At 42.2% G+C, this 55841-nt stretch carries 73 protein-coding genes, 2 pseudogenes and 1 riboswitch (2 of these 76 cut by a window edge); of the genes and pseudogenes, 62 read left to right on the forward strand and 13 right to left on the reverse strand.

The window, feature by feature from the left end:
* The 33 genes and pseudogenes from rplW to BLR15_RS03150 form a co-directional block, all read left to right on the forward strand.
* On the forward strand, positions 1–20 hold the 3' portion of the coding sequence (gene rplW, locus BLR15_RS02990) for a 50S ribosomal protein L23 (protein ID WP_092984550.1). It extends 253 nt beyond the left edge of the window; the window shows 20 of its 273 coding nt (coding positions 254–273); the start codon falls outside the window, past its left edge; it ends in the stop codon at positions 18–20.
* 32 nt (positions 21–52) lie between these two features.
* Complete coding sequence (rplB, locus tag BLR15_RS02995; RefSeq protein WP_092984552.1) at positions 53–883, forward strand: 50S ribosomal protein L2; 831 nt, start codon at positions 53–55, stop codon at positions 881–883.
* A gap of 60 nt (positions 884–943) precedes the next feature.
* Positions 944–1222: a 30S ribosomal protein S19 gene (gene rpsS, locus BLR15_RS03000; protein ID WP_092984554.1), complete on the forward strand. Its 279-nt coding sequence runs from the start codon at positions 944–946 to the stop codon at positions 1220–1222.
* Between the two features lie 31 nt (positions 1223–1253).
* Positions 1254–1649 (forward strand): 50S ribosomal protein L22, encoded by a 396-nt coding sequence (gene rplV / locus BLR15_RS03005; protein WP_092984556.1) that lies wholly within the window; start codon positions 1254–1256, stop codon positions 1647–1649.
* 20 nt (positions 1650–1669) lie between these two features.
* Entirely contained in the window at positions 1670–2314 is a 645-nt protein-coding gene (rpsC, locus tag BLR15_RS03010; RefSeq protein WP_092984558.1) for a 30S ribosomal protein S3, read from the forward strand.
* A gap of 15 nt (positions 2315–2329) precedes the next feature.
* A complete protein-coding gene (gene rplP / locus BLR15_RS03015; protein WP_092984560.1) occupies positions 2330–2764 on the forward strand; it encodes a 50S ribosomal protein L16 in 435 nt (144 codons plus the stop codon).
* Entirely contained in the window at positions 2754–2963 is a 210-nt protein-coding gene (gene rpmC, locus BLR15_RS03020; RefSeq protein WP_052255482.1) for a 50S ribosomal protein L29, read from the forward strand. Before rplP ends, rpmC begins: the two co-directional genes overlap by 11 nt.
* A gap of 17 nt (positions 2964–2980) precedes the next feature.
* Complete coding sequence (gene rpsQ / locus BLR15_RS03025) at positions 2981–3244, forward strand: 30S ribosomal protein S17 (protein WP_092984562.1); 264 nt, start codon at positions 2981–2983, stop codon at positions 3242–3244.
* A 29-nt stretch (positions 3245–3273) separates the two neighbouring features.
* Positions 3274–3642, forward strand: coding sequence for a 50S ribosomal protein L14 (gene rplN, locus BLR15_RS03030; protein WP_052255484.1), 369 nt, complete (start codon positions 3274–3276; stop codon positions 3640–3642).
* Between the two features lie 30 nt (positions 3643–3672).
* Entirely contained in the window at positions 3673–3999 is a 327-nt protein-coding gene (gene rplX, locus BLR15_RS03035) for a 50S ribosomal protein L24 (protein ID WP_092984564.1), read from the forward strand.
* Positions 4000–4026: 27 nt separating this feature from the next.
* Positions 4027–4566, forward strand: a complete 540-nt coding sequence (rplE, locus tag BLR15_RS03040) for a 50S ribosomal protein L5 (RefSeq protein ID WP_092984566.1) — start codon at positions 4027–4029, stop codon at positions 4564–4566.
* A gap of 20 nt (positions 4567–4586) precedes the next feature.
* The gene (locus BLR15_RS03045) at positions 4587–4772 is read left to right on the forward strand and encodes a type Z 30S ribosomal protein S14 (RefSeq protein WP_052255487.1); all 186 of its coding nucleotides are present in this window, start codon (positions 4587–4589) and stop codon (positions 4770–4772) included.
* 30 nt (positions 4773–4802) lie between these two features.
* Positions 4803–5201 carry a 30S ribosomal protein S8 gene (rpsH, locus tag BLR15_RS03050; protein ID WP_052255488.1) on the forward strand — a complete coding sequence of 133 codons (399 nt, stop codon included), beginning with the start codon at positions 4803–4805 and terminating at the stop codon, positions 5199–5201.
* 24 nt (positions 5202–5225) lie between these two features.
* Positions 5226–5762 carry a 50S ribosomal protein L6 gene (gene rplF / locus BLR15_RS03055; protein WP_092984568.1) on the forward strand — a complete coding sequence of 179 codons (537 nt, stop codon included), beginning with the start codon at positions 5226–5228 and terminating at the stop codon, positions 5760–5762.
* 25 nt (positions 5763–5787) lie between these two features.
* The gene (gene rplR / locus BLR15_RS03060) at positions 5788–6150 is read left to right on the forward strand and encodes a 50S ribosomal protein L18 (protein ID WP_092984570.1); all 363 of its coding nucleotides are present in this window, start codon (positions 5788–5790) and stop codon (positions 6148–6150) included.
* A 20-nt stretch (positions 6151–6170) separates the two neighbouring features.
* Positions 6171–6671: a 30S ribosomal protein S5 gene (gene rpsE / locus BLR15_RS03065; RefSeq protein WP_092984573.1), complete on the forward strand. Its 501-nt coding sequence runs from the start codon at positions 6171–6173 to the stop codon at positions 6669–6671.
* Positions 6672–6686: 15 nt separating this feature from the next.
* Positions 6687–6866, forward strand: a complete 180-nt coding sequence (gene rpmD, locus BLR15_RS03070) for a 50S ribosomal protein L30 (RefSeq protein ID WP_092984575.1) — start codon at positions 6687–6689, stop codon at positions 6864–6866.
* A 27-nt stretch (positions 6867–6893) separates the two neighbouring features.
* Positions 6894–7334 (forward strand): 50S ribosomal protein L15, encoded by a 441-nt coding sequence (rplO, locus tag BLR15_RS03075; RefSeq protein WP_092984577.1) that lies wholly within the window; start codon positions 6894–6896, stop codon positions 7332–7334.
* On the forward strand, positions 7334–8632 hold the full coding sequence (gene secY / locus BLR15_RS03080; protein WP_092984579.1) for a preprotein translocase subunit SecY: 1299 nt from the start codon (positions 7334–7336) through the stop codon (positions 8630–8632). Before rplO ends, secY begins: the two co-directional genes overlap by 1 nt.
* Before the next feature lie 13 nt (positions 8633–8645).
* Complete coding sequence (locus BLR15_RS03085; RefSeq protein WP_092984581.1) at positions 8646–9293, forward strand: adenylate kinase; 648 nt, start codon at positions 8646–8648, stop codon at positions 9291–9293.
* 150 nt (positions 9294–9443) lie between these two features.
* On the forward strand, positions 9444–9662 hold the full coding sequence (gene infA, locus BLR15_RS03090) for a translation initiation factor IF-1 (protein WP_052255496.1): 219 nt from the start codon (positions 9444–9446) through the stop codon (positions 9660–9662).
* A 30-nt stretch (positions 9663–9692) separates the two neighbouring features.
* Positions 9693–9806 carry a 50S ribosomal protein L36 gene (rpmJ, locus tag BLR15_RS03095; protein WP_003156543.1) on the forward strand — a complete coding sequence of 38 codons (114 nt, stop codon included), beginning with the start codon at positions 9693–9695 and terminating at the stop codon, positions 9804–9806.
* A 21-nt stretch (positions 9807–9827) separates the two neighbouring features.
* Positions 9828–10193, forward strand: a complete 366-nt coding sequence (gene rpsM, locus BLR15_RS03100; RefSeq protein WP_092984583.1) for a 30S ribosomal protein S13 — start codon at positions 9828–9830, stop codon at positions 10191–10193.
* A 23-nt stretch (positions 10194–10216) separates the two neighbouring features.
* On the forward strand, positions 10217–10606 hold the full coding sequence (gene rpsK, locus BLR15_RS03105) for a 30S ribosomal protein S11 (protein ID WP_092984585.1): 390 nt from the start codon (positions 10217–10219) through the stop codon (positions 10604–10606).
* Between the two features lie 85 nt (positions 10607–10691).
* Positions 10692–11633, forward strand: a complete 942-nt coding sequence (locus BLR15_RS03110) for a DNA-directed RNA polymerase subunit alpha (RefSeq protein ID WP_092984587.1) — start codon at positions 10692–10694, stop codon at positions 11631–11633.
* Positions 11634–11651: 18 nt separating this feature from the next.
* Positions 11652–12053, forward strand: a complete 402-nt coding sequence (rplQ, locus tag BLR15_RS03115) for a 50S ribosomal protein L17 (RefSeq protein ID WP_092984589.1) — start codon at positions 11652–11654, stop codon at positions 12051–12053.
* Between the two features lie 140 nt (positions 12054–12193).
* Positions 12194–12982 (forward strand): energy-coupling factor transporter ATPase, encoded by a 789-nt coding sequence (locus BLR15_RS03120; RefSeq protein ID WP_092984591.1) that lies wholly within the window; start codon positions 12194–12196, stop codon positions 12980–12982.
* Entirely contained in the window at positions 12979–13839 is an 861-nt protein-coding gene (locus BLR15_RS03125) for an energy-coupling factor transporter ATPase (RefSeq protein ID WP_092984593.1), read from the forward strand. Before BLR15_RS03120 ends, BLR15_RS03125 begins: the two co-directional genes overlap by 4 nt.
* Positions 13832–14629, forward strand: a complete 798-nt coding sequence (locus tag BLR15_RS03130) for an energy-coupling factor transporter transmembrane component T family protein (RefSeq protein WP_092984595.1) — start codon at positions 13832–13834, stop codon at positions 14627–14629. Before BLR15_RS03125 ends, BLR15_RS03130 begins: the two co-directional genes overlap by 8 nt.
* A gap of 9 nt (positions 14630–14638) precedes the next feature.
* Complete coding sequence (gene truA / locus BLR15_RS03135; protein ID WP_092984597.1) at positions 14639–15370, forward strand: tRNA pseudouridine(38-40) synthase TruA; 732 nt, start codon at positions 14639–14641, stop codon at positions 15368–15370.
* Positions 15371–15556: 186 nt separating this feature from the next.
* Positions 15557–15994: a 50S ribosomal protein L13 gene (gene rplM, locus BLR15_RS03140; protein WP_092984599.1), complete on the forward strand. Its 438-nt coding sequence runs from the start codon at positions 15557–15559 to the stop codon at positions 15992–15994.
* Positions 15995–16015: 21 nt separating this feature from the next.
* Positions 16016–16408, forward strand: coding sequence for a 30S ribosomal protein S9 (rpsI, locus tag BLR15_RS03145; protein ID WP_092984601.1), 393 nt, complete (start codon positions 16016–16018; stop codon positions 16406–16408).
* An 87-nt stretch (positions 16409–16495) separates the two neighbouring features.
* A pseudogene (locus tag BLR15_RS03150) lies at positions 16496–17077 on the forward strand (HNH endonuclease signature motif containing protein); the annotation flags it as partial.
* 329 nt (positions 17078–17406) lie between these two features.
* Here BLR15_RS03150 and BLR15_RS03155 read toward each other — a convergent pair.
* Positions 17407–17976 (reverse strand): biotin transporter BioY, encoded by a 570-nt coding sequence (locus tag BLR15_RS03155; RefSeq protein WP_374705740.1) that lies wholly within the window; start codon positions 17974–17976, stop codon positions 17407–17409.
* A 221-nt stretch (positions 17977–18197) separates the two neighbouring features.
* Positions 18198–18572, reverse strand: a complete 375-nt coding sequence (locus tag BLR15_RS14210; protein WP_092984603.1) for a helix-turn-helix domain-containing protein — start codon at positions 18570–18572, stop codon at positions 18198–18200.
* A gap of 103 nt (positions 18573–18675) precedes the next feature.
* Between BLR15_RS14210 and BLR15_RS03165 the strand changes: the two genes are divergently transcribed.
* The 7 genes and pseudogenes from BLR15_RS03165 (at position 18676) to BLR15_RS03195 (ending at position 26729) form a co-directional block, all read left to right on the forward strand.
* Positions 18676–19488 (forward strand): lipoate--protein ligase family protein, encoded by an 813-nt coding sequence (locus tag BLR15_RS03165; RefSeq protein ID WP_092984605.1) that lies wholly within the window; start codon positions 18676–18678, stop codon positions 19486–19488.
* Positions 19489–19533: 45 nt separating this feature from the next.
* On the forward strand, positions 19534–20481 hold the full coding sequence (gene lipA / locus BLR15_RS03170; protein WP_092984607.1) for a lipoyl synthase: 948 nt from the start codon (positions 19534–19536) through the stop codon (positions 20479–20481).
* Positions 20482–21002: 521 nt separating this feature from the next.
* A pseudogene (locus BLR15_RS13825) lies at positions 21003–21210 on the forward strand (IS30 family transposase); the annotation flags it as partial.
* A 574-nt stretch (positions 21211–21784) separates the two neighbouring features.
* The gene (locus tag BLR15_RS03180) at positions 21785–23410 is read left to right on the forward strand and encodes a sensor histidine kinase (RefSeq protein WP_331465666.1); all 1626 of its coding nucleotides are present in this window, start codon (positions 21785–21787) and stop codon (positions 23408–23410) included.
* A complete protein-coding gene (locus tag BLR15_RS03185) occupies positions 23376–24059 on the forward strand; it encodes a response regulator (protein ID WP_092984613.1) in 684 nt (227 codons plus the stop codon). Before BLR15_RS03180 ends, BLR15_RS03185 begins: the two co-directional genes overlap by 35 nt.
* Positions 24060–24321: 262 nt before the next feature.
* Positions 24322–25674 (forward strand): CitMHS family transporter, encoded by a 1353-nt coding sequence (locus BLR15_RS03190; RefSeq protein ID WP_092984615.1) that lies wholly within the window; start codon positions 24322–24324, stop codon positions 25672–25674.
* Positions 25675–25850: 176 nt separating this feature from the next.
* On the forward strand, positions 25851–26729 hold the full coding sequence (locus tag BLR15_RS03195) for a pyridoxamine kinase (protein ID WP_092984617.1): 879 nt from the start codon (positions 25851–25853) through the stop codon (positions 26727–26729).
* An 81-nt stretch (positions 26730–26810) separates the two neighbouring features.
* Here BLR15_RS03195 and BLR15_RS03200 read toward each other — a convergent pair whose 3' ends face one another.
* Positions 26811–27617: an aldo/keto reductase family protein gene (locus BLR15_RS03200; RefSeq protein WP_092984619.1), complete on the reverse strand. Its 807-nt coding sequence runs from the start codon at positions 27615–27617 to the stop codon at positions 26811–26813.
* A 156-nt stretch (positions 27618–27773) separates the two neighbouring features.
* Between BLR15_RS03200 and BLR15_RS03205 the strand changes: the two genes are divergently transcribed.
* The 5 genes from BLR15_RS03205 (at position 27774) to BLR15_RS03220 (ending at position 31164) form a co-directional block, all read left to right on the forward strand.
* Complete coding sequence (locus BLR15_RS03205; RefSeq protein ID WP_092984621.1) at positions 27774–28607, forward strand: NHL repeat-containing protein; 834 nt, start codon at positions 27774–27776, stop codon at positions 28605–28607.
* 61 nt (positions 28608–28668) lie between these two features.
* The gene (locus BLR15_RS03210) at positions 28669–29349 is read left to right on the forward strand and encodes a YjjG family noncanonical pyrimidine nucleotidase (protein ID WP_092984623.1); all 681 of its coding nucleotides are present in this window, start codon (positions 28669–28671) and stop codon (positions 29347–29349) included.
* Positions 29350–29416: 67 nt separating this feature from the next.
* Positions 29417–30133, forward strand: coding sequence for a 3-ketoacyl-ACP reductase (locus tag BLR15_RS03215; protein ID WP_092984625.1), 717 nt, complete (start codon positions 29417–29419; stop codon positions 30131–30133).
* A 164-nt stretch (positions 30134–30297) separates the two neighbouring features.
* Positions 30298–30420, forward strand: a complete 123-nt coding sequence (locus BLR15_RS14360; RefSeq protein ID WP_281182350.1) for a hypothetical protein — start codon at positions 30298–30300, stop codon at positions 30418–30420.
* Between the two features lie 3 nt (positions 30421–30423).
* The gene (locus tag BLR15_RS03220) at positions 30424–31164 is read left to right on the forward strand and encodes a PPK2 family polyphosphate kinase (protein ID WP_245696536.1); all 741 of its coding nucleotides are present in this window, start codon (positions 30424–30426) and stop codon (positions 31162–31164) included.
* 62 nt (positions 31165–31226) lie between these two features.
* Here BLR15_RS03220 and BLR15_RS03225 read toward each other — a convergent pair whose 3' ends face one another.
* The gene (locus BLR15_RS03225; protein ID WP_092984627.1) at positions 31227–31487 is read right to left on the reverse strand and encodes a hypothetical protein; all 261 of its coding nucleotides are present in this window, start codon (positions 31485–31487) and stop codon (positions 31227–31229) included.
* A gap of 171 nt (positions 31488–31658) precedes the next feature.
* Between BLR15_RS03225 and BLR15_RS03230 the strand changes: the two genes are divergently transcribed.
* The 9 genes from BLR15_RS03230 to BLR15_RS03270 all read left to right on the forward strand — a co-directional run bounded on the left by BLR15_RS03230 (position 31659) and on the right by BLR15_RS03270 (position 40855).
* Positions 31659–32858 (forward strand): PAS domain-containing protein, encoded by a 1200-nt coding sequence (locus BLR15_RS03230; protein WP_143003921.1) that lies wholly within the window; start codon positions 31659–31661, stop codon positions 32856–32858.
* A gap of 102 nt (positions 32859–32960) precedes the next feature.
* The gene (locus BLR15_RS03235) at positions 32961–33467 is read left to right on the forward strand and encodes a ferritin (protein WP_092984631.1); all 507 of its coding nucleotides are present in this window, start codon (positions 32961–32963) and stop codon (positions 33465–33467) included.
* A gap of 511 nt (positions 33468–33978) precedes the next feature.
* On the forward strand, positions 33979–35382 hold the full coding sequence (locus BLR15_RS03240; protein ID WP_092984633.1) for an anthranilate synthase component I: 1404 nt from the start codon (positions 33979–33981) through the stop codon (positions 35380–35382).
* Complete coding sequence (locus BLR15_RS03245; RefSeq protein WP_092984635.1) at positions 35379–35957, forward strand: anthranilate synthase component II; 579 nt, start codon at positions 35379–35381, stop codon at positions 35955–35957. Before BLR15_RS03240 ends, BLR15_RS03245 begins: the two co-directional genes overlap by 4 nt.
* Before the next feature lie 79 nt (positions 35958–36036).
* Positions 36037–36294, forward strand: coding sequence for a hypothetical protein (locus BLR15_RS03250; RefSeq protein ID WP_092984637.1), 258 nt, complete (start codon positions 36037–36039; stop codon positions 36292–36294).
* Between the two features lie 95 nt (positions 36295–36389).
* Positions 36390–37073: a hypothetical protein gene (locus tag BLR15_RS03255; RefSeq protein ID WP_092984639.1), complete on the forward strand. Its 684-nt coding sequence runs from the start codon at positions 36390–36392 to the stop codon at positions 37071–37073.
* Positions 37074–37193: 120 nt separating this feature from the next.
* Positions 37194–39341: a DNA topoisomerase III gene (locus BLR15_RS03260; RefSeq protein ID WP_092984641.1), complete on the forward strand. Its 2148-nt coding sequence runs from the start codon at positions 37194–37196 to the stop codon at positions 39339–39341.
* A 109-nt stretch (positions 39342–39450) separates the two neighbouring features.
* Positions 39451–40035 carry an STM3941 family protein gene (locus BLR15_RS03265; protein WP_092984643.1) on the forward strand — a complete coding sequence of 195 codons (585 nt, stop codon included), beginning with the start codon at positions 39451–39453 and terminating at the stop codon, positions 40033–40035.
* 382 nt (positions 40036–40417) lie between these two features.
* The gene (locus BLR15_RS03270; protein ID WP_092984645.1) at positions 40418–40855 is read left to right on the forward strand and encodes a YaiI/YqxD family protein; all 438 of its coding nucleotides are present in this window, start codon (positions 40418–40420) and stop codon (positions 40853–40855) included.
* Positions 40856–40915: 60 nt separating this feature from the next.
* On the opposite strand, the gene BLR15_RS03275 is transcribed toward BLR15_RS03270, so the two are convergent.
* Positions 40916–41212 (reverse strand): HesB/YadR/YfhF family protein, encoded by a 297-nt coding sequence (locus BLR15_RS03275; protein ID WP_092984647.1) that lies wholly within the window; start codon positions 41210–41212, stop codon positions 40916–40918.
* Between the two features lie 238 nt (positions 41213–41450).
* Positions 41451–41551: riboswitch (SAM riboswitch) on the forward strand.
* 80 nt (positions 41552–41631) lie between these two features.
* Between BLR15_RS03275 and BLR15_RS03280 the strand changes: the two genes are divergently transcribed.
* From BLR15_RS03280 to BLR15_RS03305, 6 genes are all read left to right on the forward strand, one after another.
* Complete coding sequence (locus BLR15_RS03280; RefSeq protein ID WP_092984649.1) at positions 41632–42729, forward strand: 5-methyltetrahydropteroyltriglutamate--homocysteine S-methyltransferase; 1098 nt, start codon at positions 41632–41634, stop codon at positions 42727–42729.
* A 165-nt stretch (positions 42730–42894) separates the two neighbouring features.
* A complete protein-coding gene (gene chrA, locus BLR15_RS03285) occupies positions 42895–44109 on the forward strand; it encodes a chromate efflux transporter (RefSeq protein WP_092984651.1) in 1215 nt (404 codons plus the stop codon).
* Between the two features lie 15 nt (positions 44110–44124).
* On the forward strand, positions 44125–44544 hold the full coding sequence (locus BLR15_RS03290; RefSeq protein WP_143003922.1) for a hypothetical protein: 420 nt from the start codon (positions 44125–44127) through the stop codon (positions 44542–44544).
* A 25-nt stretch (positions 44545–44569) separates the two neighbouring features.
* Positions 44570–45352, forward strand: a complete 783-nt coding sequence (locus tag BLR15_RS03295; RefSeq protein ID WP_092984655.1) for a Cof-type HAD-IIB family hydrolase — start codon at positions 44570–44572, stop codon at positions 45350–45352.
* A gap of 120 nt (positions 45353–45472) precedes the next feature.
* Positions 45473–45940: a Dps family protein gene (locus tag BLR15_RS03300; RefSeq protein WP_092984657.1), complete on the forward strand. Its 468-nt coding sequence runs from the start codon at positions 45473–45475 to the stop codon at positions 45938–45940.
* Between the two features lie 178 nt (positions 45941–46118).
* Complete coding sequence (locus BLR15_RS03305) at positions 46119–46586, forward strand: Dps family protein (protein WP_092984659.1); 468 nt, start codon at positions 46119–46121, stop codon at positions 46584–46586.
* A gap of 36 nt (positions 46587–46622) precedes the next feature.
* On the opposite strand, the gene BLR15_RS03310 is transcribed toward BLR15_RS03305, so the two are convergent.
* From BLR15_RS03310 to BLR15_RS03345, 8 genes are all read right to left on the reverse strand, one after another.
* A complete protein-coding gene (locus BLR15_RS03310; protein ID WP_245696538.1) occupies positions 46623–47282 on the reverse strand; it encodes a metal-dependent transcriptional regulator in 660 nt (219 codons plus the stop codon).
* 28 nt (positions 47283–47310) lie between these two features.
* Positions 47311–48405 (reverse strand): metal ABC transporter permease, encoded by a 1095-nt coding sequence (locus BLR15_RS03315; protein ID WP_092984663.1) that lies wholly within the window; start codon positions 48403–48405, stop codon positions 47311–47313.
* Complete coding sequence (locus tag BLR15_RS03320; RefSeq protein WP_092984665.1) at positions 48402–49274, reverse strand: metal ABC transporter permease; 873 nt, start codon at positions 49272–49274, stop codon at positions 48402–48404. The genes BLR15_RS03315 and BLR15_RS03320 overlap by 4 nt, the downstream gene beginning before the upstream one ends.
* Positions 49274–49999, reverse strand: coding sequence for a metal ABC transporter ATP-binding protein (locus tag BLR15_RS03325; protein WP_092984667.1), 726 nt, complete (start codon positions 49997–49999; stop codon positions 49274–49276). Before BLR15_RS03325 ends, BLR15_RS03320 begins: the two co-directional genes overlap by 1 nt.
* A gap of 10 nt (positions 50000–50009) precedes the next feature.
* Positions 50010–50933, reverse strand: a complete 924-nt coding sequence (locus BLR15_RS03330) for a metal ABC transporter substrate-binding protein (protein ID WP_092984669.1) — start codon at positions 50931–50933, stop codon at positions 50010–50012.
* 136 nt (positions 50934–51069) lie between these two features.
* Complete coding sequence (locus BLR15_RS03335) at positions 51070–52623, reverse strand: BCCT family transporter (protein ID WP_092984671.1); 1554 nt, start codon at positions 52621–52623, stop codon at positions 51070–51072.
* Between the two features lie 83 nt (positions 52624–52706).
* Positions 52707–53132: a hypothetical protein gene (locus BLR15_RS03340; RefSeq protein WP_092984673.1), complete on the reverse strand. Its 426-nt coding sequence runs from the start codon at positions 53130–53132 to the stop codon at positions 52707–52709.
* 16 nt (positions 53133–53148) lie between these two features.
* On the reverse strand, positions 53149–53871 hold the full coding sequence (locus BLR15_RS03345; protein WP_092984675.1) for an SDR family NAD(P)-dependent oxidoreductase: 723 nt from the start codon (positions 53869–53871) through the stop codon (positions 53149–53151).
* 126 nt (positions 53872–53997) lie between these two features.
* Between BLR15_RS03345 and kynU the strand changes: the two genes are divergently transcribed.
* Positions 53998–55263, forward strand: coding sequence for a kynureninase (kynU, locus tag BLR15_RS03350; protein WP_092984677.1), 1266 nt, complete (start codon positions 53998–54000; stop codon positions 55261–55263).
* On the forward strand, positions 55263–55841 hold the 5' portion of the coding sequence (locus BLR15_RS03355; protein WP_092984679.1) for a cyclase family protein. It continues 51 nt past the right edge of the window; the window shows 579 of its 630 coding nt (coding positions 1–579); its start codon is at positions 55263–55265; its stop codon lies beyond the right edge, outside the window. The genes kynU and BLR15_RS03355 overlap by 1 nt, the downstream gene beginning before the upstream one ends.

Below are 55841 nucleotides of genomic sequence, written 5' to 3' on the forward strand. Positions count from 1 at the left end.
GCTCTATTGAAATCTTTTAATCAGAGCCATACCATTAAGGAGGTAAAACGAGATGGCAATAAAACATTATAAGCCAACCACGAATGCTCGTCGTAATATGACTGGTTCGGACTATGCTGAAATCACGTCAACAACTCCGGAACGGTCATTATTACAGCCGCTTCCGAGAAAAGCGGGTCGTAACAACCAGGGTAGAATGACTGTACGCCATAAAGGCGGCGGACATAAACGTCAATACAGAGTAATTGATTTCAAACGTATTAAAGACGGCGTACCTGGAAAGATTGCTACGATTGAGTATGATCCAAACCGTTCAGCAAATATTGCACTGGTTCAATATGCAGACGGAGAAAAGAGCTACATTCTGGCACCAAAAGGAATTACTGTAGGTACAGAAATCATGAGCGGGCCGGAAGCTGACATCAAGTCCGGTAACGCTATGGCACTGCAGGACATCCCGGTAGGTACCATGATTCATAATATCGAGTTGAAACCGGGCCGGGGCGGCCAGCTGGTACGTTCAGCAGGTGCACGTGCACAGGTACTTGGTAAAGAAGGTAAATATGTATTAGTCAGACTGAAGTCGGGCGAAGTGAGAATGATTCTTGCGACTTGCCGTGCAACAATCGGTGCTGTCGGCAATGAACAGCATGAGCTGATCAACGTTGGTAAGGCAGGCCGTTCCAGATGGAAAGGTCAGCGCCCTACAGTTCGCGGTTCTGTTATGAACCCTAACGACCACCCACACGGTGGTGGTGAAGGACGTACGCCAATCGGTATGCCGTCGCCATTATCACCATGGGGTAAACCTACTCTTGGCAAGAAGACACGCAGAGGTAAAAACCGTTCTAACAAGATGATTGTCAGAAAACGTAAGAAATAAATAAAATAAAGCTGTGCGGACTCATACTCCGCACACAATTTTGATGAAGGAGGCTTCCTAATGGCTCGCAGTCTTAAAAAAGGACCTTTCGTCGATGGTCATTTGATGAAAAAGGTTGAAAACTTAAATGAAACTAATAAAAAAAGTGTTATAAAAACATGGTCACGCCGTTCAACGATCTTCCCTAACTTTATCGGGCACACAATTGCAGTCTATGACGGCCGCAAACACGTACCGGTCTACGTTACAGAAGACATGGTCGGGCATAAACTTGGAGAGTTTGCTCCAACAAGAACTTTCAAAGGCCACGGCGACGACGACAAGAGAACAAAAAGATAAGAAATAACCTGTTATAAAGGAGGAACGGAACATGCAAGCGAAAGCAGTTGCTAAAACAGTTAGAATTGCTCCACGTAAAGTGAGACTTGTTTTGGATTTAATCCGCGGAAAAGAAGTCGGAGAAGCAATGTCTATCCTACAGCTTACAAATAAAAGAGCTTCGCCTGTTGTTGAAAAGTTAATCAAATCAGCAGTAGCGAACGCAGAACATAACTATGACATGGATGTTGATCATCTGATCGTATCAGAGGCATTCGCAGATGAAGGCCCAACTCTAAAACGTTTCCGTCCACGTGCTCAAGGTCGTGCGACAAGAATCAACAAACGTACCAGCCACGTAACAATCATTGTTGCAGAACCTGCATCAATTGAAGAAGATACGGCTGTAGAAACAGAAGAAAACGAAAAAGTAGAAGAAAAAGCTTAAAAATTAAGGAGGGAATTAATTTGGGTCAAAAGATTAATCCAATTGGTCTTCGTACAGGTGTCATCCGTGATTGGGAAGCAAAATGGTATGCAGATAAAGACTTCGCCGAGCTATTGCATGAAGACTTGAAAGTACGTGAATATATCGAGACAAATCTTAAAGATGCATCTATTTCTAAAGTTGAAATCGAACGTGCGGCAAACCGAGTTAATATTGCTGTTCATACTGGTAAACCAGGTATGGTTATTGGTAAAGGTGGTAGCGAGATTGATAAATTACGTACTGCTTTGAACAAATTAACCGGCAAGAGAGTTCATATCAACGTTGTTGAAGTTAAGAAAATCGACATGGATGCTAAATTAGTTGCGGAAAGCATTGCTCGTCAACTAGAAAACCGGGTATCATTCCGTAGAGCTCAAAAACAAGCACTTGGAAGAGCGCTTAAAGCTGGAGCAAAAGGTATCAAAACGCAAGTATCCGGACGTTTGGGCGGCGCAGATATCGCTCGTGCAGAAGGCTACAGCGAAGGAACAGTTCCACTTCATACACTACGTGCAGACATTGACTATGCGCATGAGGAAGCTGACACGACTTATGGTAAATTAGGTGTCAAAGTATGGATCTACCGTGGAGAAGTTCTTCCTGCAAAAAAAGATAACAAGTAAAGGAGGAAATTGATTATGTTATTACCTAAAAGAGTAAAGTACCGTCGTCAACACCGTCCGAATACAAAAGGACTGTCAAAAGGCGGTAATCAAGTATCATTTGGTGAATACGGTCTGCAGGCAACGACTACTGCATGGATCACTTCAAGACAGATCGAAGCAGCACGTATTGCAATGACACGTTTCATGAAGCGTGGCGGTAAAGTATGGATTAATATTTTCCCACACACGCCATATACAAAAAAGCCATTAGAAGTACGTATGGGTTCAGGTAAAGGTGCAGTTGAAGGATGGATTGCAGTTGTAAAACCTGGAAGAATCATGTTCGAAGTTTCTGGTGTCGAAGAAGATGTTGCTAAAGAAGCACTTCGTCTTGCAAGCCACAAACTTCCGGTAAAAACTAAAATCGTTAGACGTGAAGAATTAGGTGGTGATACGAATGAAAGCTAATGAAATCCGTGATTTAACAACGTCAGAAATCGAAGATAACGTTAAGGAATTGAAAGAAGAACTATTCAACCTACGCTTTCAGCTAGCTACTGGTCAGCTAGAAAACACTGCTCGTATCAAAACGGTCAGAAAAACAATCGCTAGAATGAAAACAACAATTCGCGAGAGAGAGCTAGAAGAAGCTAAGGCTAATCAATAATATAGGAGGGTTATATAGTGGGAGAGAAAAACGATCGTAAAGTTTACCAGGGCCGCGTAGTATCCGACAAAATGGATAAAACAATCACGGTACTTGTAGAAACTTACAAAAGACACCCTATCATCAACAAACGTGTTAAATATTCTAAAAAATATAAAACGCACGATGAACAAAATAGTGCAAAAATGGGCGACGTGGTACGTATTGAAGAAACGCGTCCGTTATCAGCGACTAAACGATTCCGTTTAGTAGAAATTGTAGAAGAGTCAGTAATTATTTAAACTATCGAAGATAAAGGAGGTCCATTCGCATGATCCAACAGGAATCCCGCTTGAAAGTTGCAGATAACTCAGGTGCGCGTGAAGTATTAACAATCAAAGTATTGGGTGGTACTGGACGTAAAACTGCGAATATCGGTGATGTCATCGTTGCAACAGTTAAAAATGCAACGCCTGGCGGCGTTGTTAAAAAAGGTGAAGTTGTAAAAGCTGTCATCGTCAGAACTAAGACCGGCGCTCGCCGTGAAGATGGTTCATACATCAAATTTGATGAAAATGCATGTGTTATTATTCGTGATGATAAAGGTCCAAGAGGTACTCGTATCTTCGGTCCGGTTGCCCGTGAATTACGCGAAGGTAACTTCATGAAAATTATTTCACTTGCACCAGAAGTATTATAATCCCAATTTATATAAGGAGGTGCGATTTTCATGCACGTAAGAACTGGTGATAAAGTCGTTGTTATTAGCGGTAAAGATAAAGGTAAAGAAGGAACAATCCTTAAAGCCATCCCTGCAAAAGAAAGAGTTGTAGTTGAAGGCGTCAATATCGTTAAGAAACACCAAAAACCTTCACAGATGAATCCTGAAGGTGGAATTTTAGAAACTGAAGCAGCGATTCATGTATCAAACGTAATGCACGTTGATCCTGAATCAGGTGAACGTACTCGTGTTCGTTATGAAGTCAAAGAGGACGGAACGAAAGTCCGGGTAGCTGCAAAATCTGGAAAAGAAATTCCAGTAGTTGAAAACAATTAATCAGTATAAGTGAAAGGAGGACTTTAAGTGGCTCGTTTAAAAGAAAGATTCAATGAATCAATTAAAACAGAACTTGTAAATAAATTTAACTATTCTTCTGTAATGGAAGTACCTAAAATAGAAAAAATCATTGTTAACATGGGTGTTGGCGATGCAGTGCAGAACTCTAAAGTGCTTGACACAGCAGTAGAAGAACTGCAGGCAATCACAGGACAGAAACCTTTGATTACAAAAGCTAAGAAATCAATTGCAACATTCAGACTCCGTGAAGGTATGCCTATCGGTGCGAAAGTGACACTGCGCGGTGAAAGAATGTATGAATTTTTAGACAAACTCATCTCAGTTTCACTGCCGCGTGTAAGAGACTTCAGAGGTGTTTCCAAAAAAGCATTTGATGGTCGAGGTAACTACACACTTGGTGTTAAAGAACAACTGATCTTCCCTGAAATTGACTACGATAAAGTTTCAAAAGTAAGAGGTATGGACATTGTAATCGTTACAACAGCAAACACAGATGAAGAGGCAAGAGAACTATTAACTCAGTTCGGTATGCCATTCCAAAAGTAAGCTATTAAGGAGGCGAAAATGTGGCTAAAAAATCAATGATTGCTAAACAGCAAAAGAAACAAAAGTTTAAAGTAAGAGAATATACTCGTTGTGAAAGATGTGGACGCCCACATTCAGTAATTCGTCAATTCAGACTATGCCGTATATGTTTCCGTGAACTTGCTTACAAAGGCCAGATACCTGGCGTGAAAAAAGCAAGCTGGTAATCGCCATAAATTGAAAGGAGGCAAATTTAAATGACAGTTTCAGATCCAATTGCAGATATGCTGACACGCATCAGAAATGCGAACATCGTCAGACATGAATCATTAGAAATCCCTGCATCAAATATTAAAAAAGAAATTGCCGATATCCTGAAATTAGAAGGATTCGTTAAAAATGTTGAATACATCGAAGATGATAAACAAGGTGTTATTCGTATGTTCATGAAATACGGAGGTAATAACGAAAGAGTTATTACAGGCTTAAAACGTATTTCTAAACCAGGGCTTAGAGTTTATGCTCAAAGAGAAGAGCTTCCAAAAGTTCTAAACGGCTTGGGTGTTGCACTGATCTCAACATCAGAAGGCGTACTTACAGATAAAGAAGCACGTAAAAGAAATATCGGCGGGGAAGTACTCGCATACGTTTGGTAATATAATTTAGGAGGTGTAATCGATATGAGTCGTGTTGGTAAACGCGTCATTGATATTCCAAGTGGAGTAACAGTTGATATTGACGGTTCAACAGTTACTGTTAAAGGACCTAAAGGTGAACTGGTAAACACTTTTAATGAAGAGATGACATTTAAACAAGAAGAAAATACACTTGAAGTTGTACGTCCAAGTGATTCTAAAGAACACCGCACAGTACACGGAACAACTCGTTCTTTAATCAATAACATGGTTGTCGGTGTTTCTGACGGTTTCAGTAAAGACCTGGAACTTGTGGGTGTTGGTTACCGTGCTCAAATGCAAGGTAAAAAACTGGTATTGAGCGTTGGACTTTCTCACCCGGTTGAATTTGAACCTTCTGACGAATTAACTATCTCAGTTGATGGAAACACTAAAGTCAAAGTAGAAGGTATCAACAAAGAATACGTTGGAGCATTGGCTTCAAAAATCCGTGCTGTAAGACCGCCGGAACCGTACAAAGGTAAAGGTATTCGCTACGCTGGCGAAATGGTTCGTCAAAAAGAAGGTAAAACTGGTAAATAATTAAACAAGTGAGGAGTGAACATCAATGATCTCTAAAGTAGATAAAAACAAAGTGCGTCTAAAGAGACATCAGCGTATACGCAACGTCTTAAGCGGTACTGCTGAAAAACCACGTTTGAACGTATTCCGCTCAAACAAACACATTTACGCACAAGTTATTGATGACAGCAGTCAAACGACTTTGGTCAGTGCATCATCTCAAGACCCTGACTTTAAACTGGACAGCGGTTCGAATAAAGATGCAGCTTCAGAAGTCGGCGCACTGGTTGCAAAACGTGCAGTAGATAAAGGCATTGAAAATGTAATATTTGATCGTGGCGGTTATTTGTATCACGGACGCGTTAAAGCACTGGCTGATGCAGCACGTGAAAATGGCCTACAATTCTAATCAAAGGAGGGAAAGCATAAATGGCTCGCAGAGATGATAAAGTAAAAGAATTCGAAGAACGAGTGGTTACTATAAACCGTATTGCTAAAGTAGTAAAAGGTGGACGTCGCTTCCGTTTCTCAGCACTGGTTATTGTTGGGGACAGAAAAGGACGTGTCGGCTTCGGTACTGGTAAAGCACAGGAAGTTCCTGAAGCAATCAAGAAAGCAGTAGAAGCTGCTAAGAAAGATTTAATCGAAGTACCTATGGTAGATGGTACTATTCCACACGAAATAATCGGCAGATTCAGTTCAGGACAAGTGTTCATGAAACCAGCTGCTCCTGGTACAGGTGTTATTGCAGGTGGACCGGTTCGTGCGGTGCTTGAGCTTGCGGGTATTACAGATATCCTCAGTAAATCACTTGGTGCAAACACACCGATCAACGTAGTTCGTGCGACATTGGCAGGTATCTCTGAACTTAAGAATGCTGAAGAAGTAGCAAAACTGCGTGGTAAAACAGTAGAAGAGATTATAAATTAAGGAGGGACAATATAAATGGCAAAGATTAAAATTACCCTCAAAAAAAGTATTATTGGGAAACCGGAAACTCAGAAGAAAACTGTAGCTTCACTGGGTTTGAGAAAAATCAACCAGACAGTTGAACATGAGGACACTCCTCAGATCAGAGGACAGGTTGAAAAAGTCAGCCACCTAGTTACAGTAGACGAAAAATAATGATATTATGATATAGGAGGTGCGAAGATGAAATTACACGAATTGAAACCTGTAGAAGGCGCGCGTAATAAACGTCACCGTGTTGGTAGAGGTATGTCTTCAGGTAGAGGTAAAACTGCCGGACGCGGACATGATGGTCAAAACTCCCGCTCAGGCGGCGGCGTAGGTTTAACGTTCGAAGGTGGACAACTTCCATTATTCCGTCGTATTCCAAAACGCGGTTTCACAAATATTAACCGCAAGGACTTTGCGATTGTTAACTTAAGTGATTTAAACCGTTTTGAAGATGGAACAGAAGTTACTCCAGAGCTGTTATTGGAAAATGGTATTGTTAAGGCTGAAAAATCTGGTATTAAAGTGCTTGGAAATGGTACGCTAGAAAAGAAATTAACAATTAAAGCTCATAAGTTTTCTGGTTCAGCTGCTAAAGCAATTGAGGAACAGGGCGGAAAATATGAGGTGATCTAATGATTGGCACAATCACCAATTTTTTTAGGATAAAGGAAATTCGAAATAAGATTTTCTTTACCCTGATAATGTTAGTCATATTTAAAATAGGGACTTACATTCCTGTACCTGGTGTAGATCCAGGTGTATTCGATATGAATCAGGGCCAGCAGGGCGTACTTGATCTTATGAATACTTTCGGTGGTGGGGCATTGATGAACTTCTCCATCCTTGCGATGGGAATAATGCCTTACATTACTGCATCAATCGTCGTTCAGTTATTACAAATGGATGTTGTTCCAAAGTTTTCAGAGTGGGCGAGACAAGGTGAAGTCGGAAGGCGCAAACTTGCTCAGTTTACTCGTTATTTCACAATTGTACTGGCATTTATCCAGTCTATTGGAATGAGTTATGCATTCAACCAGATGTTTAATGGAATGCTGATTAATGATAATAATATTGGTTCATATTTATTGATCGCGATTGTTTTGACTACAGGGACTGCATTCTTAATGTGGCTTGGTGAACTGATTACTGAACATGGTGTAGGTAATGGTATTTCAATCATTATCTTTGCAGGGATCCTCTCTGTGTTACCAAGTGCTTTAATCCAGTTATATCAACAGAGATTTACTGGTTCACAGGACACTACATTGGCGATTTTGGAATTGGCCGGCTTAATAATATTCTTATTATTATTAACTGCATTTGCTGTATTCGTACTGCAGGCAGTTCGTAAAATCCCGATCCAGTATGCGAAACGTCAAAGAACGACATCACAACTTGCACCGCAGTCGACTTTTTTACCATTAAAAGTCAACCCTGCAGGTGTTATTCCGGTCATCTTTGCAATGGCATTCTTCATGATGCCGCAAACGTTGACATTGTTCTTTCCCGACGCTGACTGGGCGCAGACGATTGCACGATTCTCTGATCCGACGAACTATGTGGGCATGATATTCTATATGCTTATCATCATCGGCTTCACGTATTTCTACTCATTTGTCCAGGTCAATCCTGAAAAGGTGGCTGACAATCTGAAGAAACAAGGAAGTTATGTACCTGGTATCAGACCGGGTAAAACCACAGAGAACTATATTACAAACGTACTATACAGACTTGTCTTTGTCGGTTCATTATTCCTGGCAGTAATTGCAATCATACCTTTAATTGTGACTAATCTGCTAAACTTGCCTCCAGCTATCCAGGTCGGTGGTACAAGTTTACTGATCGTAATCGGTGTCTCATTAGAAACAGTGAAACAATTAGAAACACAAGCAAACCAAAGAGAATACCGCGGCTTTAGAAAGCGCAGGTAGGAGGATTAAGTGGATGAATATTATATTGATGGGGCTGCCTGGTGCAGGTAAAGGAACACAGGCCTCAAAGATTATCAAGAAATACCCGATTCCTCATATTTCTACTGGTGATATGTTCCGACTGGCTATTAAAAATGAAACAGAGCTTGGAAAAGAAGCCAAGTCATATATGGACAAAGGTGAACTTGTACCTGACTCAGTCACTATAGGAATCGTTAAAGAGCGTCTGTCACAGAGTGATGCTAAAGAAGGCTTTTTATTGGATGGATTCCCTCGTACTGTTGAGCAGGCTGAAGCCTTGAATGATATAATGGATGAGTTTGGGACTCAAATCGACCGTACAATCAATGTCGATGTTGATGAAGAGGAACTTATGAACCGTCTGACAGGAAGACGTATTTGTGAAGTATGTGGAACTGCATACCATCTGGTCTTCAATCCGCCTAAGCAAGGTGGCGTATGCGATCTCGACGGTGGAAAGCTGTACCAGCGTGAAGACGATAACCCGGAAACTGTTGCAAATCGTCTGGAAGTAAATTTAAAACAAACAAAGCCTCTGCTTGATTTTTATAAAGAACAGGGTGTTCTTGTCAATGTGGACGGCTCTAAAGACATCGATGATGTATTTGTTGAGATTGATGACATTTTACAAAACTTATAAATGTTCACCTCTAAACAGTACTTTAAGGTGAATATTACGTAACTTATTATAAAAATATATGAGTTCAATATTTATTTGACGTTAAGTGAATGCGATCTTCACCTGAAGTATATTTCGACAGAAATATGAAACTGTAAAGGGGGAATTGAAGTGAGTAAACAGGATGTAATAGAACTTGAAGGTACAGTACTTGATACTTTACCGAATGCAATGTTCAAAGTTGAACTAGAGAATGGACATGAGATTTTAGCACATGTCTCAGGTAAAATCCGTATGAACTATATACGTATTCTTCCTGGCGATAAAGTTACAATTGAAATGTCACCGTATGATTTAACACGTGGCAGAATCACTTATCGTTTCAAATAATGGACTCCACATTTTAAGGAGGTAATACTCGTGAAAGTAAGACCATCAGTAAAACCCATCTGTGAAAAATGTAAAGTTATTCGCAGAAAAGGTAAAGTTATGGTAATCTGTGAAAACCCTAAGCATAAACAGAAGCAAGGATAATAAAAACGGAGGTGTAAAACTATGGCTCGTATAGCAGGAGTTGACGTACCACGTGATAAACGTGTCGTTATTTCTTTAACTTATATTTACGGAATTGGTAACACAAGAGCAGAAGAAATCGTCGCTAAAGCCGGCGTTTCTGATCAAACACGTGTTAAAGACCTGACTGAAGAAGAACTGAACAAAATTCGTGAAGTTATCGACAGTTATAAAGTGGAAGGTGACCTTCGCCGTGAGCAAAACCTGGACGTTAAACGTCTGATGGAAATTGCTTCATACAAAGGTATTCGTCACCGTCGCGGTCTACCGGTACGCGGACAGAAGACAAAAAATAATGCCCGTACTCGTAAAGGCCCGGTAAAAACAGTAGCAAACAAGAGAAAATAATTTAAAGTAAAGGAGGAGTAATGATGGCTCGTAGACAACAAAGTCGTAAGCGTAAGGTGAAAAAGCATATAGAGGCGGGCGTTGCGCACATCCGCTCAACATTCAATAACACGATCGTAACGATCACTGATGAATTTGGTAATGCTTTATCATGGTCATCAGCAGGCGCTCTAGGATTTAAAGGTTCTAAAAAATCAACACCATTCGCAGCTCAGATGGCTTCAGAAACAGCTTCTAAAGCAGCAATGGAACATGGCCTTAAAACAGTGGAAGTTACAGTTAAAGGTCCTGGTGCCGGCCGTGAAGCAGCTATTCGTGCATTACAGTCAGCAGGTTTGGAAATCACAGCAATTAAAGATGTTACGCCTGTACCTCACAATGGTTGCCGTCCACCTAAACGTCGCCGTGTGTAAGGCTTAATTTGTGACATCAAATCATATATAATAGAACACATGGTTGCATAATATTTTCGGCGTTTAAAGGGAGGAAAAGTAACTAATGATAGAAATCGAAAAACCTAGAATTGAAACAGTGGAAATATCGGAAGATTCTAAGTTTGGTAAGTTTGTTGTTGAACCTTTGGAAAGAGGCTATGGAACAACTCTTGGAAACTCCTTACGTCGCATACTATTGTCATCTTTACCAGGTGCGGCTGTAAAAACGATAGAAATAGAAAATGTACTTCATGAATTCTCAACGGTTGATAATGTGGTCGAGGATGTCACTACGATTATCACCAACATTAAACACCTTGCACTTAAAATTTATTCTGAAGAGGAAAAAACTTTGGAAATCGATGTTTCAGGTGAAGGTGAAGTAAAAGCTTCAGATATCACTCATGACAGTGATGTTGAAATTTTGAACCCTGATCTTAAAATCGCAACTGTAAGCAGCGGCGGTGTGTTCAGGATGAGAATGATCGCAAATCGCGGCCGTGGATATACATTGTCCGATGACAATAAGAGTGAACTATCCATCGGTGTTATTCCAGTCGACTCCATTTATACTCCAATTGAGAGAGTCAACTATACTGTTGAGAACACACGTGTCGGTCAGATGACAAACTTTGATAAATTGACACTTGATGTGTGGACTGACGGTTCGATTACACCGCAAGAAGGCGTTTCACTATCCGCTAAAATTATGACTGAGCATTTGAATATTTTTGTCGGCTTGACTGACGAAGCTCAAAATGTTGAAATCATGATTGAAAAAGAAGAAGACCAGAAAGAAAAAGTACTTGAAATGTCTATTGAAGAATTAGATTTATCCGTACGTTCATATAACTGCTTGAAGCGTGCCGGAATCAATTCAGTTCAGGAGCTTACTGACAAGTCAGAGGCGGACATGATGAAAGTCAGAAACTTAGGACGCAAGTCTCTGGAAGAGGTTAAGTTCAAATTGGAAGACCTCGGACTGGGACTCCGCAAAGAAGACTGATAAAGGAGGTTATTTCACATGGGCTACAGAAAATTAGGCCGTACTTCAAGCCAGAGAAAAGCAATGTTACGTGACCTTGCAACTTCATTGATTGTGAGTGAACGCATTACTACAACTGAACAGCGTGCAAAGGAACTGCGCAGTATCGCAGATAAACTTGTAACGCTTGGTAAGCGTGGCGACATCGCTGCGAGACGTCGTGCAGGTCAAACAGTGCGCAACGTTGAAATTCTTAATGAAGATGGCACAACTCAAGATGCACTTCAAAAATTATTTAATGATATTGCTCCACGTTTTGAAGATCGTCAAGGTGGATATACAAGCATTAAAAAATTAGGCGAACGTCGTGGTGACGGTGCTGAGCTTGTTATCATCGAATTCGTTGAAGGTGCAGTTGCAACTTCAGAAGATGCTGAATAATTAAAAGCAGAGTGAGTGTTAAAATAAAAAGGACAAGATTCTTTTTGTTTAGCTCTACGTATCCTGCAGGCTATAATGAATAAACGCGCGGCTCTTATGCAGGGTACGCGCTTTTTTACATAATAATGGTGGTGGAGAAGATGATAGAAATTAACAACTTAACATATCAGTATCAGGTAGATGCCGCTAAGGTGCTTGATAACGTCTCTCTATCATTTAAATCCGGAGACTGGGTCTCAATCATCGGACACAACGGCTCGGGGAAGAGTACGCTCGTTAAAATAATGATGGGTATTCTGGAAGATTATGAAGGTGAAATACTCATCAACGGTAATAAGCTGACCAAGGAAAATATCGCCAATTACCGCGAGAAATTTGCCATAGTATTCCAAAATCCGGACAACCAGTTTGTCGGAGCGACTGTCGAAGATGATGTCGCTTTCGGCCTTGAAAACCAGGGGGTGGCGAGAGAGGAGATGGTTGAAAAGACCGAGGCCGCGCTGACTGCCGTCAACATGCTTTCATACAGAAGGCATGCTCCGGCCAGGCTGTCGGGCGGACAGAAGCAGCGTGTGGCTATCGCAGGGGCGCTTGCGATGGCACCTGATGTTCTGATACTGGATGAGGCGACCTCGATGCTTGACCCGGAAGGCCGTAAAGATATATTGAATATTCTGGAAGACATCCACCGTGAGAGGCAAACAACATTGATATACATCACCCATGATTTGAGTGAGATCGAAAAAAGTGATTATGCCGTCATTATGAAAGACGGGGAAGTATTGAATCGGGGATCGATTGAACATATTTTCAGTGATACCGATACATTGATCAAAAGCAGACTTGTACTTCCCTACCAAATGCAGATATCCCGTGCGCTTCTAAAGGGTGAATATGTTACACACGGTGAGTTGGTGGAAAAACTATGAATATTGAAGTGAGTGCACTGACCAGCATTTATCACCATAGGACGCCCTTTGAACATATCGCATTGGATGAGCTGACAACGACATTCGAACAGGGAAAGTACTATGCAGTTATCGGACGCACCGGCAGCGGTAAATCTACTTTGATCCAGCACTTGAACGGACTGATCCTGCCGACGAGAGGCAATGTCCGGGTCGGCGACCTGGTGCTGAAGAAAAAAACGAAGCAGAAAGTGATCCATCAGGTGAAAAAACATGTAGGCATGGTATTCCAATTTCCAGAACACCAGTTGTTTGATGAAACGATCTTGAAAGATGTGATGTTTGGACCGCTCAATATGGGACTGTCTCAGGAAGAAGCAAAAGAAAGAGCCGAAAAATATTTATCATTGCTCGGCGTACCGCTTGACCAGATCGGAAGGTCACCTTTCGATCTGTCCGGCGGGCAGATGCGTAAAATTGCCATTGCAGGCATACTTGCGATGGAGCCTGAAGTGCTGATCGTGGATGAACCGACAGCGGGGCTTGACCCGAAAAGTCATATCGAGACTATGAAGCTGTTCAAGGAAATCCAGCAGGAATTCAATATCACCATCATACTCGTCACCCATGATATGAATGATGTCTTCGAATATACGGATGAAGTGAAATTGCTCGGGTCTGGAAAATTGATCAAAGAAGGCAGGACACTGGATATTTTAACCGACGAAAAACTGCTGACCGACCATTATCTTGAGATTCCGGACATTGTGAGACTGGCTCATGATGTCAGCAAAAAAGGCGTGGCGCTCAACAGGATGCCGCGCAATACTGATGAATTCATCACCCTCTACAAGAAATGGAGGGATGAACGTGCTTAGTAATATGCTGCTTGGACGTTATATACCCGGGAACAGTTTCATCCATCAGATGGACCCCAGAGCAAAAATAATTTCAGTACTGTTCTTCATGGTCATCGTATTTTTTGCAAACCACTGGCTGGGCTATTTACTGCTTATATTGTTCATGCTCTCAGTGATCAAGATTGCACAGATCAACATATTCTTTTTATTCAATGGATTGAAGTTGCTGTTTTTCATTCTGATATTCACGTTTCTTCTGCATATATTCTTCACAAGAGGCGGTACGACACTGTTCGAGTGGGGTTTTATTCAAATAGACTCTGAAGGGGTCATAACCGGTATATACATTACGATCCGTCTTGTAATGCTGTTGATCATCACAACGATTCTGACCCTGACAACGAGTCCCATAGAACTTACAGACGCCATTGAAAACCTTGGTGCACCGCTTAAGAAGATCAAAGTGCCGATGCACGAACTTGCGATGATGATCTCAATCAGCCTGAGGTTCATACCGACGCTGATGGATGAAACGGAGAAGATCATAAAGGCGCAGAGTGCCAGGGGGTCCACATTTATGACAGGGAAGCTGAAATCGAGGGTCAATGCACTGATCCCGATTTTTATTCCGCTGTTCATCTCCGCATTTAAAAGGGCGGAGGAAATGGCCGTCGCCATGGAAGTGCGGGGCTATAAAGGTGAGGAAGGCAGAACGAGCTACCGTGAACTGAAGTGGGGGCTGAAGGATACGTCAGCGATCGTAATCATCATACTTTTCGGTGTGATGTTATTTTTAGTAAGGATGTGAACCGGGTAAATGCGGATTTTACTCAAACTCAGCTATAACGGCAAGGATTTTCATGGTTTCCAGTATCAGCACAACTACAGAACTGTCCAGGGTGTCATAGAGAAAGCTCTGAAGAAGATGCATAAGACCTCTGTCAGGATCCACCCATCATCACGGACGGACAGAGGTGTGCATGCACTCGAACAGTACTGTCATTTTGATACGGAACTGAATATCGAACCGGATCAGTGGCACTACATTTTGAACAGGCTGCTGCCGGATGATATCAGCGTCCGGGAAGTGAAAGAGATATCCACGGACTTTCATTCCCGCTTTCATTCGAAGGGCAAGACATACAGGTACAGTATATATACATCTGAGTCGGTCAATCCCTTCCACTTCGGACTGAAGACCCATTATCCGGATCGACTGGATAAAGAGAAGATGCAGGCAGCGATGGCGCCGTTCATCGGTACGCATGACTTTACAAGCTTCTCCAGTGCGAAAGCGGAGATTAAAAATAAAGTCCGGACCATATCTGAATTCAGAATCGAAGAGACGCCTGACGGCTTCGACTTCGTCATTACGGGGAGCGGCTTTCTATATAATATGGTGAGGATCATGGTCGCCTACGTCGTTCAGGTCGGCGCCGGCAAAAGAGAAGCGGCGACCGAAGAGATCATTTCAAGGAAAGACCGGACGATCGTACCCAGGACCGCACCGGCGGAAGGTCTTTATTTAGAAAAAGTGTACTTTGAATAAGCTATAAAAAGTAACTGAATTAGTAATTAATATTGACAAATGACCAGTATAGTAGTATTATAATTAACGGTATAATTTTATATCATTCCCATGATAAGCCCCGGAAACTTATTGTGAAGAGTATATAGAAAAAAGCGAGATTTTTTTATTTTTAGGGAAATATAGTGTGAATCAGGAGGAAAAATAATGCGTCAGACATTTATGGCAAATGAAGCAAACATTGAACGCAAATGGTATGTTATTGATGCTGAAGGAGAGACTCTCGGCCGTCTGTCTTCAGAAGTTGCATCAATCCTGCGCGGTAAATATAAAGCAACTTACACACCACATGTTGATACTGGTGATTATGTAATTATTCTTAATGCAGGTAAAATTGAATTGACTGGTAACAAAGAACAGGACAAAATCTATTACAGACATACAGGTCATGTCGGTAATATGAAATCAATTTCAGCCGGTGAATTAAAAGCGAAAAACCCTGTGCGTCTTTTGGAAAATTCCATTAAAGGAATGTTACCTAAAAACTCACTTGGACGTAAACAGTTAGGCAAACTTTTTGTGTATGCAGAAGACAAGCATCCACATGAAGCACAACAACCAGAAAGCTATACGCTTCGCGGATAAGATTAGGAGGGAATTGATTAAATGGCTAAAGTAGAATATTATGGAACAGGTCGTCGTAAGCACGCAGTAGCACGTGTACGTTTAGTACCGGGAGAAGGTAATGTAACGGTAAATGGCCGTGATATGAGAGAATACCTTCCATTTGAAAGCTTGATCTTGGATTTAAACCAGCCTTTCGCAGTTACAGAAACAGAAGGTAACTACGATGTACTGGTAAACGTTAAAGGCGGAGGCTTCACTGGACAGGCACAGGCAATCCGTCACGGAATTGCAAGAGCACTTCTCGAAGCAGATCCAGAGTACCGTGGACCACTTAAAAGAGCCGGCCTCTTGACACGTGACCCACGTATGAAAGAGCGTATGAAGCCAGGCTTCAAGAAGGCTCGTAAATCACCACAGTTCTCAAAACGTTAATAAATCAACACTTGCAAATCCCTCAACCATTTATGGTTGGGGGATTTTACTGTATATGGGGACGTTTAAATTGGTAGAAAAATTCACAGTAAGACCTTATATAATCGGCTAAAGGACTTAAGAAAAGAAGCAACGTTTTCCGATATGACCAAAACTTTACAAAAACGCTATAAAGGTTGTAAAGCAAAGTTGTATAAGATACAGGATATGGTATTTGTTCCAATCCATGCCCAACGGCATAAAACAAATCTTTGTTTTTCTCAGGACATTTGTAACTATACTGCCGACGGCAGGACTAAAATTCACGACAACCTTAAAGCAATTAACAAAAATGTATTAAGTTCCGTCATGAAAAGATTTATTCCATATCGAACGATTGAATATAATGATAATCGTATTAGTAGATTTATTGCACAATACGGGAAATGTGCTGTCACAGGTATTGAACTTGGCAAAAGTGATTGGCACTGTCATCATAAAAAGCCTTATCATCTCTCCAGAGATGATAGTTATTCAAATTTGATAGTATTACATGAATCGGTACACCGACTTTTACATCTAAAAGATGCTGGTAAAATCAAAATCTTAGTTGATGTTTTACAATTAAACAATAAACAAATAGGTAAAGTCAATGAACTACGGAAACAGTGCAATAATTACACAATTTGATTAGGAAATAAACGTGCTTCATCATGTCATTGAACTGAATGAATTGGATTAGTTGGAGCGCCGTATGCGATGAAAGTCGCACGTACGGTGCTAACGAGGGGGAAAAGAGGGCGATAACGTCAAACTCTTACCTATTCGTATGAAGAACATGACCTTTTTTTACGACAGTATAGTGAAACCTTTTATGGAAGAAGCCCAGCTAAACTTCTTATGTAAAGGTAGCTGAGCTTTATAACCGGATTATGCAAATAACGCTTTAAATAAGTGCAAATTATCGGTCAAAGTGACACTTTTATGGTGCTTCTATTTTATTCAATTAGTGTTTTAACTTATGCAACTTCTTTTGGCATATCTCCAAGGAGTTTTGCTTGTATCAGACGTCTTCTGACAACAATGCCAATCCAGCTGGCTAGAAATGCCTTTATGAATCCTACAGCAAGAAACGGGTATACTCCGGCAGCCAAGGAAGCACTCCATCCAAGATCCAGTACAAGTTTCAATTGAATAGTACCAAAAACCAGTGTTACAAACATTCCCATGATATTTGCGATGACAGCCATGGGGATTGTAAACCTTGTTTTTTCCAAAATGAGACCAGTAACGTACGCTGCGGCTATAAACCCAAAAATATATCCACCTGAAGGGCCTACAAGCACCTGTGGTCCCCCGCTGAATCCAGCGAATACCGGAAGGCCGACCGCTCCAATCGCCATATAGAGCACCATTGCCAATGATCCCTGACGGCTTCCAAGGATAGTTGCTGCAATCCCTACTGCCAGTGTCTGGCCACTGATTGGAATAAGCGGAAGCGGAATTTCCACCTGTGCAAGTATTGCAGTTATAGCGGCAAATATAGCGATCTTAAGCATAATTCTCAGTTTATTACCTTGTCGATTCAATGTAAACGTCCCCCTTTCGACTAAAATTATGTTAGTCGAAAGGGGGATAATTGTCAACCTTTATAATTAAATGGTTTACAATATTACGTTCTACATATCGATCATTAAAAAGAAGTAGCACTTATTTCAAATTTAAGTTTCAATATGCATTGTTCGTGATAATGAAAAAAATACAGAAGTTGAAGTTCCACCACCTTGATATGATACTTCATCAAAGTTATTCAACTGTTTCTTTCTTGGTATGTTTTTATATATTCAATCTTTTCATCCGCCCATTCCATGAAGGCGGGGATATCGACCCATTTCGGCATGCAGCCGCAGTGCAACCGATTGGCTTCGTACTGCCGCTGCCCGGCATCCGGGAAATAGACCGTATGAGTATAGCGATATGTCTTACCATTTTGCTTCTGTGCCTTCACTTGTGACACCGACCCGCGGTCCAGTTCATTTTTGACTGTTTGGCGGTGACAACCGATTGCCCGGGCAATGGCACGGTTCGAATCCCCTTTTTCCTTTAAAACTTTGATTTGTATCCGCTCATCACGAGTTAAGTGTTTGCCGTTGCGGCGTGGCATGTTATCATTAATTTGCGTCATGTGATTTCATCCCTTTATCGCGAATTTAATAATAAGAAAATATCTGTATTTCTTCTATCACTTTAAAAAATTAGGTTGGATCTAATATACGAGGAGGATTATGATGCCAGAAGAATGGGGATTTTTGAATACAGGACACAACAATGCGGCTACGAATATGGCAATTGATGAGGCTTTATTAAATTGGCATAGTAGAGGAGTTATCCCCCCTACATTAAGATTTTACGGTTGGTCAGCACCAAGCCTATCCGTAGGAAGACTTCAAAGAGTAGATAAACGGATTGATTTTTCTGCACTTGAGCGATATAACTGCGATTTTGTTCGGCGTTTGACGGGCGGTAGCGCCGTACTTCATGATGACGAGCTAACCTATAGTATTGTCGTGACGGAGGATCATCCATTCATCCCCACATCTGTTCGTGAAGCGTACCATATTTTAACAAGAGGGATCTTAGAAGGGTATCGTAATTTGGGCATACAAGCTGATTATGCTTACCCATCGAGAGAAGAAATAATTAAAGGCAGATCATCGGTTTGTTTTGAACAGGCTACTTACTATGAACTAATTATTGATGATAAAAAACTTTCAGGCAATGCTCAAGTACGCAAAGATGATGTCTTACTACAACATGGCTCAATTCCAATGAATATTAATGAAAAAATGTTGTTTGATCTTTTCCTTTTTCCATCTGAAAGAATGAGAGAGAAAAAGCGTACTTCTTTTTATGAAAAGGCCATCGCTATTAATGCGATTACAAATCAAAATTACACATACGATATGTTAGTGGACGCTTTTTATCATGGCTTTCAAACTGGCTTGGATGTCAAGTTTAAACCGATGACATTAACCGATGCACAGTGGGATGAAATCAATCAATTGGCAAAAAGCAAATACGAGACGCAAATTATGAATTAAAACAACTACTTACATTATATCAACTACTGAAGGAGTGTACTTTCGATGTCTAAAAAAGAAGAGTACCTGCGTAAACCTAAATGGCTAGAAACTAAAATCAATACTAATGAATCATACTCAGGATTAAAGAAATTGATGCGAGATAAGAAATTAAATACGGTATGTGAAGAAGCAAGATGTCCAAATATTTATGAATGTTGGAGCGAGCGTAAAACTGCTACATTTATGATTCTTGGTGATACATGCACACGTGGGTGCCGGTTCTGTGCGGTTAAAACAGGATTGCCGAATGAATTAGATTGGAATGAACCAGAACGTGTCGCGGATTCTGTACAAATAATGGGGTTGAAGCACGTGGTTGTTACAGCCGTCGCTCGAGACGATTTAAAAGACGGCGGTGCAGCGGTTTTTGCCGAGACGGTCCGGGCGATCCGCAGAAAACAACCTGGTTGCACCATCGAAATTCTACCTTCTGATATGAAAGGTGATTACGAGAGCTTACACACTTTAATGAGCAGTGAACCAGATATTTTTAACCACAATATTGAGACTGTGAGAAGATTGACAAAAAAAGTGCGGGCTAGAGCAATGTATGATAGGTCACTAACCCTGCTTCAGCGTGTGAAAGAAATTGCGCCTGACGTACCAACGAAATCAAGTCTCATGGTGGGCTTGGGAGAAGAGAAAGAAGAAATCATTGAGGCGATGGATGATTTATTGGCACATGATGTGAATATCATGACAATCGGTCAGTACTTACAACCGACGAAAAAACATTTGCGGGTCGAGCGTTATTATCATCCAGATGAATTTGAGGAGTTGAAACAGATTGCATTATCAAAAGGTTTCCGTCATTGTGAGTCTGGCCCGCTTGTCCGTTCTTCTTATCATGCAGATGAGCAAGTCAGTCAAGCATCAGCACAGCGTCGCATTGACTATATGAAAGGTTATGAAACCCAGGAAAACACGCAGGTTGACTTTACATTCAAGTGATGAACATAGTGATTATGAATACCTGTAATTATTTTGTTTCAACAAGTCAAGAATTCTCTTTCGGTGTGTGGTTCAGGCAGTTCCTTTTTCCGGCGTACTCTGAAAGACCTCGTACCCTTTAAGGTGTTCCTGAAGGAAAAATGCCAAACTGATAAGGTCTGACGTACTGTTCATCTAATGTATGTCAGACCTTATATTTTTCTTCGTTTCCTCAAAGGTTTTTCAAAGAAAATGAGGAGCGTATATTGCTGTTCTTAGACCACTTTACAGTATTGAATTGAGGGAGGCTTGGAGTCTAATGATGTAATTATAATAATGCTTTTTCATATCTGGTAAATACTTCGAATTGGGTGTGTCTTGTCCGATAGCTTCAGCCCGTAACATTGTCGGTGATCCTCCACAGCATAACCCAATATCATTTATGTCGATACGATGTACATTACCAGCCTATTCAGTGATTTCATAACGATTATGATACAGTGAATTCAACGCAGTCGTGACAGTCGTTTACAACGGCAGGTGTTACACTAAAACCAGAAGGCCGGAACGGCGCAGGATGTCGAGCTTACCATCATTACATGGTGTTAAAAGATACCCAGAAGCCCATTCAAATCCATCACTTTCGACTGCGGCAAGGAATTCTCCAACTGGCAATCGATAAGCAATCGGAATGACCTGTCCATCTACCTCGCCGATCCAGGGACACCATCCCAGTGGGGGCTGAACAAATTTCAAAAACCATCCTTCCTGAACTAGGAAAAGAGTAAATGATTAAAATATTACCTCTCGAGTGTACAGGTTCATTGAAAATTCTGTACACCTGGGAGTTTTTTTATGACAGGAGCATGGTGTGATCTCCAATTTCGTGTTGTTATCGTTTAAAATTATAATCACCAGTCATATACTCATTCACCACTTTGAGCTTTAATTCTATTGAATATTTTTTCATATTTTTTCGCATATAAAAGGCTCCTTAAAGTTGAATTTGGAGTGCAACTTTAAGGGGGCACTTCCCGAAGATGGTGAGTGTTTTTTTGTAGTCCTGCTAATACCAGATCATTATGTATTTAAGGTGACGCATTTGGATAAGTATTCGGTAAAATAGTATAACTGATATAGAAGTGATGCTGCTGATGATTTAAAATTAAATCATATCCTCTATTTACATCACTGTATTTTAATTATTTGAACATCATTGTAAAGGAATAGATTCGAATCAGAGTTATAGAGAAGGGGAACCATTTCTGAATAAAAGTTATTAAAAAGATAATTTAAATGTTAAAGGAAGTTGAAGCTTTTGAAAGTGTCACTGCAGACTAAAATACTGATTCTGGTATTATCACTTGTACTTTTTGTCATTGTTATTTTAACGGCTTCCTTTTCTTATTCCGAAGCAAAGGACATAGAGGAGGAAAGGGGACAGACGGCATTAAGGATTTCCAAGACGATTTCTTTCATGCCTGAATTGACAGATGTTCTCCAATCAGACGACCCCGCACAAGTGATTCAGCCGGCTATGGAAAGAATAAGAAAACAAATAGATGCTGAGTTTATTGTTATAGGAGATGAAGACGGTATTCGGTACTCCCACACCAGGCCTGAACGAATCGGCGAGGAGATGGTCGGGGGAGATAATCATCGGGCGCTTGAGGAAGGTGAATATTATATTTCAAGGGCAGACGGCTCATTAGGCCCCTCGCTTCGAGGGAAATCACCGATTTTTGATCAGGATGGTGAAATTATCGGGATTGTGTCAGTCGGGTTCCTTGTGGAAGATATTCAAGAGCGGATCTTTGATGATGTGATTAATGTGATTTACCAATCAATTATTGTATTTTTAATCGCCATTGTGGGCAGTGTCATGCTGTCGAGGAATATCCGCAAGGACACAATGGGTCTGGAACCTTATGAAATAGGCAAATTATACACAGAAAGGGATGCCATCCTGCAATCAGTCAGAGAAGGTATTTTGTCATATGACATAGATGGCGGGATTACGATGATGAACCAGCCCGCCAGAAAACTGTTGAATGTAGAGGGCAGTTTTCAGGATTCCAAAATCGAAGACTTATTGCCCGGCTCCGATCCTCGCCAGGTTTTTAAAACGGGAGAACCCCAAATGGACCAGGAATTGTTATTGGAAGATAAGACATTGATTGTAAACCAGACGCCGATATTTCATAAAGATGAAGTGAAGGAGGTTGTCGCCTCATTCCGTGATAAAACTGAATTTGAACAGATGCTCAATACCATTTCCGAAGTACAGAGTTACTCGGAAGATTTACGTGCGCAAACCCATGAATTTACAAATAAATTATATGTATTATCGAGTTTATTGCAGTTGGGTGAATACGACGAAGCGGTTCATATGATACAAAGTGAAACGGCAGATTTACAGATTAAAAATCGTATACTCTTTAATCAGCTTGAGGACACAAAGATACAAGCTGTAATATTGGGGAAAATGGGGAAAGCGTCCGAGCAAAAAGTTGACTTTGACATCGATTCAAACAGTTCTCTCCAAACACTGCCCGAACATATCAAATTGACGCACCTTATCGTAACCCTCGGGAATCTTTTAGATAATGCGTTTGAAGCGGTTGCTGAGGATAACAACCATTCCTATGTAACGTTTTTTGCGACAGATCTTGGGAATGATATCATTTTTGAAGTCCATGATAACGGCACTGGTATTTCCGAAGAAAATAAGGCGCTTCTTTTTACCAGGGATTTCACTCAAAAGAAATCTCATGAGCGGAGAGGTTATGGACTGGCAAATGTTCTTGAAACCGTCACCCAGCTTGGAGGACTGGTTGAAGTTCACAGTGAAATCGGAGAAGGCTCTGTATTTACGGTATACTTGCCTAAAGAACAACAATGGGAGGGAAACGACAATGGAGACGTTAAAGGTCGCAATCGCAGAAGATGATTATCGTGTAGCCGATGTTCATGAAAAGTTTCTTGAAAAAATCTCCGGTATAGAGGTGGTCGGAAAAGCCTTAAATGCCGAGAAAACTCTTGAGCTTCTAGATACCACAGAGGTCGACCTGCTGCTGCTTGATGTTTATATGCCGGATCAACTGGGAACAGACATCATTCCGACTATCCGCCAAAATTATGAAAACGTTGATATTATTATGATTACAGCAGCGACGGATAAAACATTCGTGGAAAGAGCAATGCGGCACGGTGTGCAAAACTACTTAATTAAGCCTATTACAATTGATCGGTTTACAAATACAATAGAGCAATATCTTAAAGACAGGAATTTATTAAAAAATAAAGAAGAAGTAAATCAAGATGTTGTGGACAAGCTGTTTAAGAATTCAGAGGAACATAAAAGAGAAAATGAACAGATGCTGCCAACGGGTATCGATGCCAACACTCTTCATAATATATTAGAGGTCCTTAAGACCAGTCAGGACGGCTTGTCTGCAGAGGAAATAGGTGAGAAAATGGGGGCCTCCAGAACGACAGCAAGACGATACCTGGAATATTTGATTTCCATAGATGAGTGTCGTTCAGAGGTGGAATATGGAGCAGTCGGGCGCCCGGAGCGTAAATATTTATTAGGATGAAGCGTTTCAATTACACATGATTTCTGTATACACATAATGGTTTTAAACCATTATGTGTTTTGTTCATTAAAACCAAAGAAAACACAGGAAAATAGTTTTAAAAAACAATAAAATCACAACATTACATAGACTGAGTTATGTTATACGATGTTAATAAGATTTTGAATATTGGACTAATTCATTATAAAACGAATACTATTTTTCAGTTATAAATGAAAGCGCGTTCATTCATAAGGAAGTTTTATTAACAGGAGAAAAGAATATGAGTCTGAGTTTAATTGGAATTTTAACGATTTTAACCATCGTTGCATTACTGATCTGGAACAAAACCTCACCAATTATTATAATGATCATCCTGCCGGTCGTCGGTGCTCTGATCGCCGGTTTTGGTGTCGCGGAAATTGGCGTCTTCTTTGAAGATGGTATTGCCCAGGTTATGAATGTTGTGGTCATGTTCATATTTGCCATAATATTTTTTGGAATTATGCAGGATGCCGGTCTTTTTGAACCGATAATCAATAAAATGATAGATTTATCAGGCGGTAATGTAGTAAAAGTTGCTGTGGCGACCGTGCTGATTGCAATGGTCGGTCAGCTGGACGGTTCAGGTGCATCGACATTTCTTATAACGATACCGGCACTCTTGCCGTTGTATAAAAGGTTGAAGATGAATCCTTACTTACTTCTCTTACTGATAGCGGGGAGCGCGGCGATTATGAACATGGTCCCTTGGGGAGGACCGCTCGGACGTGCTGCTTCTGTACTGGGAATGGATGCAAATGAGCTTTGGCAGCCGCTGATTCCTGTTCAAATTGTAGGTTTACTTTTAATGGTCGGGCTTGCTGTTTTACTTGGTTTCAGGGAACAACGCAAAATTGAAAATGAATATGGATTGGTTGATGGTGCCAAGGCTCAGGAAGAGACGTCCGAAGGAAATGATGAAGGTCCTTATGAGGCTAACAGCAAAGAAACCGATTCAAAAGGAAATTCACTTGAAAGACCCAAACTTATCTGGGTGAATTTGATTCTGGCGCTTGCTGTCATCGGTATTCTGGTCTCGGGTGTTATTCCATCAGGCTTTGCCTTCATGTTAGGGGTAGCTGTTGCATTGTTGATTAACTATCCAAATATAACAGATCAGACGGCCAGATTACGTGCCCATGCGCCCAGTGCGTTGACAATGGCAGGTATCATCCTCGCAGCCGGTCTGTTTTTAGGAGTACTTACAGGATCAGGTATGCTGGATGCCATTGCTGAAGATTTCGTAACGATACTTCCTGAAGGCGTGACGCAATATATTCATCTGATTGTCGGATTTTTAGGTATACCTTTTGATATGCTGTTGAGTACAGATGCTTATTATTTCGCATTATTCCCGATTATAGAGCAGATTGCTTCGACAGTCGGAGTCGATTCCCTGTCAACTGCCTATGCCATGATTATCGGAAATATCGTAGGTACGTTCATCAGTCCATTGGCACCGGCAGTTTGGCTGGCACTTGGATTATCTGGCCTTGAAATGGGTAAACATATCCGTTATTCATTCTTCTGGCTGTGGGGACTGAGCCTCGTATTGATTGTTGTAGCTGTAGTATTTGGTCTCATCAGTGTTTAAGATATTATAATATTTTTCATAGGCGCAAATGTTTTCTTTTGATGAGTTGTGGTGACTTCATTATAAAGAACATTTGCGCCATTTTTATACCCGGTTACTGAAAAATTATGAATAGTACCTGTGCTCTTGATTTGTTACAATGATAAGTGTTAATCAACAGTGAAAGAGTGATATCATTGTACCAACCGCGTGTATTAGTGATTCAGGATATTTCCGCCAGCTGCCGCATATCAATGAATGTTGCCCAGCCGATTCTCAGTGTTCTGAACAACGAAGTGAATGTGTTGCCGACAGCTTTACTCAGCACCCATACGACTTCAGGCTTTGAGGACTACACATACCTTGATCTGACAGAGGAAAGTGACAAAATTCTCGAACACTGGCAGGAGCTGGGCAGAACTTTTGACGGCGTGCTGGTTGGTTATATGGGCTCGGTGGAACAGATCAGACGCAGCCGTGCAATAGTGGATACATTTTTGAATGAGGATGGTTTATTCGTTCTGGATCCTGTGATGGCGGATCTCGGTGAACTGTATGACGGTTTCACAGAAGAATATGTTGATGAGATGTGCAGACTGAGTGCGCGTGCAGACATCATCATTCCAAACATTACAGAAGCGGCATTTTTGACCAGGACGGAATTTGAATCAATTGATGATATAGACATTTCGAAGCTCATTCATGATATGGCGTCAATCAATCAGAAACATGTCATCATCACAGGTGTAAAGACAGAAGACCAGATGGGTGCAGCGAGTTTCAATTATTCCAATGAAGGATTCGATGTAAAGTATGCACCCTTCATAGCAGGTCATTTTGAAGGCACAGGCGATTTGTTCACCAGTGTGGTGGCCGGTTTGATGCTTCAGGGAAAATCTGTACATCGTGCGATGGAAATTGCAGTGATTTATGTAAATAAAGTGATCAAAAGGACGAACGCGTCCAACAAAGAAATCCGCTACGGGGTGCAGTTTGAAACGGATATTCCTTATCTGATCGGGCAATTGTATAACGAACAGTCGGATAAGGAAATTATAAACATGCTGAACGCCTAGAAGGATACTGTGGGTTCATACAAAGAGGGGCCGGGATTTTCTCCGGCCCCTGTATTTGCCATTTAATGCATTGACTCGTATTTATAACGCATTGATGCGTTTACGATCTTCTTCCGTCAGTTCAAAGTCGAAAATATCCAGGCTTTGTGCCTGGCGGTCTTTGTTGTGGGATTTAGGAATGACGATGACATCCCGTTCAATCTGATAGCGCAAAACGACCTGCGCGGGTGTTTTCCCATACTTGCCGCCGATTTCATCGAGAACTTTTTCGGCATCACCTTCTAAGCCGCCGAGCGGTCCCCATGCGATGGTGGCAATATCATTCTTTTTATTATAATCGATCAGTTCATCGTTCCAATTACCGACATTGGATTTGATCTGGTTGACAACCGGTTTGACTTTGCCGTGCTCAAGTATCAGATCAAGATGTTCTTTCTCAAAATTGGACACACCGATTGATTTGAATACGCCGCGATCATAATAATCTTCCAGGATACTCCATGCTTCAATAATCTCATCATTATCATCCCATGGGAAATGGATCAGGAATGTATCAAAATAATCAGTCTGTAATTTCTCCAGACTCTTCTCAATCTCTGCATGGGCCCAGTCGGCACCATGATAACCTTCCATTGTATTCAGCTTCGTAGTAATAAAGAACTCTTCACGCGGAACAGATGATTTTGCCAGTCCGTCTCCGACCACTTCTTCATTGTTATACAACTGCGCAGAGTCGAAATGACGGTAGCCGTTGTCGATTGCCCAGTCGATTTCCTCAGTATCGCCCCTTAACGCGCCTTTGAATTCGTTTCCTTCTTTACCGTATGTGTTAGTGCCGCTTCCGACAATTTCTATTTCAACATGATCATTCAGTTTAATATTTTTCATCTTAATACCTCCTATGATATCAGTCTCACAATGGCTATACCCAGTGCGTGAATCAATCAATCTGGTTTTGTTCCTGTTTCCTTGAAGAATGAGCGTTCTTTTTTGGTAGAATGGATGTGAATGTATAACAGATGATTTTGATCAGGAGTGATGAATATGACTGACATGGTATTCAGATTAGGGGACAGAAGATACAGAGTGGATAGTAAATGGGCGGATGATGCAAGGCAGTACATCAATAATGTTTCGGCTGTTGCCAGTGATAAAGGCAGGTATATTTACGTCCTGCAGAGAAGCGACCCTTTCATGCTTGTTTTCAATACGGAAGGAAAGTTTGTAGACCAGTGGAGCAATCCAGAAATTACAGATGCTCACTATCTTGATATCAGTCCCGACGGCGAGGTCTATGTGGTGGAAAGAGATCATCATAGAGTCGTCGTTTTTAACAGGGAGGGGGAAATGCTCCGAATTATCGGCGATAAATATAACCCGGGAAATGTCGGCAGACCTTTCAATCATCCTTCAGATATATCCTTTACAAAAGAAGGGGAGTTCTTTGTATCCGACGGTTACGGTAATACGCATGTCCATCATTTTAATCAATCAGAACAACTTCTCAATACATGGGGACGGATTGGTATAGATATAGGCAGTTTCATTACACCGCATGCAGTTCTGGTCGATCAGAAAGAAAGGTTGCTTGTGACCGACCGTGAAAATAACAGGGTGCAGATTTTCGACTACAGTGGGAACTATTTGAAGGAATTGTCCAATGTTTTTCATCCGATGGATATATGTCAGGATAAAGACGGTTTTATATACGTGACGGACCAGGTGCCGTCGCTGCACGTTTTTAGTCCTGACGATGAATTCCTCGGCAGATGCCGTACATTTGGTACATTCGGCCACGGGGTCACTGTCGATGAACAGGACGACATTTATATAGCTGAGATGCTGCCCGACGGGCTGACGAAGATGACAAGGATGTAGACTGCATAAAATCTCCTGATTTTTTACAGTGAAGTCATAACTATTTACAAGGAGCATTGACATGTATAAAGCTATTTTTCTGGATATCGATGATACGGTATTCAATTTCAAAAAATGCAGTGAAAAAGCACTGGAAAAAACATTTTCAAAGATGGAACTGGAATATGATGAAAACATCTATGATGTATTTACTGATATTGACGAAGCATTGTGGGCAAAGCAGAAAAGAAATGAAATGAGTGTGGCTGAAGTGCTTGATGTGCGTTTTGTCCAGCTCAAGGAGAAGATTGGACTCGATTATGACAGTGATCAGGTCAGGATGAACTTTGCCCATTCACTCGGACAGCAATATATTATGGAACCGGGCATTGAGATTATGCTTGAAAGATTGTCCGGCTTATATAGAATTTATGCCGCATCCAACGGTGTTTTGGCGATGCAGGAGAACAGGCTGCAGCTGTCAGGATTAAGAAAATATTTCACTGATCTGTTTGTCTCCGATGATATCGGCTATCAGAAACCGGATATCAATTATTTCAAAGAATGCCTGAACAGGACGGGTTTGGAGACATCTGAAATATTGATGGTGGGCGACAGTCTGATTTCCGATATCTTGGGAGCAAATGCTGCCGGCATCGGATCATGCTGGTATAACCCGTACGGTCTGGAAAACAACTCTGAAATTGAAGCGGATATGGAGATCAGCCATTTAAATGATCTGAGCGGTATTTTGGATGTCTAAGTTATGTTATGTATGCAAATCATGCTAAAATTATCAATGGAAGATAAGATATGAAGGAGATTTATATATGCAAAACATAAGCGGTAAAACAGCATTGATTACAGGCGCGGGACGAGGCATCGGCCGTGCGGCAGCGATTGCGCTTGCAAAGGAAGGCGTCAACATTGGACTTGTCGGGCGCACGATTAAGCACCTGGAAAAAGTACAGGAAGAACTTAAAGGCTATGATATTAAAACTGCAGTGGCGGCAGCGGACGTATCGGATATGGAAGCCATCACTTCAGCGGTGGAGACAATCCGCGGTGAACTCGGTCCGATCGATATTCTGCTGAACAACGCAGGGATTTCAAAATTCGGCGGTTTTATGGACCTGACGCCTGAAGAATGGACGAATATCATCAATGTCAATGTCAATGGCGTGTACTACACGACACGTGCGGTACTGCCTGAAATGATCGAGAGAAACAGCGGTGACATCATCAATATTTCATCTACTGCAGGGCAGAAAGGCGGCCCCGTTACAAGTGCCTACTCTGCATCAAAAGCTGCAGTCATCGGCCTGAGTGAATCCCTGATGATGGAAGTACGCAAGAAGAATATCCGCGTGGCGACGATGACGCCAAGCACGGTGGCGACAGATATGGCTGTCGAACTTGATCTGACGGACGGCAACCCTGAAAAGGTCATGCAGCCGGAAGACATGGCAGAACTGATTGTGGCACAGCTGAAATTGAATCCGCGTGTCGTTCTGAAACATGCCGGATTATGGTCCAACAATCCTTAATGGAATGATTATAAAAATATGCGCTGTCAGAATAAAACTCTGGCAGCGCATTACTGTTACATTGGAATATTAATTCAATCTCAGGAAGGTCTATGTTTCATATTTACGTTAGGGTGGAATAGTAGTTCACGTTGATACCAAATATAACATAAGGTGGTTTCTTGATGAAAATAAACACCAATGATTATAAAGTACCAGCCACAAAAGAATTCAACTTGAACGACTACCCGACTTTTCTGAACCTGGAAAAGTCGGAACAGGATATTAAGAAAGAATATATTCCATAGCTTGTGGAAACACTGAAGGCGCTGCACTGGAAACTTTTTGCGGAAGGCAAGTCCGGCATCATGGTTGTTCTGCAGGCGCTTGATGCTGCAGGTAAAGATGAGGCGATCAGCTTCGTCTTTTCGAATTTAAACGCACAGGGCCTCCGGACGACTTCATTTGGCAAGCCGAGTGAAACGGAAAAGAAACATGATTATTTATGGCGTCTGCACGACGGGCTTCCTGCGCGGGGAGAAATATCTCTTTTGAACCGTTCATACTATGAAGAAGTGATTGTAAAACAGGTGCACAATGATATAGAGGACTATGAATATCCACCCGGTACAAAAATTGAAGACGTATGGCAGATGAGATACCGTCAGCTCAATGATCATGAAAAGTATCTGGTCGAGAATAATATTCACGTCATCAAATTCTTCTTTCATGTTTCAGAAAGTGAACAGAAAGACAGACTGCTGAAACGTATGAAAAATGAAGATAGGCAGTGGGAATTTTCATTTAATGATGTGGAAGAACGCGAGTACTGGGATGATTATCAGAAGGTTTTCAATGATGTGCTCAACAATACTTCCAGTTCCTACGCACCGTGGTATGTGCTGCCTGCCGACAACGAATGGTTATCGAGAGCGGTGATTACGAAAGTGATGAATGAGAAACTGAAAGAAATCAATCCTGACTTTCCGACAATCAGTAAAGATAAGGAAAAGGAACTGAAAGATTATATTGATAAGCTGGAAAAAGAATAAATGGTGACACAACCTCCTTCCCAGATGGGAAGGGGGTTGTGCTATACATCAGTCTGCTGTGATCATCTGACATCATTTGTCTCTCTGAAAGATTTTTTCTGGATGAAATAAGCGGCTGCGGCAGCAATCAGGCCGGTGAGTAAAGTGATGACAGGTGTGAAAATGCTGCCTGATACCGTTGTTTCCTGAGGGAGAACGGCACTCTGACTCCATGCATCTCCCACAGCGGCTGGAGACAATGCAGTGATAATCATTCCTGATGCAGTTTGGAGTATCACGAACAATAATACAAAGCTGATAATGAAGAGCAGGAAATTCTTCAAAATTGTACCTCCCATCAATATCCTTTTTACTTATTTTAACATAGGGTCATAAGTGATGAAATTGTTAAATTTTATGAAAAATCATTCATTAAGAGGTTAAATGATATATAATAGATGTATTATAAATATATGTTTAAACCGTAGCATCAAATACAAGTATGAGGTGATTGAGTGTCTAAAATAATGGAAGATGTAAACAGTATACAGTTTCTTCTGACAAGAGTACGGGATGGTGAACAGATTGACAGCATTAAGCCGGATTACAGTGACCACGTGGAAAAGCTGGATCTGATCAATGTTTTCAAAGCGGTTCTGCAGGTGAATCATACGAATAAAGATATAACGATATACGATATAAAAAGATTTTTTGAGATTCATCAGCACTTATACGGTCACGATGTAAGCGAAATCCATATCAGTGATGATATGAATCATCCGCTGCATGTGTTGAAAAAAGAGAACCATCTCCTTTCAGACTCTCTGAATATCATCCAGCTGCTCGTCGATGATGTTGAAAACGGCGAGGAGAACCTGATTGATACGCTGGTTGCCGAGGTGAAAAGGCTGGGTGAGATCAACTGCCATTTTAACCGCAAGGAAAAATTGTATTTTCCAATACTTGAAAGATACGGCATCTATCCGCTGCCGCGGACGATATGGAAACAGCATGACCAGATCCGTCTGTTGATTAAAGGGCTTGGCAACCGTCTGCAGAAAATTGACAGTATAGAATTCCGCAATATCAGAAGGACTTTTGATGATTTGAAAACTAAATGTGAAGAGATGATTCTTGAAGAGGATTTTTTGATCATACCGATCACACAAATATTATTTAAAGAAAAGGACTGGCTCGCCATTGCACATGAAAGTTCAGCATTTGGATATTCTATAGAGCTGGATGGCCGCTACCGGGGCTATGTCGGCAATCAGAGAGTCAAACCGTTGAACGATACCGAACAGCTGCAGTTTGGCGGCGGCTATCTGACTACGAAAGAAGCGAATCTGATACTCAACAACTTGCCGGTGGAAATTACATTTGTCGATAAGAACGGCTTGTTCAAATACTTCAACAATATTGTTGAATCATCAGAAATGATGTTCATAAGAACCCCGTTGTCTATCGGAAGGAATGTCGCCAACTGCCACCCGCCAAAGAGCTTAAAAAAGGTGATGTATGTCATACGGGATCTGAAAAATAAGGTCAAAGAGACCGAAACGATGTGGTTTAAGACGAAGGACAAGTACATACACATCACCTACAAGGCAGTTTTCGACGAAGATGATGAATTTATGGGCATACTTGAATATGTGCAGGACATCCAGCCGTTCTTCGAGCTGCCGAGTGATATGAAGAGAAATGTCAGCAAGTAAACATCCGTATAAATTAGAATAATTATCAACAACCAGGCCCTTTCCTTTGATATTTACACATGAAACTAATTATAATGGTTGTAAGAAAGGGAGGTACTCTATATGTTATCAGACAAATTAAAGCAGGCTTTAATTGATCAGATGAACCACGAATTTGCAGCAGCCCATGAATATCTGGCGATGGCTTCCTATTGTGAGGACCGCAGTTACGATGGATTTGCGAATTTTTATAAGCAGCAGGCAAAAGAAGAACGATACCATGGCACGAAGATTTATAATTATTTGAATGATCGAGGCGTTCACGCAAAATTCCAGGGCATCCCTGAACCAAAAAATGAATACGATTCGCTGCTGGATACTTTCAAGCAAGGTCTTGAACAGGAGCGTACAGTGACTAAAAATTTCTATCAGATTACCGATATCGCAACAGAAGACAGAGAGCATATGACATTATCATTTGTCAGATGGTTCCTGGATGAACAAGTTGAAGAAGAAGCGACATTCGAAACACACATCGATTATTTGGAGAGATTGAAAGACGACGGCAATGCGTTATATGTTTATGAGCAGGAGATGGCAAAAAGGCAGTTTGATGCGCCTGAAGAATAGAATACTAACATATTCGGCACTTTCTGATATGGAAAGTGCTTTTTTTGATGGATAATAATCTTAATATTATAATAACGGTTGACATATCATCAAAATATCTATATATTTTATTTATCAGTAGCAAATATATTTTGTAGCCAAAGAAAGCTGATGGCCGATGAAAATCAGCACATGATATTTGTGAATTGGACAGATTTTAAAATTTAAGTGATTGATCAAGAGTGAACATTAATTTGTTAATTAAGGTGGCACCACGGTGACGCGTCCTTATTTGGATGTGTTGCCGTGGTGTTTTTGATTCAGATGAAAATGAGTAGTTCAATATTTCATAGTTCCAGAAAGTCAGTGGTTGATGTGAACTGACATGGATATTGAATGAAGTGGGTTTTATCGGTGCAAAATTTTATAATCGTCAAGCGGGGATTTTATGAGTCCCAATTTAGGTGGTACCGCGTGTAAGCGTCCTATTGTGAGGATGCTTATTTTTTTATATTAAATGGAGGTAATTGGGATGGATATTATATATGAAACGTTGAATGCAGAGTTTACGCCGGAAGCACTGGCGCAGATGAGGGAGAAGAAAGCCATTTTCGAAAGTGCTTCGCAGCACGAGATGAAAGGCAGATACTCGATCGTCGCCTTTGATTACTACGGCAAAGTTTCACTCGACAGTGATACTCTGACCATCGAGTATCCGGACAGGATCTTCAGTAAGAGTGAAAAGCCATACGATGAGCTTAAGGTATTGCTTAACAAATACAAGGCGGATATTGAAGATCCGGTACTTGCGGAACTGCCGTTCGTTTCCGGTTTTGTCGGCAGCTGCAGTTTTGATCTGGTCCGTCATGCGTTTAAAAAGCTTCAGGAGATAGAAGTCGAAAATACGACGGACGACCTGCTTTTCTATATGGTGGAAAGCGTATATATCTTCGACCATTATAAAGAGAAGATCCATGTCATCACATCGAATCTGTTTTCAGGAATCTCCGCGTCAGCGCTCGAAGACCGTCTCAGCAATATGGTGGCAGACATCAAATCAATCAGACTGTATCATCCGGTAATCCCATTTGAGAATATTACCCGGGAAATAGAAACGAATATTACTGAAAGTGACTTTATAAAAACAGTGTCATATTTTAAATCACTGATCCAAAAAGGAGATATGTTCCAGGCGGTTCCTTCAAGACTATATAAGTACAAGCATGGTTTCGGAGAAAATAAAAATCCTCTCACTTTCCAGCTGTATAAAAACCTGAAGAGGCAGAATCCGAGTCCTTATATGTATTATCTGAATCTCGATGAACCGATCATTGTCGGCAGCTCACCTGAAAGTTTTGTCAAAGTGCAGAAAGGAAAAGTGGTGACGAACCCGATCGCCGGGACGATTAAAAGGGGTAAAAATGCCGAAGAGGATATTAAGAACGCTGAGATACTGGCAAATGATGAAAAAGAGCTCAGTGAACACCGGATGCTTGTCGACCTCGGCAGGAACGATGTCAACCGCGTAAGTGAACAGGGCAGTGTGGAACTTAACCGTCTGATGGAAATAGAAAGATATGAGCATGTCATGCATATTGTCAGCGTAGTGACCGGTGATGTGAAAAAGGATATTTCTCCGATTGATGTGGTGACGAGTCTTTTGCCGACCGGCACCGTATCCGGCGCACCAAAACTCCGTGCAATAGAACGTATTTATGAAGTGCGGCCCGAGAAGCGGGGAATATACTCAGGCGGAGTGGGCTATATCAACTGTGACCAGGAACTCGATTTTGCGCTCGCCATACGCACAATGCTGGTCGATGATGAATATGTCAATGTAGAAGCGGGCTGCGGTGTCGTTTATGATTCAGTGCCTGAAAAAGAGCTGGAAGAAACGAAATTGAAAGTCAAAAGTCTGCTGGAGGTGCACCCATGATACTTGTAATAGATAATTATGATTCATTTACCTATAACCTGGTCGATATGATAGAAGCATTTGATGAAGTGGTCGTCAGATACCCGGACGATGAAGATGTGCTGTCACTGGACATTGACGGGATGGTGATCTCCCCCGGCCCCGGTCACCCGCTGGACAATGAAAATCTTATGGATATCATCGAGAACTACAGGGACAAACCGATACTCGGCATATGTCTTGGATCCCAGGCGCTGACCACATACTACGGTGGTAAAGTCGTTGAAGGCACCGTCGTCAAGCACGGCAAGATGGATGAAATGAAAGTGGTCGGTGAGTCGGCATTGTACGATTCACTTGGTGAAACGATTGAAATCATGAGATACCATTCACTTATCAGTGAAAGGGAAACATTTCCCGTTGATCTGAAAGTGACTGGTGAAACTGAGGACTCCATCCAGTCATTTGAACATCTCGTCATGCCGCATTACGGCATCCAGTACCATCCGGAATCATTCGCTTCGGCACATGGTCCGGAAATCATCAGGAACTTCATCGGAGTGGTCAAGTCTCCGAAATTTACATCAGTGAGATGATGCAGAGGTCAATGATGTAATGGTATAATTTAATGGAGAGTGGAATACTTAACTTATATATGCTCAAGGAGAGTTAAAGATGGATTTTATGTCAATGGGATTACTGCTGCTTGTGCTGGCAGCAGGTTTTATAATTATCGCCCAGCGTAAAGAACTGCAGCACTTGAGAGAAGTCAACGGTAAGCTTCAGGTGGAAATCGGCCAGGATAAATGGATCAATGAAACAAGGGAAGTTGTGAAAAAGGATGGCCCGGTCAAAGCAGTGAAGTTTATCCGGGATGAAACCGGCATGTCGCTCGTCGATGCGAAAAAATTCGTGGATAAAGTCCGCAAGTAATATTACTGAAATCTATGTAATATAATTGCAATAGTATTTTATTCGTGTTATTTTAGCCTGACAATAAAGTTTGATATTCAGAAAGGGGATCTTTTATGAAAAAGGTAACTTTATTGAGCACTTTATTTGTCGCAGGCGCGTTGACGTTTACAGCAACCGGTGACACTGGACAGGCGGATGAAGAAGAAGGCGCAAAGACGGTTTGGGGAGAAACACTTCCTGCGGATACTGATCCGGATGGTGACGGCTGGGCAAATACTGGTTTTGATGTTGCCTGGATGTCAGAGGAAGCACAGGACAGAGTGGCAGATCTTACGGAAATGAGGGGTTCGGGAGAAATATCGCAGGTTGAGTACAACGAAAAAGTGGCATCAGTATTTCGTGAGCAACAGTTTAGCCAGATAGACGGACCCAATGAATATATTGAGCATATGGAAATTGACGTGACCAAGGAAAGCCTGGCGAGTCTGGCATTGAATTCCCCGGGTACACTTGATGCTGCACCGATACACGAAGAACCATATGACTATCAGTTCGTATATGGTGATTATGAATTCCACTTCTTTTATGACGGCTATGAATGGACATGGTCATACGAAGAAGTGAAAAATGATTTCACAGATGAAGAATTGATGTATCTTGCACACAACGATCCAGAAGTACTAAATCAGCACCCGGTGAAGGCGGGCAAGTATGATTTTAAATTATCGGATAAGAAGTATGTATATCACTTTGCATCCGATGGCGCAGAGTGGACATGGTCATATAAAGCGAAATAATATGAAAAACTGAATATGAAATATTAGATATGATATGCCGCGGGCTGCTGCCTGCGGTATGTTTTTTTGGATAAAACCAGTATAATTAAGTGATAAGAAGAACGAGAGAGGATGAATATTTTGGCAAAGAGTGTAGTACTTGCTGAAAAACCTTCAGTCGCACGGGACATTGCCCGGGTACTGAAATGCAGTAAAAAAGGAAATGGTTTTCTTGAAGGTAATAATTATATAGTGACGTGGGCGCTGGGGCATCTTGTGACGCTGCAGGACCCTGAACGTTACGACAAAAAATATCAGAAATGGGATCTGAATGAGCTGCCGATGCTCCCGAGTCCTTTGAAACTGACTCATATCCCGAAGACGACCAAGCAGTTCAAAGCGGTACAGACCCAGCTGAAAAGGAAAGACGTGAACGAAATCATCATCGCTACGGATGCCGGACGTGAAGGTGAACTCGTTGCGAGATGGATCATCGACTATGTCAAAGTCAACAAACCGATTAAACGTTTATGGATTTCCTCTGTAACCGACAAAGCAATTTCCGAGGGCTTTAAAAACCTCCAGCCGGGCAATAAATACCGGAATCTGTACCAGGCGGCAGTCGCGAGAAGTGAAGCGGACTGGTACGTCGGTTTGAACGCAACCCGTGCGCTCACGACAAAGTTCAACGCACAGCTGAACTGCGGACGTGTGCAGACGCCAACTCTCGGTATGATTGCGGCAAGAGATGAAGAAATAAAAAATTTCAAGCCGAAGACATATTACGGTCTTGAAGTGAACACGGATAAACTGAAATTCAAATGGAAGGACAAAAACAACTATTCGACTTTCAGTGAGGATAAAGTTGCAGATATCCATAAAAAGCTTAAAGCTGACAGTCTGAAGGTAAAAGATGTCACCAGAAAGAATAAGAAACAGTTCGCACCGGGACTATACGATTTGACCGAACTGCAGAGAGATGCGAATAAGATTTACGGCCTGTCCGCAAAAGAAACACTCCAGACGATGCAGAATCTGTACGAACGCCATAAAGTGCTGACGTATCCGCGGACGGATTCGAAGTTTATTTCCAACGATATCGTACCGACTTTAAAAGAACGGGTTCAGGCAAGCGGTATCGGCAACTTCCGTAAGGTGGCCACACAAATTTTAAGGTCGCCGATCAAAGGCAACGGCTCCTTCGTAAATGACAGTAAAGTCAGCGACCACCATGCGATCATACCGACTGAAAGTACAGTGCATTACAGTGATTTCAGCGAAAGGGAGAAGCGGGTGTATGATTTGGTGATCCAGCGTTTCATGAGTGTTCTGCTGCCGCCGTATGAATTTGAAGAGACAACCGTTACAGCGGAAGTGAATGGTGAAACACTGGAATCAAAATATAATCGTGTTTTGAAGCAAGGGTTCAAAGTCGTTTATAAAGAAGAGGCCGGAGGCAAGACCGTGGAAGTGAAAAAAGGAGAAGAGATGGCAGTACGGGGTGTCAATAAGACGACCGGTGAAACGACGCCACCGCCAAGATTCACAGAGGCATCACTGCTTCAGGCGATGGAAAATCCGTCGAAATACTTCAGCATGGATAAAGAGCACAAGAAGACACTGAGCGAGTCCGGCGGACTCGGTACCGTCGCGACCCGTGCAGATATTATCGATAAATTATTCAATACTTTTTATCTGGAGAAAAACGGCCAGGCGATTAAAATCACGTCCAAAGGCAGACAGCTTCTAGATCTCGCACCGGAAATCTTAAAGTCTCCTGTGACGACTGCAGTATGGGAAAAGCAGCTCGAACAGATTGAAAAGGGCCAGCTGGATAAACAGAAATTCATCGAAGACATGAAACAGCATACAAAGAGCATTGTCCGAGAAGTGAAGCACAGTGATAAGACATTCAAACACGACAACGTTTCGGGACGCGACTGCCCGGACTGTGGCAAACCGCTCCTTGAAGTGAAAGGTAAAAAAGGCAAGATGCTCGTCTGTCAGGACCGTGAGTGCGGCTACAGGCGCAATGTCGCGAAAATCACCAATGCCAGATGTCCAAACTGTAAGAAGAAGATGACACTGAGCGGTGAAGGCGACGGCCAGATATTCACATGTACATGCGGTCACAGGGAGAAACTGTCGGCTTTCAAAGCACGCAGGGATAAGGCGCAAAAAGGGAAAGTCGATAAACGCACAGTGAATAAATACCTGAAAAAAGATGAAAAGGAAGAACCGATCAACAACGCACTGGCAGAACAGCTGAAAGGTCTGAAATTTGATTGATGACTGATGGTGACGAATGAGGATTTCCGGGATGTTTATCTATAAATATAACGGGTTATCTGAGTCATATAGATTCATTTTATAACCATGAACATCAGGGGGAATTCTTATGACTGATACTGAAAACCTGCAGGAAGTGAAAATTGGGCAGAACAAGATCAAGCAGACTGTGATTGCCATACTCAGTTTCATAATGTTCGCACTCTCATTATTGTTTTTTATCCTGGGATTCAATGAAATGAATTGGCTGTTGATCATCATCGGTGTCATCGGTACGTTATTCTTCGGGTTTACAACATTTTACGCATTGAAACTCATAGTGACAGGCAAGCATATTTTAATCATGAATGAAGAAGGGTTTTATGAGTATTCAAGCGCAATATCCACAAACGACACATTGATTCCGTGGGATGAAGTGACGGATATCAGAATTATCCATGTGACATCTGAATACTTTGTTGCAGTATCTTTGAGAAATCCGGAACTTGCAAGTGATGCAAGAAGTGGATTCGGCAATTTGATGGCCAAGGCGAATAAAGGACTTGGCTATGCGGATGTACTGATCAGCCCAAAAACGGCAAAAGGAATCAGAGTGGATGAGATGGCAGGACTGATGCATGAGTACTGGCAAAATGCCCGTGGACCGGTTACTGAAGAAGATGAAGTGCAGTTGAAAGATATAGATCAGATTTAAAAGAGGCTCATGAGGGCCTCTTTATAATTTGGAGAATGGATCGATGGAATATATCAGGGTGAATTTTTATTGGCTCATCGCGTGTGCCGGGACGGTCCGTTAGGCTTCTAACAGCTCATCGCTTGTTGCGGGACGGACCGTTGGGCTTCTAACAGCTCATCGCTTGTTGCGGGACGGACTGTTGGGCTTCCAACGGCTCGTCGACTGTTGCGGGACGGTCCGTTAGGCTTCTAACAGCTCATCGCGTGTGCCGGGACGGACTGTTGGGCTTCTAACAGCTCATCGCTTGTTGCGGGACGGACCGTTGGGCTTCCAATGGCTCACCGCATGCTAACCGATGGGCCATTAACACTAAAAAATCAGAAAGGCAGGTGTACCTAAAATGAAAATCATAGTCGATGCGGATGCGTGTCCGGTGAAGGATATCATTTTCAAAGAAACTGAGGGGAAAGATATCCCTGTCACACTGGTATCGAGCATATCGCATTTTTCCAATCAGGACGTGCCTGCACATGTGGAGACCATCTATGTGGATGCGGGCCGGGATGCGGCGGATTTCAAAATCGTTGCTTTCGCATCTAAAGATGATATTGTCGTCACGCAGGATTACGGACTGGCATCGCTCCTTCTGCCGAAAGGAGTCAGGGTACTCCACCATAAAGGTTTTGAATATGATGATATGAACATCGATCATCTTTTACACACCCGCCATATCAGTGCTGCAATCAGGCAGGGCGGGGGCAGGACGAAAGGCCCGAAGCCGTTTTCGAAGGAAGATGGCGAGGCTTTCCGGAACTTATTCCGTGACAAAATCATGTAGTGTCATGATTGAAGAGACAGAGAAATCAAAATGAGGGCTGCTAAAAAGCAGCCCTCATTTTTACTGTTCTATATATTCGAACAAAACTTCGTCATTTTCATCATCATATTCGACTGATAAATCATGGCCATCAAAAAACCACAGGTCTGCTTCATTGATATAAAACTCAATACCGTCCTTTTCGTATTCCACAGCTTTTTTTCTGTCATCCTTATCCAGTGTAAAAGCAAGCGAATAACCTTCACGGATTTTACTGTCACCGTATATCTGGACAAGAAAGCGCACCTTGCTGCCGGATTCCAATTCGACTTCTTCTTTGAACCAGTTCAATGCATTGTCTGTAACTGTAAGTTTCATATCACACACACTCCTTAATGTTGATGGCAATCTGTCATTGTTTTCATCCTATAACTATTTATAGAAGAGTGCAAATATTTCGAGGTTTCTAATTTTATCCCGGTTAAAAAATATACCCACTTTTTTTAGAGGAATGCACACATGAAATGATTAAAGATTTGTTTATTTAAAAATTTTCTAATAAATCATTGACCTTATTTATCCCGAGTGATAGTATATGGATTAATTAAATAATACTTTCTTATCAAGAGAGGTGGAGGGACCGGCCCATTGAAGCCTCAGCAGCAGACCATTTATGGAACTGTGCTAATTCCTGGAGCGAAAGCTTTGAGATGAGAAGAGATGACGGACGTTATCCTCTTTTTATCAAAGATAAGAAGGGGATTTATTTATAATTAAAATATTTAGGAGCGGATAATATGACAAATGTAAAAACTGGACCTTTCAAAGCAGATCATGTGGGCAGCCTGCTCAGACCGGAACGGATTCACAAGGCACGTGAAGCATATAAAAATAATGAACTTTCATCAAGTGAACTATATGATATTGAAACGGAAGAGATCGCAAAAGTGGTCGATAAGCAGATTGAAGCGGGCTTGAAAGCTGTGACCGACGGTGAATTCAGACGCCGTTTCTGGCACACTGATTTCCTTGAAAATTTAAACGGTGTCGAAGGGTATGTACCTGAAACCGGCTATGCATTTGTCGGTGAAGAAACTGAGGCATGGGATGTGCGCAATAAAGGGAAGATTTCTTTCAATCAGGATCATCCGCATGTGAGGGACTTCAAATTATTTAAAGAGATAGTCGGTGACCGTGCTGTTGCCAAACAGACGATTCCGAGCCCGAACCAGTTGTTCAACGCAGGTATCAGAGACCTTGAATACTACACTGATATTGATGCTTATGCAGACGATGTCATCGAGACTTACAGAGATGCAGTGAAAGCATTTTACGATGCCGGCTGCCGTTATCTTCAGTTTGATGATGTATATATCGCAGGGTTGAATGCTGAAGAGCTGCCGTTCAACGACAGCGGTCTCGACAGGGAAAGACTGATCGACCTTGCACTGCGTGTCGTCAACGGCGTACTTGAAGACAAGCCGGAAGACCTTGTTGTCACGACGCACCTGTGCCGGGGCAACTACCGTTCCAAATGGGCCTTTGAAGGCAGCTATGCAAAAATTGCACCGGTACTGTTCGCCAAAGAAAAAGTCGACGGTTTCTTCTTGGAGTATGATGATGACCGTTCAGGCGACTTCCAGCCGCTGGATGAAATTCCGAATGGCGGGCCGCAGGTGGTGCTGGGGCTGTTCACATCGAAGCATGGCGAACTTGAGAGCAAGGAAACGATCAAGGCACGCATCGAAGAAGCGACTCAGTTCATCCCTTCAGAGCAGGTTTCGCTGAGCCCGCAGTGCGGCTTCGCTTCGACACACCACGGTAACATCCTGACTGAGGAGGACCAGTGGAATAAAATCAAATATATCGTCGAACTGTCTGAAGAATTACTGTAAGTGAAGTAGCCGGCATGCAGCACATTGAGTGCTGCATGCTTTTTTTGTGCTTCGCCGCCATACATTGCAGATGTTAAGAGTTTGTATAGAATTGTGATACGTATGGATTTATATATAAATTATTGGTAAATTTGAAGAAATCAACTTTATTATACGGAGGGAAATATGGCTCATCACCCAAACTCTAATGACAATTCTCAGTCAGGCGGCAATCTGATTGAAATATTACTGACCTCACTGCGTCTCGGGCTCACTTCTTTCGGCGGCCCGGTGGCCCACCTCGCTTATTTCAAAGAAGAGTATGTAAATAAAAAGAAATGGCTCGATGATAAATTATATGCTGATATCATTGCGGTTTGCCAGTTTCTGCCGGGGCCGGCAAGTTCACAGGTCGGCATCTCAATCGGCATGCTGCGCGGCGGCATACCGGGCGGGATTTTGTCTTTTCTCGGCTTTACACTGCCATCTGTTTTAGTACTGATCATTTTTGCACTGTTATATCAGACATTGGATTTGGAAGGTGCTGTATTCATCAATAGCTTAAAAGTCGTTGCTGTAGCGGTGGTGCTGCATGCACTTCTCGGCATGGGCAAAAACCTCGCGCCGGACATTCCTAGAATGCTGATGGCGATTGCTGCTGCCGGCATGATGCTGATCTATCCGAATGCATGGATTCAGATTTTGACAATACTTCTCGGCGGGCTTATCGGGTATTTCCTGTTTAAAAATAAGGCTGAAAATAAACTGGCCGATTTTAAATTCAATCTGACACGAAAAATAGGCATCATCTCATTCAGTACACTGATCGGACTGCTTGTATTTCTGCCGCTGCTCAGTTCACTGTTTGACAATCAGTATTTGAATATATTCGATATATTCTTCCGCGTCGGTTCCATTGTCTTCGGTGGCGGACATGTGGTCCTGCCGATGATTGAAAGGGAAGTGGTGCCGACCGGTCTCGTTTCAGCGGATGAATTTCTTGCCGGTTATGGTATGGCACAGGCGGTGCCGGGACCTTTATTTACATTTGCAAGTTATCTCGGAACGGTTATCCTGGGTACGACGGGCGGAATCATCGCAACAATCGCAATGTTTCTGCCGTCATTTCTGCTTGTCATGAGTGCATTGCCGTTTTTAAATCTTCTGAGAGGCAATAAAAACTTCCAAAGTGTTCTGATGGGGGTCAATGCGACTGTCGTCGGCATTCTGCTTGCTGCATTCTACGACCCGGTATTTATAAGCGGAATCAATTCAGGCAGAGATTTCTTCCTGGCATTGTTATTGTTCTTCCTATTATATAAAATGAAGGTACCCGCCTGGATGATAGTTATTCTTGGAGTTGCCGCAGGATATCTATTACAATTGCTGCCGGGACTTTAGTTTTTAAGGATAGGAATGAAACTCTTGTATATCATATTATTTTTATTATTTGCAGGCTTGGTCATCAAGTCGTTCTATACCCATTACTTTTCAAAGAAAAAGCGTTACTTCGCTTTTGATGACTCACGATATCGTGAAGAAGATGATTTTCTGAAAATACATGCGCTCAATATCGGGAAACTTGAACGGGTGTTTTTATATTTGATGCTTGTTACTTACCTTGCCGCTTTGGCCGTATTCATCTTTACCGACCATCCGGCCGCAATATGGATACTTGCGACGGTATTGGCGTGGCAGTTTGTACTGAGTATGTTCATCGACTTGAAACTGTACTCTGCATTTCATGATAAAGGACATCTGTTCATGGTGATCGTGTGGCTGATACTGATTGTGGTGTTATATTTTGGGCTGTCAAGATTTGATATTTACGCATAATTTATGATTAGGAGCGGTGCTTGATATGAGTAATCAGAAAATAATATTCTTTGATATAGACGGAACACTTTACAACAATGAAAAGGTCGTACCGGAATCCACTAAAGATGCCGTAAAGGCGGTCAAGGATGCAGGACATATCGTAGCCATTGCGACCGGCCGTTCACCGTTCATGTATGAAGATCTTCGTAAATCACTGGATGTCAACACGTTTGTCAGCATGAACGGCAACTACGTAGTATATGAGGATGAACTGATCTACACAAACCCTCTGAATGCGAAGCGGCTTGAGGATATTACCGCAGTCGCCATGGAAAATGACCATCCGCTCGTATATCTGGATGATAAAAATATGTTGTCCAATATGCCCGAGCATGAATACATGACTGAAGGGATCTCAACATTGAAGCTCGGCTTCATGCCCGGTCATGATCCAAAATATCATATCAACCGTGATATTTACCAGACACTGCTGTTCTGTACCAAAGAAGAAGAAGACCATTATAAAAGGCATTTTGATGATTCATTCCAGTTCATCAGATGGCATGCATACTCGATGGATATTTCACCGAGAGACGGCTCGAAGGCTGAAGGTATAAAAAAGGTCGTCGATAAGATGGGTTTCAACATCAATGATGTATATGCTTTCGGCGACGGTCCGAATGATATAGAAATGCTGCAGTATGTGCCGAATAGTTTTGCCATGGGCAATGCACAGGATGAGATTAAAATGCAGGCGAAACATGTGACTAAAAGCGTTGAAGATAACGGAATCATGCATGGCCTGCAATCTGCGAATCTGATTTAAAGTGTAAATCTGTCATGTTTATCACCGGGATTATGGGGAAGATGTATAGTGTTACAGATCAAGTTGTCTATAATGCTTTTAATTGAATAGTAAAATCAATTATTTGAGAAAGGTGATTTCATGGTACAGATTACAGAAAAGAACAGAGTCATTGAGTCATTGAACAAGCAGCTGGCGAACCATACAGTGTTGTGGGGCAAACTTCACAACTATCACTGGTATGTGAAAGGACCACATTTCTTCTCATTGCACACGAAGTTCGAAGAACTGTATGATTCCACCGGAGTAATAGTGGACGATATTGCCGAAAGAATTTTAGCCATCGGCGGCCAGCCGATCGCCAAACTGAAAGAAGCACTCGAGGAATCAAGCATTGACGAAGGTGAGTATGGCTTAAGTGCAGAGTCGATGGTCAAACAGCTTGTGGATGATTATGATGTCATTACAGCAGAACTGAGAAGCGGTGTGAAAGAAGCAGAAGATGCAGGTGATGATTCGACTGCAGATATGTATATCGCCTATATCCAGGGCATAGAAAAAGATGTCTGGATGCTGCAGGCGTATCTTGGCGAAGATGTCTCAAAATAATGATTGAAAAGGTCCCTGCGGACAGAAGCTCTGCAGGGATTTTTATATGGTTCAGAAGCAATGTCATCCTACGGAAACTTATTTATAATAATTCTAAATAATGTTGCGACAGCATTTTTAATATGGTATAGTATACACATAAGTTATTTATAATAATTCTAAATAAGGAAGTGGTTTCATGGTACAGATAACTGAAAAGAACAAAGTCATTGAATCATTGAACAAGCAGTTGGCGAACCATATCGTTTTATGGGGCAAACTTCATAACTTCCATTGGTATGTTAAAGGTGCACATTTCTTTTCACTGCACACGAAATTTGAAGAACTTTATGACTCGACTTCGGTCATCGTTGATGATATTGCAGAGAGAATTTTAGCCATCGGCGGACAGCCGGTCGGCAAGCTGAAAGAAGCGCTCGAAGAATCAAGCATTGATGAGGCGGAATACGGCCTGGACGATCAAGCGATGGTCGGACAGTTGATAGAAGATTATGAAGTAATCATTGCAGAACTTAGAAGTGGTGTGAAGGAAGCTGAAGATGCTGGCGACGACTCCACAGCCGACATGTACATTGCCTACATTCAGGAGATCGAAAAGAACAACTGGATGCTGCAGGCATACTTGGGAAATGATGTTTCAAAATAACAGCAGTGAAAAAGGAGGAGCAGATGCTCCTCCTTTTTAAATTGGTTCAACGAACAGATAATTTCCCAGTGAAATACTGATTTGTATTTCCTTATCTTCTTCAGCTGTGAGTGTAATCAGATCGATAGATGAATCTATGTCAGTGACTGTAATGCGGTCACCTATATTCAAGTGTTGATTTTTAAAGTATTTAAGCAGTTTTTCTTCATCGACAATCCTTGAAATGACGACTTCAGTCCCGGCTTTTGCTTCGGATATCGTAAAGGTGTAATCTTCCTGCATATCCATCAGATCGATCTTTATCGCTCCACCGTGCGGGCAGTATTCTGGATAACCCAGGTATGACTCGAGTTTATCTGCGACATCATCGCTTGTAGTATGTTCGAGCAGCTCCGCTTCAGCATGTACATCCTCTATATCAAATCCCAGTTTCTCAAATAAAAATACTTCCCACAACCGGTGCTTTCTGATGATTTCTTTCGCATACTCCGTCCCTTTGTCTGTCAGGATACTGCCTTTATAAGGGGTATATTCCACCCATTCAACTTTTACCAGACTGTTCATCATTTCGGTCACTGTCGGCGGGGAAATATCCAGCCGGTTGGACACTTCTTTGTTGGATACCCGGTTGAAGCGTCCGCCAAGCTCGAAAAGCACTTTAATATAATCTTCTTTAGTCGGGCTCAAATCATCCACCTCTTCGTTATCATAATATGCTGCATCATCAGTAAGGTGTCAACTCATATTTTATACGTGAATAATGCGTAAACTCTTCACCGCGCAGTGTCAGCATGTAATGCTCGTCGGTTTTTACGATATATCCATCCACTTCGAGCGTCTCCAGCTGGTTTTCAGTTTCAGACCGGCTGAGGTTGAAGTGTTTCGATATTTCATCCAGTGAAATCGTTTCATGTTCATCCTCGCTCATCAGCATCAGAATCATTGCATGCATGAATTCTTTTTTCTGACGGCGTTTCTTTATTTTAAGAATGATATAGCCGTCAGGCTTGAATAGAAACACTGTCATGAAAATTAAAAATGCGACAGCAGCAGTGGCACCGGACATTGACAAGTCCATATTATAGCCGATCAAATAGCCGAGTGTACTGTTTAAAACTGCAATGAAAGCAGTGAGAAATATCATATGGCTCAGCTTTTTCACAAGCAGATAAGCGGTGAGCACCGGCGCTACAAAGAAATTGATGACAAGTATGGCACCGACCGCATCAAAAGCGACGACTGCGGTCACGGATACAAGCGTCATCAGCATATAGTAGATCAGTGTCGTGCTGAAGCCGATGACATAGGCAAATTTAGGGTCGAATGTGGAGACTTTGAGCTCCTTATAGAACAGTGCGACAAAACCGGTGTTGACGATCAGTAACAGACCGAGCTGCCACAGTGCCCTCGGGATGCTGAACCCGAATATTTCTATTCTGTTGAGCGGTGCAAATAAAACTTCGCCTGCGATGACGACATCTATATCCAGATGGACGTTGTCGGCATATCTGGATATTAAGATGATTGCAATCGCAAAGAGAGCTGTAAAGACGATGCCGATCGAGGCATCATTTTTAATCAGGTTTGTCTGGTTGATCAGCTGGATGAGATAAACGGTCAGTACGCCGATCAGCGCCGCACCGATAATCAGCCATGGTGAACGGATATCCTGTGTGATGAAAAACGCAAGGACGATGCCGAGCAGTATAGTATGGCTGATGGCATCAGTCGTCATGGCCTGGTTTTTCAGAACAAGGAATACCCCCAGCACGCTGGTTGCAAGCGAGGCGATGATCAGTACGAACAGAACTTCTATCATGATGACTCACCCCGCACTTTCATAATTTGACGTGTGACCAGGCCTTTTCTGCCAAACAGCATGGATATAAGCACAAATGCGCTGAGTACCAGGATGATTGAAGGCCCTGTAGGGAAACCTGCAAATGCCGTACTGATATAAGTGCCGGTGAATGCCGCAGCCGCACCTGCCAGTCCGGCGATGAGGGTGACGATATTAAACCGGTTGGACCACATCAGGCCGATGACGCCGGGTGCGATTAAAAGATTAACGATCAATATTGCACCGACAGCTTTTAAACCGACAGCAATCAATAATATGGTCATTGATAAAACAAGAAAATTGATCAGGGACGGGTTGATACCGACAGTCGAACTGTAAATGGGATCAAAAGTATAAATCCGTATCTGATGATAAAAGATGATGAATAATAAAAGACTGATGACTGAAGCGATCAGTATCAGATAAACGTCCAACCGCAGCATATATGCGGCCTGCCCGAATATATAATCATCGATGCCCTGCGTATTATGGAATGAAGGGTTGCCCTGGACGAAGCTTTTAAGTGCCATTCCTAACCCGAAAAAAGATGACAGAATCAACGCAAGTGCACCGTCCAGAGTGATTTTTGAATGACTGGTGATCGCCTGGATGAAGAAAAACGCAATGACACCAAAAATGACGGCACCGATTGTCAGCGACAGTGTATCTGTGACACCGACAATCATAAAGGCGAGGATGATTCCGGGAAATGTCGCGTGACCGATGGCGTCACCGATCAGACTCTGCCCCTTGATGACACTGACAGTCCCGATGATTCCACTCGCAAAAGACAGCAGCGTTGTACCGATGGCGACAATTAGAAATGTATAACTTGTCAATAGTTCCATTATCTCACCGCACTGACTTCGTTGTATGCTTTATCGATATTTTCTTCCGTCCATACTTCACTGATTTTCCCGCCTGCGAAGATGGTTTTATTCATGATGATGACATGGTCAAAGTATTCTTTTACCGTGTCCAGATTATGGTGGACGACCAAAAATGTCTTGCCCTCTTGCTGCAGGGATTTGATTGTTTTGATGATCAGTTTTTCCGTTGTAATATCGATGCCCTGAAGTGGTTCGTCCATAATATAGATGTCAGCGTCCTGGCAGATTGCGCGGGCGAGAAAGACACGCTGGCGCTGGCCGCCGGAAAGCTCGCTGATCTGACGGTTTCTGAATGCTTCCATCTTCATTTCCCTGAGAGCGGACATGGCAATTTTATGATCATTCTTATTCGGGCGTTTGATCCATCCTTTATGCACATATCTGCCCATCAGCACTACATCGAGCACCGTAGTCGGAAACTCCCAGTTCACTTCCCCCTTTTGAGGTACGTAGGCAACATCCTTCAATGCTTTTTTACTTTTTGAACCGTTAATCTGGATTTCGCCGGATACCGGTTTTATCAACTGCATAATCGACTTGATCAGCGTCGATTTGCCGGCCCCGTTCGGACCGACGATTGCTGTGATGCTGTTTTTCTGCAGCGTCATGTTGAGATGCCATATTGCCGGCTTCTCATCATAGGCAACGATCAGATCTTTTACTTTTATAATATCTTCAGTCATAACAGAGCTCCTATTTTAAATTGTCGACGATCAGGTCGATATTGTGTTTATACATACTGATGTACGTGTCGCCGGGTTCGCCGCGGGGTGCGAGCGAGTCGGACAGCAGCGTCTGATTTTCTCCGCTGATGATTTCCACTTCGACACCTTCTGATGCAACGATTTCCTGCAGACGCTTCATACGGTCAGGATTTGTTGTGGATTCGAGAAATATCGCGTTGATATCACGTTCGGCAATCAGCGCTGCCGTATTTTGAATCTGGTTGTTCGATACTTCAGAGTCGGTGGAGAAACCCTGCGGTGCATGTACATCTATATCATAGCTTGCAGCCATATAGCCGAATGCGTCATGGGGCGTAATCAGAATACGTGATTCCCGGGGCACTTCTGCGATGCGTTCCGACACATAATCATCCAGCTCATCCAGTTCCTTAAAATAAGCATCCAGATTATCCTGATAGGCTTTTTCGCCGTCCGGGTTCATCTCTGTCAGTATATTAAATACGTTTGTCATGGCTTCCTTGTACAGATCTATATTGAACCAGAAATGCGGATCGACTTCAGCACTGCCTTCCTCTTCCATCGTTTCAAGGGATGAAGTATCAAGGTCATCAGCGACAGGTATGCCTGTCTCAAGCAGATCTATCATGCGGCCTTCAAAGTTCAATCCCTGGTATAAAATAAAATCCGATTCATTTATCTTTCTCAGGTCACTGGCTTTCGGCTGGTATACATGAGGATCTTCGCCGGCAGGGATGATGAGTTCAATATTGAAATAATCGACATCTTCTTCAAGTACAGACACCATGTCATATAAAAAAGTTGTTGTGACAGCAATCTGGGTTCTGTCATCCGTTTCGGCACTGTCACTCTGAGCGCCGCATGCTGTCAGAAATACAGCTGAAACTACGATGAATAATAGCATTTTTCTCATCAGTAAACCTCTTTCCAGTGAATGAATATATCAGTCAATTTAACGTTTAGGATACCCTAAATATTAAATTTAGTCAACTCTAAAAAACGGCTGCAGCGGTATGCCATCCGCTGCAGCCGTTTAAAGATATATCGGTTTAATCGTCTTTTCTGATGTTATACTTCCATGCTTTATCCTTATCCATCATTTTGATTGCTGCATATATCAGAATGAACTGAATCGCAATGATCGGTATGCCCATCATTCCCGAGATGACCTCGAGAGGGGCGAGTCCGCCGATCTGCATGAGCGTCAGTGCAAGCACAGTGATGATTAAAGATACGAGAATACGTACAAATTTGGACGGATCCTGCTCACTCATATCATTTTTACTTGTGTAGGCTGCAATGGTAAATGTCGTCGAATCCAAAGTTGTCGTCAGGAATATTAATGCGATAATGATGAACAGTACCATTACGATGCCCGATAAAGGCAGAGTTTCCAAAATGTCCGGAATGATTGAAACCGGGTCATTTTCAGCTGAAAGCGAAAGAGCATCAAGCTGGCCGTTCAGCTGACGGTGTACGCCGATGCCGCCAAGTACGCCTGTAGCAATCCATGAAAGAGCGGTCGGTGCGACCAGATAAGTAAGAATCATTTCTTTTACAGTCCGGCCTCTTGATATTCTTGCGGCAAAAAGGCTGTGCAGCATTGCCCAAGTGGCATTATAGGCAAACCAGAAAACCAGATGGTTTTTAATGAAGGCCGTCTGTTCGACTACAGTTGATTCAGTGAAGAATGAAAAAGTTAAATAATTGGATAACAGATGACCGACTGTATCAGTAAAGAAATCCATGATAAATATTCCCGGGCCGACAATCAGTACAAAAACTGCAAAAGCACCGGCCATGTACATGTTCATCACACTCAGGCGCTTTATACCTTTGTCAATTCCCACATACGCACTGATTGAAAATAAAATGACCCAGATGACAGTGACAATCAGAGTCATGGTAAATGTCACTTCGGTATTTAACAGTGATGCCAGGTTGGAAGTGATGATCGGCGTACCGAGTCCGAGCGTTACCGCTGCACCGGATAAAATACTGACCAGAAATAAAATATCCAGCAGTGTACCGCCGATGCCGTCAGTGAATTTATCACCGAACAATACTCTTGTCGCTTCCGAAATACGCATTTTCGGTTTCTTCTTTACATGAATGATATAGGCGATTGCCGGTGCCGCCATGACAAATATTGAAAACGTCTGGAAGCTCCAGATGAACATGGAATAGGAGTTTCCCCACAACATCGCCTCTGGACCGCCCGCTTCAATACCGACAGGCGGATTGTTGGCAATCTCCGTCCACTGGATCATGCCTGTCCTCATAATTGTCGAACCAAGGCCCATGGCAATCAGCAGACAGGAGTATTGGAACAAAGTAAAATCAGGTTTTTCGGCCGGATCGCCCAAAACAACTTTTCCGTATTTTGAAAAAGAAAGGTACAACCCGATAATAAGTAAAATATTTGCATACCAGATGTATCCCCAGCCAAAATTGGTCACAATTGCATCGAATATCTGGTTGAGTAATTCAAGTGATTCCGATTCATATAACGCAAAGGGGATACTAATGATCAAAATAATGATGACTGCCGGAATCAGAATCCTTTTATCTATCAGGTTCCAGCGATTACTATTTCCATTCACATTCTACACATCCTCTGTATATGAAATTCACATATAAGTGTAACATAAAAAGCACGCCAGAATAAGCGTGCTTTCACAGCAAATCATTTTTCCAACAGTGCTTCTTCTTCATCCCGTGAATGAATTTCGTTCACGATGATGATCGAACTTGAAAAATCAACAAGTTTCTGGAAATCCTTCTCCTCATTTTCAAGTTCTTTCTTCATCAGGTCAACAATGATTTTCATCAGATCATGGTCACGGATCAAATGCTGAACTTTGTCGTGAAGATCCGGATTTTTCTTGACTGCCAGTGTGTAAAGGCCGCCTTTTTCCTCTTCGGTGTCGGCATGGACGATGATTTTACCTTCTACGAATTCTATGAATGAAGTGATTTCTTCGGTCAAATTTTCATATTTTTCCTTGGCAAGCAACTCCCTCATGCCTTCAATTCTTTCTTTCGCACCGCCAAGTCCTGCGTCATGAATTGCCTTGTGGGAATCGAATTTCTTTAAAGCCGGTCCTACCATTTTAAAATCCCCTCTCTCAGTCTTCTTTTGGTAATGGGTTTGTCGCCCACATTTCAGTATTTTTAACAAATGTACGCGGATGAATCTTTAAATTGTTCACGATGATATCTGCAATATCTTCAGGCTGGGTCATGGAGTCTTCCTGCAGGCTGTTGTTGCCGATCAGAGCAGTATTTACCGCAGAAGGTGTCAAATAGGACATCCGTATATTATGTGGTCTCATTTCCTTGAGGAGACCTTCGGTCATTCCGATGACAGCGAACTTTGTTGCAGAGTACAGAGAGCCGCCCGGACCTGAACGCAGTCCTGAGACTGAAGCGATGTTGACAACATCCCCGCTGTCCTGTTCCACCATCGATGGCAGGACGGCTTTTAACATATGATACATTCCGAAGACGTTTACCTGCATCATCTTTTCAAAATTTTCCGTTGTGGACTCTAAAAAAGGTCCACTGCCCATCATGCCGGCATTATTGACCAAAATATCAATTGAACCGAAATCTGTGGAAATCTTTGATACAGCTGCTTTGACATCTGCCTCATCGGCAACATCCGCTTTTACGGACATGATTTTCACACCGGTGCCTGAAAGTTCTTTTTCAGCAGTGCCCAGTGCGTTCTGATCCCGTCCAATGATTGCGACATTCACGCCTTCATTGGCAAGGCCTAAAGCAGTATGGTAGCCGATGCCCCGGCTGCCGCCTGTAACAATTGCATTTTTACCTTGTAAACTTTGCATATAAACGCTCCTATCATTATTTACTGTCATTGTATCAAAGGGCGGCCTATCAATCATTGATAAAGCATTTGTATTTATATAAAATAAAATTAACAGGATATAGACAATGACGGGGGAGATAATAAGATGGAGAAGTGGCTGGAAGCTGCACAGGAATATGACAGAAAAGACACTATTCAGAAATACAGACAGGAATTTTATCTCGGAGAAAATATACATTATATGGACGGAAACTCTCTCGGTCTGATGAGCAGGCGTGCCGAGCAGTCGGTGCTGGATGTTTTGAATGACTGGAAGACGCTCGCAATCGAGGGGTGGACAGGCGGGGAAAGACCGTGGTTTTATATGTCGGAAGAGATTGGCGGATACATGGCATCGCTCATCAATGCAGATAAGGAAAATGTGCTGGCCACAAATTCAACGACGACGAATATCCACCAGACGGTCAGAACGCTTTATCAGCCGACAGAATCGAGAAATAAAATTTTAGTGGATGAGCTGAACTTTCCGTCAGATATATATGCGGTACAGGCTGTCCTTGATGATCACGGAAATCCGGACAGCATGCTGAAAGCGAAAAGCCGCGACGGTCATACTTTAAAAACTGAAGACATCATTGGCCTTATGGATGAATCAGTCGCCCTCATACTGCTGCCGGCAGTTTTATACAGAAGCGGACAGGTTCTGGATATGGAGAAATTGACGGAAGCGGCACACGAAAAAGGAATCATCATCGGTTTTGACTTATGTCATTCAATCGGTGCAATTCCCCATCATCTGGAGGAGTGGGATGTCGACTTTGCCGTATGGTGCACTTATAAGCATTTAAACGGCGGGCCGGGTTCTGTTGCCGGTCTGTATGTCCACCCGAGACACCACCATCTGGGAGTATCCCTGAAAGGCTGGTTTGGAAATGATAAAGAAAGCCAGTTCGACATGAATCACGAATTTGACGCAGCAGCGGATATCAGCCAATATCAGATCGGCACGCCGCACATCCTGTCCATGGCGCCGCTGCTCGGGGCACTTTCTTTATTCAACGAAGCGGGAATGGATGAAATCAGAAACAAGTCACTCAACCTTACTGATTTCATGCTGGAAATACTGGATGCGGAATTCAAAGAGTATGATATGGAAGTGGTGACACCGCGCGGTCATGAAGAACGCGGCGGCCATATACTGATCGGCCACAAACATGCAGCGGGCATCAATGCCGCCTTAAAAGCAAAAGGTGTCATACCTGACTTCAGGGCACCGAGCTATGTACGTATTGCACCGGTTGCACTTTATAATACTTTTGAAGATGTTTATCATACGATGAAAATTTTAAAAGAAATCATGGAAACGAAAGAATATGAAGACTTTGATAATAAGCGGGGTGTGATCGCATAATGTGGATCGATATTACCCAGACACTGACGAATGACATTGCACACTGGCCGGAGGACACCCCTTTCAATTACGAAGTGCCGGTGACTAAAAAGGATACAGGTTCCGTCAATATTGGAAAGATTACAACGAGCACACATATAGGGACGCACATTGATGCACCTTTCCATTTTGATGATGAAGGGGAAACAGTTGATTCATTGGATATCGGCCGTTATATCGGAGAAGCAACGATAATAGAAGTGTATGATCAGGAAGAAATTACAGAAGCTGTGCTTTCAGAATACGATATTAAAGGGACTATTCTGCTTGTGAAAACGCAGCGTACTTATAAGCCGGGTATTTTTCCAGAAAAAGTCCCTGTCCTGAATGAAGAAGCGGCTGGATATATTGCCAGTCTCGGCATCAAGTTATTTGGCATTGATGTTCCATCCGTCGATGATATTGATTCCAAAGATTTAAAGATTCACCATACACTTTATGACAACGATATCATGATCATAGAAAATGTAGTATTGAGTGAAGCGCCGGGCGGTTATTATGACTTTATCGCTTTGCCGCTTAAAATAGAAGGTGCAGAC

It is taken from the genome of Lacicoccus qingdaonensis (genome assembly GCF_900101075.1).
GTDB classification, from domain to species: Bacteria; Bacillota; Bacilli; order Staphylococcales; family Salinicoccaceae; genus Lacicoccus; species Lacicoccus qingdaonensis.

What these genes read in the sequence shown, in the direction of transcription:
- rplB (WP_092984552.1), top strand. Translation starts at nt 53, where the DNA reads ATGGCAATAAAACATTATAAGCCAACCACGAATGCTCGTCGTAATATG.
- rpsS (WP_092984554.1), top strand. Translation starts at nt 944, where the DNA reads ATGGCTCGCAGTCTTAAAAAAGGACCTTTCGTCGATGGTCATTTGATG.
- rplV (WP_092984556.1), top strand. Translation starts at nt 1,254, where the DNA reads ATGCAAGCGAAAGCAGTTGCTAAAACAGTTAGAATTGCTCCACGTAAA.
- rplP (WP_092984560.1), top strand. Translation starts at nt 2,330, where the DNA reads ATGTTATTACCTAAAAGAGTAAAGTACCGTCGTCAACACCGTCCGAAT.
- rpmC (WP_052255482.1), top strand. Translation starts at nt 2,754, where the DNA reads ATGAAAGCTAATGAAATCCGTGATTTAACAACGTCAGAAATCGAAGAT.
- rplN (WP_052255484.1), top strand. Translation starts at nt 3,274, where the DNA reads ATGATCCAACAGGAATCCCGCTTGAAAGTTGCAGATAACTCAGGTGCG.
- rplX (WP_092984564.1), top strand. Translation starts at nt 3,673, where the DNA reads ATGCACGTAAGAACTGGTGATAAAGTCGTTGTTATTAGCGGTAAAGAT.
- rpsH (WP_052255488.1), top strand. Translation starts at nt 4,803, where the DNA reads ATGACAGTTTCAGATCCAATTGCAGATATGCTGACACGCATCAGAAAT.
- rplF (WP_092984568.1), top strand. Translation starts at nt 5,226, where the DNA reads ATGAGTCGTGTTGGTAAACGCGTCATTGATATTCCAAGTGGAGTAACA.
- rplR (WP_092984570.1), top strand. Translation starts at nt 5,788, where the DNA reads ATGATCTCTAAAGTAGATAAAAACAAAGTGCGTCTAAAGAGACATCAG.
- rpsE (WP_092984573.1), top strand. Translation starts at nt 6,171, where the DNA reads ATGGCTCGCAGAGATGATAAAGTAAAAGAATTCGAAGAACGAGTGGTT.
- rpmD (WP_092984575.1), top strand. Translation starts at nt 6,687, where the DNA reads ATGGCAAAGATTAAAATTACCCTCAAAAAAAGTATTATTGGGAAACCG.
- rplO (WP_092984577.1), top strand. Translation starts at nt 6,894, where the DNA reads ATGAAATTACACGAATTGAAACCTGTAGAAGGCGCGCGTAATAAACGT.
- secY (WP_092984579.1), top strand. Translation starts at nt 7,334, where the DNA reads ATGATTGGCACAATCACCAATTTTTTTAGGATAAAGGAAATTCGAAAT.
- BLR15_RS03085 (WP_092984581.1), top strand. Translation starts at nt 8,646, where the DNA reads ATGAATATTATATTGATGGGGCTGCCTGGTGCAGGTAAAGGAACACAG.
- rpsM (WP_092984583.1), top strand. Translation starts at nt 9,828, where the DNA reads ATGGCTCGTATAGCAGGAGTTGACGTACCACGTGATAAACGTGTCGTT.
- rpsK (WP_092984585.1), top strand. Translation starts at nt 10,217, where the DNA reads ATGGCTCGTAGACAACAAAGTCGTAAGCGTAAGGTGAAAAAGCATATA.
- BLR15_RS03110 (WP_092984587.1), top strand. Translation starts at nt 10,692, where the DNA reads ATGATAGAAATCGAAAAACCTAGAATTGAAACAGTGGAAATATCGGAA.
- rplQ (WP_092984589.1), top strand. Translation starts at nt 11,652, where the DNA reads ATGGGCTACAGAAAATTAGGCCGTACTTCAAGCCAGAGAAAAGCAATG.
- BLR15_RS03120 (WP_092984591.1), top strand. Translation starts at nt 12,194, where the DNA reads ATGATAGAAATTAACAACTTAACATATCAGTATCAGGTAGATGCCGCT.
- BLR15_RS03125 (WP_092984593.1), top strand. Translation starts at nt 12,979, where the DNA reads ATGAATATTGAAGTGAGTGCACTGACCAGCATTTATCACCATAGGACG.
- truA (WP_092984597.1), top strand. Translation starts at nt 14,639, where the DNA reads ATGCGGATTTTACTCAAACTCAGCTATAACGGCAAGGATTTTCATGGT.
- rplM (WP_092984599.1), top strand. Translation starts at nt 15,557, where the DNA reads ATGCGTCAGACATTTATGGCAAATGAAGCAAACATTGAACGCAAATGG.
- rpsI (WP_092984601.1), top strand. Translation starts at nt 16,016, where the DNA reads ATGGCTAAAGTAGAATATTATGGAACAGGTCGTCGTAAGCACGCAGTA.
- BLR15_RS14210 (WP_092984603.1), bottom strand. Translation starts at nt 18,572, where the DNA reads ATGACGCAAATTAATGATAACATGCCACGCCGCAACGGCAAACACTTA.
- BLR15_RS03165 (WP_092984605.1), top strand. Translation starts at nt 18,676, where the DNA reads ATGCCAGAAGAATGGGGATTTTTGAATACAGGACACAACAATGCGGCT.
- lipA (WP_092984607.1), top strand. Translation starts at nt 19,534, where the DNA reads ATGTCTAAAAAAGAAGAGTACCTGCGTAAACCTAAATGGCTAGAAACT.
- BLR15_RS03185 (WP_092984613.1), top strand. Translation starts at nt 23,376, where the DNA reads ATGGAGACGTTAAAGGTCGCAATCGCAGAAGATGATTATCGTGTAGCC.
- BLR15_RS03190 (WP_092984615.1), top strand. Translation starts at nt 24,322, where the DNA reads ATGAGTCTGAGTTTAATTGGAATTTTAACGATTTTAACCATCGTTGCA.
- BLR15_RS03200 (WP_092984619.1), bottom strand. Translation starts at nt 27,617, where the DNA reads ATGAAAAATATTAAACTGAATGATCATGTTGAAATAGAAATTGTCGGA.
- BLR15_RS03205 (WP_092984621.1), top strand. Translation starts at nt 27,774, where the DNA reads ATGACTGACATGGTATTCAGATTAGGGGACAGAAGATACAGAGTGGAT.
- BLR15_RS03210 (WP_092984623.1), top strand. Translation starts at nt 28,669, where the DNA reads ATGTATAAAGCTATTTTTCTGGATATCGATGATACGGTATTCAATTTC.
- BLR15_RS03215 (WP_092984625.1), top strand. Translation starts at nt 29,417, where the DNA reads ATGCAAAACATAAGCGGTAAAACAGCATTGATTACAGGCGCGGGACGA.
- BLR15_RS14360 (WP_281182350.1), top strand. Translation starts at nt 30,298, where the DNA reads ATGAAAATAAACACCAATGATTATAAAGTACCAGCCACAAAAGAATTC.
- BLR15_RS03235 (WP_092984631.1), top strand. Translation starts at nt 32,961, where the DNA reads ATGTTATCAGACAAATTAAAGCAGGCTTTAATTGATCAGATGAACCAC.
- BLR15_RS03240 (WP_092984633.1), top strand. Translation starts at nt 33,979, where the DNA reads ATGGATATTATATATGAAACGTTGAATGCAGAGTTTACGCCGGAAGCA.
- BLR15_RS03245 (WP_092984635.1), top strand. Translation starts at nt 35,379, where the DNA reads ATGATACTTGTAATAGATAATTATGATTCATTTACCTATAACCTGGTC.
- BLR15_RS03250 (WP_092984637.1), top strand. Translation starts at nt 36,037, where the DNA reads ATGGATTTTATGTCAATGGGATTACTGCTGCTTGTGCTGGCAGCAGGT.
- BLR15_RS03255 (WP_092984639.1), top strand. Translation starts at nt 36,390, where the DNA reads ATGAAAAAGGTAACTTTATTGAGCACTTTATTTGTCGCAGGCGCGTTG.
- BLR15_RS03265 (WP_092984643.1), top strand. Translation starts at nt 39,451, where the DNA reads ATGACTGATACTGAAAACCTGCAGGAAGTGAAAATTGGGCAGAACAAG.
- BLR15_RS03270 (WP_092984645.1), top strand. Translation starts at nt 40,418, where the DNA reads ATGAAAATCATAGTCGATGCGGATGCGTGTCCGGTGAAGGATATCATT.
- BLR15_RS03275 (WP_092984647.1), bottom strand. Translation starts at nt 41,212, where the DNA reads ATGAAACTTACAGTTACAGACAATGCATTGAACTGGTTCAAAGAAGAA.
- BLR15_RS03280 (WP_092984649.1), top strand. Translation starts at nt 41,632, where the DNA reads ATGACAAATGTAAAAACTGGACCTTTCAAAGCAGATCATGTGGGCAGC.
- chrA (WP_092984651.1), top strand. Translation starts at nt 42,895, where the DNA reads ATGGCTCATCACCCAAACTCTAATGACAATTCTCAGTCAGGCGGCAAT.
- BLR15_RS03290 (WP_143003922.1), top strand. Translation starts at nt 44,125, where the DNA reads ATGAAACTCTTGTATATCATATTATTTTTATTATTTGCAGGCTTGGTC.
- BLR15_RS03295 (WP_092984655.1), top strand. Translation starts at nt 44,570, where the DNA reads ATGAGTAATCAGAAAATAATATTCTTTGATATAGACGGAACACTTTAC.
- BLR15_RS03300 (WP_092984657.1), top strand. Translation starts at nt 45,473, where the DNA reads ATGGTACAGATTACAGAAAAGAACAGAGTCATTGAGTCATTGAACAAG.
- BLR15_RS03305 (WP_092984659.1), top strand. Translation starts at nt 46,119, where the DNA reads ATGGTACAGATAACTGAAAAGAACAAAGTCATTGAATCATTGAACAAG.
- BLR15_RS03315 (WP_092984663.1), bottom strand. Translation starts at nt 48,405, where the DNA reads ATGATAGAAGTTCTGTTCGTACTGATCATCGCCTCGCTTGCAACCAGC.
- BLR15_RS03320 (WP_092984665.1), bottom strand. Translation starts at nt 49,274, where the DNA reads ATGGAACTATTGACAAGTTATACATTTCTAATTGTCGCCATCGGTACA.
- BLR15_RS03325 (WP_092984667.1), bottom strand. Translation starts at nt 49,999, where the DNA reads ATGACTGAAGATATTATAAAAGTAAAAGATCTGATCGTTGCCTATGAT.
- BLR15_RS03330 (WP_092984669.1), bottom strand. Translation starts at nt 50,933, where the DNA reads ATGAGAAAAATGCTATTATTCATCGTAGTTTCAGCTGTATTTCTGACA.
- BLR15_RS03340 (WP_092984673.1), bottom strand. Translation starts at nt 53,132, where the DNA reads ATGGTAGGACCGGCTTTAAAGAAATTCGATTCCCACAAGGCAATTCAT.
- BLR15_RS03345 (WP_092984675.1), bottom strand. Translation starts at nt 53,871, where the DNA reads ATGCAAAGTTTACAAGGTAAAAATGCAATTGTTACAGGCGGCAGCCGG.
- kynU (WP_092984677.1), top strand. Translation starts at nt 53,998, where the DNA reads ATGGAGAAGTGGCTGGAAGCTGCACAGGAATATGACAGAAAAGACACT.